Genomic DNA, 56,692 nt, shown 5'->3' with positions numbered 1-56,692 from the left:
AGAGCCGATGCTGCTGTCCACTGGGCCGCAGACGACAATGCTGCCGCACGCGAAGCGCGCTCAGCCACAGACCACGGGCTGCTCCGGCCGGTACGGCGGCAGGCAGGACGGGTGGCCCCTTACCTCAGTCGTGACGGGGCCCGCACCTGCCCGGTGTCCCCGGATCCCTGCGTCTGAGCGCTCCCGCCGGAGGCGTTTGTCCTGAGGGCGATGGTTGCTCCGCTTCCGTCGCGCGGGCGGGCGGACCCGGGCCGGAGCGGGGCGGAGATAGGAGCGCGCGGCCCGGGGGAGCCGGGCCGCGCGCGGCGAGCGGTAGCGAGCCGCCTTGAATACGTAGAGAAACTCTGAGCCAGGTGGGTTGGTGGGTGAGGCTTCATCGGCGCCTGCGTCGGCTCATACGCAGGAGCTCGGCGAGGGTGCGAAGGATCGCGGGGCGGTCTGAGGGATGCGTGCGCGAGAGAGAAAAGACCACGACGGTCACGTAGGTAATCGCGCGTACTACTGCGACCAAGACGAGGGGCCAGATGCAGTAGGCCGGGATCATCAGTCAAGCTCCCACCCTCGGCGGGTGAGGACGGATGTCCATGCCCTACCGAGTCAGTTGGCTGTAACTGAAGCTCCCGTACCAGCGGATCGGGTCTCCAAGGTCTATGACGTTGCCTGAGGCGAACGTATTTTTAAGCCTCTTCCTGATGAGTGAAGGTAACCGAGAGCTCCGCTGGCTCGCTCCCGGCCACGGTCTCACTGCGTGCCGTGTGGAGCAGCATACTTCAGCGGGCTACAGGTTGTAGCGCAACTCCAGGTCATCGCCTGGAAGTTGGAGCTCTTCCAAAGCGAGCGGCTTGTCATCGCCGCTGATCACCGCTCGCAGAATGTGAAGCAACGGCACCCCCTCCGCAAGCCGGAGCGCTTCGGCTTCGTCCGGCAACGGCATCCGCGTCCGCAGGTACTCGGTGAAGTGCAGCTCATGCCCCAGCGAAGCCAGTGCGTCGTAGAGATGTGGCGCGGGAGGCGGCATCTCCTTCTCGTACTTCGTGTCCGCCATCACCGAGAACGGGATGTGCGTCCGATGCAGCTGGCGCAGGCGTCCGCGGTCGGCAGTCTGTAGAACGTCGTACGTCAACATCGGCTCGCCCGGCGAGATGCGGAGTAGCTCGGCCAGGGCCAACGGGGCGTCGGTCCGTGTGGCGACGGGCTCTTCGGCGTCGGTCCAGCGGATGCCGTCCGCCTCCACGTAGCGGCCGGCCGAGTCCCGGCGCACCCCGCGAGGTCGCGTCAGGCTGGGGCGCGCGTGCGGGGAGCGGACGAACGTGCCTCGACCCGACATCACCTCGACAAGGCCAGCGGCCCGCAGTTCCACGAGGCCTTGCCGGACAGTTGGCCTGGTTACGCCGAACTGCTTGGCGAGCGCCTCCTCCGATGGGAGGGGCTGACCTGCCGGGTACGTGCCGTCGATGATGCCTTGCCGCAGGTGGGCGGCGATCTGGCGGTACTTGACCTCGGTCTTCTTCGGCGGCATGGGGTCTCCGTCGCTCCGTCTTGAGGGTCGGCCGGTACAGCGTCTCCTCAAAACCTTTTCTTGACAACCCGTAGTACGGGTGGTCACTCTGGATGAGTACCCGTACTACGGGTGGAAGTCATCCCGAAGGATGGCCCTTCGGGCTTGTACCAGAAGGGAGTTGAGAACTGTGGCGAGCCTTCCGATCGACACCGCGAAGTACACGGGGATCATCTGTGCCGTTGCCCCGATACCGCGTGTTGTGAGCAGGGAGACCGGGCAGCTGCGGGTGGATCGCGAGACCGGCCAGACCCTCTACCAAGTCGGTCTGTGCCTGATGGCCGGGACGTCGGCCGACGTGGTGAGCGTGACGGTGGTCGGCGAACCGGCCGGCGTGCAGCTCGGGATGCCGGTACAGGTACGGGACCTCGTGGCCACGCCCTGGGAGAACGACGGGCGGCACGGAATCGCCTTCCGCGCTGCGGACATCAGGCCGCTCAGCGTCCCGGCGCCTGCGTCGGCATCCGGTTCGTCGGGGAAGGGGGCGGCGCAATGATTGTGCTCGCTTCCGCCCCGTCTGCCGGGGCGGCGTTATTGAGCTGGGTGCTCGTGTTCGTGGGTGTGCTGGCGGTGAGTTCGCTCATCGCGGGTCAAGCGATGCGTCGTCGTCACCCTGCGGCCTGGTGGTTGCTCGTCGGCTTCCCGGCTGTATGTCTGCGGGTGGCGCGTTCGTGGCGTCCGTTGATGGTCGGGTGCGGCTTGGACGGGAGCCGGAAAGACACGCTGATCGTGATGTCGGGGCTCACCCCCGGCAAGGGCGCCCCGGAGCCTCGCTGCCGCGTGCCTCGTCGTACGGCCATCAGGCCAACCCGCGGAGGCTTCTGGCTGCTGGCGCACCTGTTGCCGGGGCAAGTTCCCGAGGACTTCGTCAAGGCGGCTCCGGCCATGGCGGAGGCGTGGCGGGTGCATGCGGTTCGGGTGACCTCGTGGAAGCCTGGTGTCGTCCGTATGGCGGCTTCGGCTGTCGACCCGCTGGAGGCGTCGGCCGTGCCGCGGGGGATCGGCGCCGGGCAACTGCTCCGAGTGGTCGTCGGAGTGTTGGAAAGCGGCGCTCAGTGGGTCATCGACCTTCGTCGTGTCCCGCACTGGCTGATTGTCGGCGCCACTCGATCCGGCAAGTCGACCCTGATCAACGCCCTTGTCTCGGGCCTCGCTCCGCAGCGCGTGGCGTTGGTGGGGATCGACTGCAAAGGCGGCATGGAGCTCTCGCTCTACGCTCCTCGGCTGTCGGCGCTGGCAATCAATCGGGTGCAGGCGATCAAACTACTCGGTGCTCTGGTCGACTTGACGGTCAAGCGCATGGATGTATGCCGTGCCGCACAGGTCCGCAATATCTGGGGTCTGCCGGATGAGGAGCGTCCCACGCCGGTGGTCGTGATCGTGGATGAGATCGCGGAGCTGTTTCTCATCGCGAGTCGTAGCGAGAAGGACGAGGCGCAAGAGGCTTCCACTGCACTGATTCGGCTGGGGCAACTCGGCGCCGCACTTGGGGTGTTCCTCGTCATCGCTGGCCAACGTGTCGGCTCGGACATGGGGCCAGGAGCCACAGCCCTCCGCTCCCAACTTGGTGGCCGCGTCTGTCATCGCGTGGCCGACGCGGGTACGGCGGAGATGGCGCTGGGCGACCTCAACCGGGATGCGCTGACTGCTGCGCAGTCGATCCGGCATGAACAGGCTGGTACGGCGGTCCTGGCCTCGGGGGACAGCTGGGAACGCGCTCGGTCGTACCTGGTGTCCGAGGCGGACGCGCAGGCCATTGCTGCGGAGCACGCGTACCTGACCCCGAACCTGCCCGAACTGGCCGAGGCCTAGCGGCTCTGACTCGAAGGGAGATGCGTACCTCATGCACGACTACGTGATCAGCACCGGTGATCGGAAGGCGCTCGTCGCCGGTCTCCGTGAGCTGGCGGACTTCCTCGACGCCTCGCCTGGCGTCATGGTCCCGCCGAGGGCGAACGTCTACGTCCTCGTCGACGCCGTCGAACTGCCCGCGCGGCGCAAGGGAATCGAAGCCGTCGCCCGAGCCCTGGACGTCTCGGTCACGGACCTGGGGGAGGGCTACTTCTCGGCGGCCCGGCGGTTCGGGCCGGTCGGCTACATCGCCACGGCCGTACCGCCCGAGGACCTGACGTGACCGCCCGCAAGACGGGCTCCCGACGGGGCGCGAAGTCGCCAAACCCGACCCCGTCAGGAACCCACTCCATCCGCCACGTGAGCAGTGAAAGGAGTACACACACTTTGTCCACCTCGAATCGTTCGCGCAAATCCCCCTGGCCGTGGTGCGAACTGGGCGCGGAAGAGCGCTCGGTATGCGTCGGCCGAGAGCAGGTCGTTCTCGTTGGGCTCGACGGCTTCGAGCGTCATCTGTGCCCCGGGCACGCCGCGGCGCTCTGGCTGACGGATCCCACGCTGCGGTTCAGTGCCAAGACGCGCCCCGAAGCGATCACAGCCGTGATGTGGCAGGCCTTCGGGGGATCGCGATGACCGGACGTCCGACGTCCCTGTCCCGGGCGGCCGAAGCGTTGGTCGCCCGGGCTGCGGAGCCCGGCTTCGAGGCGTGGCGCCGCAACATCGTCAGCCTCAACGGCTGCACCAACCCGGTTCATCTCGTCGGTAGCGCGACCGTCTTCGACACGGCCACGGGAGCAGCGCTCTTCTCCTACGGGGCGGAGAGTCGTCTGCTGACCGCATGTGGCAACCGCCGGGCGGCAGTCTGCCCCGCGTGTTCTCGCGTCTACCGAGCCGATACGTACCAGCTCATCCGCGCCGGTCTGGCTGGCGGCAAGGCGGTCGCAGCGAAGGTCGGCGAGCACCCTCGGGTGTTCGCCACCCTCACCGCCCCGGGCTTCGGGCCAGTGCACACCCGACGGGGGCGGGATGGCGGGGCGCGCGCTTGCCGTCCACGGAAGAAGAGGGAGTGCTGCGCACATGGGGCTCCTCTCGGATGCGGTGTGCGGCACGCCGAGGGCGATCCGAGGCTCGGTGAGCCGCTATGCCCGCGCTGTTACGACTACGCCGGGGCAGTGCTCTGGCAAGCGCATGCCGGTCGGCTCTGGCATCGCTTCACGCTGGAGCTACGCCGTGAACTCGGCCGACGGGTGGGGCTCACGCGAGTGGAGTTCGGCGAGGTGGCTCGGCTGTCATACGCGAAGGTGGCCGAGTACCAACGCCGTGGTCTGGTCCACTTCCATGCTGTGATTCGTCTCGACGGCGCCGCGGGGCCGGAGACTGCTCCGCCGAGCTGGGGGACGGCCGGTGTCCTTGTGGGCGCTGTGCGTGGGGCTGCGGAGCGCGTGTGTCTGAGAGCGCCCGGGATGGACGTTGTCGGCCCTCGTCTCCTTCGCTTCGGTATGCAGACCGATGTGCGGCCCATCCTGACGTCAGGTGCGGGGGAGCGGCTGACGGCGCCGGCAGTGGCGGGCTACATCGCCAAGTACGCCACCAAGGGGGCAGAAGGCACAGGGACGGTCGACGGCCGGATCCACCGTGCCGACGACCTGGTGGCGCTGCCAGTGCGAGCGCACATGCTTCGCATGATCGGTACATGCTGGTGGCTCGGTGGACTGCCGCCCTTTGAGTCCCTGGGGTTGCGGCAGTGGGCGCACATGCTCGGCTACAGCGGACACTTTTCCACGAAGTCGCGCCGCTACTCCACCACCTTGACTGCTCTCCGGCGGGCCCGGGTGGAGCACCGAGCAGAAGAGCAGCGGGCGGCGCTCGGCCTGGGCGCTCGGCCCGCAGCCACGGTCGGCCACTGGCGCTTCGCGGGGCGCGGATACACGCCTGAGGCGGCGCTCATTGCGGCTTCGGTTCGTGACGGTGGTGAGCGTTATGGCGCGTGAGCGAACCGAACTGCTCACCGTGAGGCAGGTACTGGAAGAGCTGGGCGGTATCTCGCGGCGCACCTTCTACCGGTGGCGTGAGTTGCGTATCGCTCCGGAGTGCATCCGGCTCCCCAACGGCGAATTGCGTGTGCGTCGCGCCGCATTGAATTCCTGGCTCGAAGATCTTGCGGAGGAGGCCGCGTGAAGTCGTACAAGGTCTCCATCTGGAAGATCAGTGTCAATCGGTCGGCGAAGAATCCGACGTACCTTGTTCGTTGGTCAGTTGATGGTGCGCCCTTCCACGAGGTGCACAAGACCAAAGCCCTGGCTGATCGTTTTAGGGCGAAGCTCCTGCACGCAGCTGACAAAGGTGAGCCGTTCGACACCATCGTCGGATTGCCCGATTCCATGCGTGGTGGGAAGGGCTCGCTCACCTTCCTGGAGCTGGCCGTCAAGTACCTCGACCACAGGTGGGAGGAAGCCTCCGCCAAGCAGCGTGACAGCGTGACGGACGCCCTGTCGGTTGTCGTGCCCGTGCTGGTCAAGCAGATGCGGGGGCGGCCGGATCCCAAGACCCTTCGCAAGGCGCTGCGCTCGTACCTCCTGCCTCCGCCGCGTCGGAAGCAGGAGCGGCCGGACGAGATCGCTGCAGTCATCCGCTGGCTTGAGAAGGCCACGTTGCCTGTCGCTGAGCTGGCTGCAATCGACAGGGTCCGCGAAGTGGTGGACGCACTGAGCCGGAAGCTCGATGGACAACGGTCTGCAAACCAGACCTACCGGAGGAGGAGAGCGGCGATTTACAACGTTCTCAGCTACGCGGTGGAGCTGGAAGCGTTGCCCTCGAATCCTCTTGATCGAGTGCGTAGGAAGCGTGAGCAACAGCCGGTTCAGGAAGTCGACCGCAGAGTCGTGGTCAACCCTTGGCAGGCGCGGGAACTGCTGAATTCCGTGACCTACGTCGGCGGATTCCAACGAGCGAGTGGTCGGCGGCTGCATGCCTTCTTCGGATGCATGTACTACGCGGCCACCCGTCCGGGCGAGGCTCTGGGTCTACGGCGTTCGGACTGCGAATTACCGGCGGCGGGATGGGGCCGGGTCACGGTCCAGGAGACCCGGCCGACGGCTGGGAAGGCATGGACTGATTCGGGAGAAGTGCACGATCGGCGTGGACTCAAACAGCGCGCGGTCGGTGAGGTGCGCAACGTGCCGATCCCTCCGCCGTTGGTCCGGATGCTTCGTGAGCACCTGGACGAGTTCGGCACAGCGCGGGACGGGCGGATCTTCGACAGCGAGCGAGGCAATGTCATTTCCGCCTCGTCGTACTACCGAGTGTGGCGGCAGGCACGGGAGTTGGGGCTGCTGCCGCACCAGGTCGGTTCCGTCCTGGCGGGTCGCCCGTACGACCTGCGGCACGCCTGCGTATCGCAGTGGCTCAACTCGGGTGTGCCGGCGCCGGAAGTCGCACGGCGGGCCGGGCACTCGGTGGACGTGCTCCTGAAGATCTACGCGAAGTGCATCGACGGCCAAGAGCAGGAGATGAACGACAGAATCATGAAGGGTCTTGGCGATGAGGAGTAGTGCCCATCGCGACTGATGTGAGCCCCGGAGCGATCCGGGGCTTTCGTCTGTCTACGGGGCGTTCTCAGGGTGGGCGCCGGGAGTCCCTGAAAGCGCGGCTGACCTGCAGGGAAGGCCACCAAGGTCATTACGTGGTCATTACGTGATCACTGTCATGGGGCTGCATCCGGTGGCACTCCGCTGCACCAACGCAAAGACCCCGCATCAGCATCAGTGCTGATCGCGGGGTCTTTGGGCACTTCTTCGAAGTGCCCCCGGCAGGATTCGAACCTGCGCACACGGCTCCGGAGGCCGTTGCTCTATCCCCTGAGCTACGGGGGCGTGTCTTCCGCTCGTTCGCGGCGACGGGTAGAACCCTACCAGCTCCGGGAGGGTGATCAGAAACGAGTTCGCAGGGCCCGGACCAGGGGGTGGGTAGCGCATGTGGCGGGGTGGCGGGGAGTGGTCGGGGAAAGGTCGCTCGCACGGGGTGGAAGTGGGGAAAAGCCGGACGCGGTGCGGGGGGCGCGCCTACTCTCGGGGTGTGCCTGGCTTGTCCGGCCGGGTCCTTGTTGTGGACGACAACAAGGTCATCCGGCAGCTGATCAGGGTCAACCTCGAGCTCGAAGGCTTCGAGGTCGTGACCGCGGCCGATGGTGCCGAGTGCCTGGAGATCGTGCACCGGGTACGTCCTGATGTGGTGACTCTGGACTTCGTCATGCCCCGGCTCGACGGGTTGCGGACGGCCGCGCGGCTGCGGGCCGATGCGCGGACGCGGGAGATACCGATCGCGATCATCAGTGCGTGTACGCAGCTGGAGGTGGAGGGCGGCCGGTCGGCCGGGGTGGATGCCTTTCTGGCGAAGCCGTTCGAGCCGGCGGAGATGGTCCGGCTGGTGCGGAGACTGATGCGGAGCGGGGCGGGAAACGGTGAGGAGAGCCTCCCGGAGGGCGCCGCTTCCGGGGGCGCGGAATCGATTGTGCGGCCTGCTGGATAGAGGCCCGCCGAATGGGGAGGGGAAACCGGTTCGCGGAGTGGGCCGTACTCTCCCCTAGGCTTGGCCCTGTGACCCCCGCCGATCTTTCCCGGACCGTGCTGCGCACCGTGCGGTGTGCCGTCGAGGCCGATGAGCTGCGCGCCACCGTGCCGGCCCGGGCCGTCGTGCGGGTTCCGCCGCACGCGGGGTGTGGGGACTACGCCACCAATGTCGCGCTGGGGCTCGCGAAGGAGAGCGGGCGGCCCGCCCGCGAGGTCGCCGAGGTGCTGCGGCGCAGGCTCGTACGGGAACCGGGCATCGCCCGGGTGGACATCGCCGATCCGGGGTTCCTCAACATCACGCTTGTGGGGATGTCCCAGGGGCAGATGGTGCGGGAGGTCCTGGAGTACAAGAGCGATGAGGAGAAGTTCTCGCTGAGGCCGCCGCCCGCGTTGGTGCGCCGGCTCGGGGACGATGCCGCACGGTGGAGTCTGCTCTGCCCTCCGGGTCTCGACCGTGAGCTCCTGCTCGTCCAGCGTGATGACAACCCCCTGTTCAGGGTGCGGTACGCCTGCGCGCGGAGCCGCGCGCTCGTACGCAACGCCCGTGACCTGGGGTTCGCCCCCGAGACCGGCGGCAGCGACGCCGACTTCGGGGAGGGCGGCGCGGCCCTCGTCGCCGAACTCGCCGATCACCCCCGCATCGTCGCCACCCGCGACCCCGACCGGCTCGCCCGGCACCTCGAACGTCTCGCCGATGCCTTTCTCCGCTGGCAGGCGAGCTGTCCCACGCTGCCCCGCGGGGACGAGAAACCCTCGGCCGTCCACCGCACCCGACTGGCCCTCGCCGAGGCCACGGGCAAGGTGCTCGTCGACGGCCTTCACCAGCTCGGCATCACCGCACCCGCACACCTCTGAGGAGATCAGAGTCATGAGCCGCTCCGCCCACCCCGCCGGGCCCCGCTATGCCGATGTGCTTTCCGAGGGGCACTACGTCTCTCCGCCCGACGACCTCAACTCCCTCGACCCGCGCGTCTGGTCCCGTACGGTCGCCCGGGACACCGACGGCGTCGTGACCGTCGGCGGGATCGACGTCAAGAAGCTCGCCGAGGAGTTCGGCACGCCCGCGTACTTCCTCGACGAGGACGACTTCCGGGCCCGCTGCCGGGCCTGGAGGGAGGCCTTCGGCGAGGAGGCCGATGTCTTCTACGCGGGCAAGGCGTTCCTCTCCCGGGCCGTCGTGCGCTGGCTGGCCGAGGAGGGGCTCAACCTCGACGTCTGCTCCGGCGGCGAGCTGGCCACGGCGCTCGCCGCGGGCATGCCCGCCGAGCGGATCGCCCTGCACGGCAACAACAAGTCGACCGAGGAGATCACGCGCGCCGTCGAGGCGGGCGTCGGGCGCATCGTGCTCGACTCCTTCCAGGAGATCGTGCGCGTCGCGCACATCGCCGCGCGGCTCGGCAAGCGGCAGCGGGTGCAGATCCGGGTGACCGTCGGTGTCGAGGCGCACACGCACGAGTTCATCGCCACCGCCCACGAGGACCAGAAGTTCGGCATCCCGCTCGCCGGCGGGCAGGCCGCCGAGGCCGTCCGGCGGGCGCTGAAGCTCGACGGCCTCGAACTCATCGGCATCCACTCGCACATCGGCTCCCAGATCTTCGACACCTCGGGCTTCGAGGTGGCGGCGCACCGCGTCGTCGGCCTGCTGAAGGAGGTCCGCGACGAGCACGGTGTCGAGCTGCCCGAGATCGACCTCGGCGGCGGCCTCGGCATCGCCTACACCTCGGAGGACGACCCGCGCGAGCCCCACGAGATCGCCGTGGCCCTGCGCGAGATCGTCGGGCGCGAGTGCGCCGCGGCCGGGTTGGCCGTACCCCGGCTGTCCGTCGAGCCCGGGCGCGCGATCGTGGGTCCGACGGCCTTCACGCTGTACGAGGTGGGCACCATCAAGGAGTTGCCGGGTCTGCGGACGTACGTCAGCGTCGATGGCGGAATGTCCGACAACATCCGTACGGCGCTGTACGACGCCGAGTACAGCGTGGCGCTGGTCTCCCGTACGTCGACGGCCGGGCCGATGCTCTCGCGCGTGGTGGGCAAGCACTGCGAGTCCGGCGACATCATCGTGCGCGACGCCTTCCTGCCCGCCGACGTGGCTCCCGGCGACCTGCTCGCGGTGCCCGCCACCGGTGCGTACTGCCGCTCGATGGCCAGTAATTACAACCATGCGCTGCGCCCGCCGGTCGTGGCGGTCAAGGACGGCGCGGCACGGGTGATCGTGCGGCGCGAGACCGAAGAGGATCTTCTTCGGCTCGACGTCGGCTGAGGCACGAGTCAGTAAAAACGGAAATAGGGGTCTCGGATGCTGGACGGAGGCGGGAAACCTCCGTCCGGTGAGTGAGACTGTGTATCACTGCAGATGTATGAGAAACGAGGTCGGATGATGCGTACGCGTCCGCTGAAAGTGGCGCTGCTGGGCTGTGGAGTGGTCGGCTCAGAGGTGGCGCGCATCATGACGACGCACGCGGACGACCTCACGGCGAGGATCGGCGCACCGGTCGAGCTGGCGGGCATCGCGGTCCGCCGCCCCAGCCTGGTACGGGCCGGGGTGCCGGCGGAGCTGGTCACCACCGATGCGACCGAGCTCGTCAAGCGCGGTGACATCGATGTGGTCGTGGAGGTGATCGGCGGCGTTGAGCCCGCCCGTACGCTGATCACCACCGCCTTCGAGCACGGCGCGAGCGTGGTTTCCGCCAACAAGGCGTTGCTCGCCCAGGACGGCGCCGCCCTGCACGCCGCGGCCGAGCGCCATGGTGCCGACCTCTACTACGAGGCGGCCGTCGCCGGCGCGATTCCGCTGATCAGGCCGCTGCGCGAGTCGCTCGCGGGCGACAAGGTCAACCGGGTGCTGGGCATCGTCAACGGCACGACGAACTTCATCCTCGACAAGATGGACACCAGCGGCGCGGGCTACTCCGAGGCGCTCGACGAGGCCACCGCCCTCGGGTACGCGGAGGCGGACCCGACCGCCGACGTCGAGGGCTTCGACGCCGCCGCCAAGGCCGCGATCCTGGCCGGTATCGCCTTCCACACCCGGGTGCGGCTCGACGACGTCCATCGCGAGGGCATGACGGAGGTCACGGCCGCGGACTTCGCGTCCGCGAAGCAGATGGGCTGCACCATCAAGCTCCTCGCCATCTGCGAGCGCGCGGCCGACGGCCGGTCGGTCACCGCGCGCGTGCACCCGGCGATGATTCCGCTGAGCCACCCGCTCGCCTCGGTGCGCGAGGCGTACAACGCGGTGTTCGTCGAGGCCGACGCCGCCGGGCAGTTGATGTTCTACGGACCGGGTGCGGGCGGCTCGCCGACCGCCTCCGCGGTCCTCGGCGACCTCGTCGCCGTCTGCCGCAACAAGCTCGCGCAGTCCACCGGCCCCGGCGAATCGGCTTACGCGCAGCTGCCGGTGAGCCCGATGGGCGAAGTGGTCACCCGCTACCACATCAGCCTGGACGTGGCCGACAAGCCGGGTGTCCTCGCCCAGGTCGCCACGGTCTTCGCCGAGCACGGCGTCTCCATCGACACCGTCCGCCAGAAGGGCAAGGACGGTGACGCGGCGCTCGTCGTCGTCACGCACCGGGCGCCCGACTCCGCCCTGTCGGCGACGGTCCTGGCGCTGCGCCGCCTGGACACGGTGCGGGGCGTGGCGAGCATCATGCGGGTCGAGGGCGAGTAAGGGAGTTACGGAAGTCATGTCTGCAAACAGGACCACCCACCAGTGGCGCGGCATCATCGAGGAGTACCGCGACCGGCTCCCCGTATCGGCCGACACCCACATCGTCACCCTGCGCGAGGGCGGCACGCCGCTCGTCCCCGCCCAGGTGCTGTCCGAGCGCACCGGCTGTGAGGTGCACCTCAAGGTCGAGGGCGCCAACCCGACCGGTTCCTTCAAGGACCGCGGCATGACCATGGCCATCACCCGGGCCAAGGAGGAGGGCGCGAAGGCCGTCATCTGCGCCTCCACCGGCAACACCTCCGCCTCGGCCGCCGCCTACGCGGTGCGCGCCGGGATGGTCTGTGCCGTGCTGGTGCCGCAGGGCAAGATCGCGCTGGGCAAGATGGGCCAGGCGCTGGTGCACGGCGCGCGCATCCTCCAGGTCGACGGCAACTTCGACGACTGCCTGACGCTGGCGCGCCAGCTGTCCGAGAACTACCCGGTGGCGCTGGTCAATTCGGTCAATCCGGTGCGTATCGAGGGCCAGAAGACCGCGGCCTTCGAAATCGTCGACGCGCTCGGCGACGCCCCCGACATCCATGTGCTGCCGGTGGGCAACGCCGGGAACATCACGGCCTATTGGCGGGGCTACCGCGAGTACGCGGCGGACGGCATCGCCTCCGGCACCCCGCGCATGTGGGGCTTCCAGGCCTCCGGTTCGGCGCCGATCGTGCGCGGCGAGCCGGTGAAGGACCCCCACACCATCGCCACCGCGATTCGCATCGGCAACCCCGCGTCGTGGCAGTTCGCCGAGCAGGCGCGGGACGAATCGGGCGGTCTCATCGACGAGGTGACCGACCGCCAGATCCTGGCCGCCTACCGGCTGTTGGCCGCGCAGGAGGGCGTCTTCGTCGAGCCCGCCTCGGCGGCGAGCGTCGCCGGTCTGCTCAAGGCCGCGGAGCAGGGCCTGGTCGACCCGGGGCAGCGCATCGTCTGTACGGTCACCGGCAACGGCCTGAAGGACCCGGACTGGGCGGTGGCCGGTGCGCCGCAGCCCGTCACCGTTCCGGTGGACGCGGGCGCCGCCGCGCGGCAGCTCGGTCTGGGGTAGTAACCGGGGTGCCCGGGGCGCAGTCCCGGGCACCCGAACCGGGGCAACGCCCCCAATTCCGGCGCGCCGCAGGCGACACGCGTCGTGCGCCTCCTGTGCGCCCTATGTCGCCACAGAACCTTCCTTCGATAGGCTGTCCTCAACTCCGCCCCGTCGCAGACCCGAACCGCCCCCCACGCGGTATCGCTGTCGTCGCGACCCTTGCGGATGTCGCCAGCCCACCAAGGCCACATCAAGGAGAGTCATCGACCGATGGCCGGTCCCGCCTTCCGCGCCGCCGCCGTCCGAGTGCGCACCCCTGCCACCAGTGCCAACCTCGGTCCCGGCTTCGACGCCCTCGGTCTGTCCCTGGGCCTCTACGACGATGTCGTGGTCCGGGTGGCCGAATCCGGGCTGCACATCGACATCGCCGGCGAGGGTGCCGACACTCTGCCGCGCGACGAGCGCCACCTGCTCGTACGGTCGCTGCGCACCACCTTCGAACTGCTCGGCGGCCAGCCGCGCGGGCTCGAGCTCGTATGCGCCAACCGCATTCCGCACGGGCGGGGCCTCGGCTCCTCCGCCGCCGCGATCTGTGCCGGGATCGTCGCGGCCCGGGCGGTGACCATAGGCGGGGCCGAGCGGCTCGACGACACGGCGATGCTGGAGCTGGCGACCGAGATCGAGGGTCACCCGGACAACGTCGCCGCGTGTCTGCTCGGCGGTTTCACCCTGGCCTGGACGGATGCCGGAGTGGCCCGGGCCATTCGGATGGACCCGGCCGATTCCATCGTTCCGGTGGTCTTCGTGCCGGCCAAGGCGGTGGCGACCGAGACCGCACGGGGGCTGCTGCCGCGCAGCGTCCCCCATGTGGACGCGGCGACCAATGCCGGCCGTGCGGCGCTGCTCGTGGAGGCGCTCACCCGGCGCCCCGAGCTGCTGCTGCCGGCCACGGAGGACCGGCTCCACCAGGAGTACCGCTCCCCGGCGATGCCGGAGAGCGTGGCCCTGGTCAACCGACTGCGGGGGGACGGCATTCCCGCGGTCATCTCCGGCGCGGGCCCCACGGTGCTCGCGCTGGTCGAAGACGGTGCGGCCGGCAAGGTCGCACGGATGGCGGGCGAAGGATGGGCGGCCGACAGGCTGGCCTTCGACGCCGGGGGGACGAGCGTATTGCCGCTCGCCTGAACAGGGCGGCCGGGGGAGACCCCGGTCCCGCGAAAAACGCGGTTGCCGGTCTTTGAGAGGGGGAATGTTTGTGGGATCCGGTAGTGTTAACCTCAAGTCTGCACCCGAAGCCACGTCGGCTCGGTGCTCTGTGTCCCGATCAGGGACCGCTTTTCTTCCGGGAGCCTCCCAGACTGCCTGAGCAGATTCGAGCACGCTCCGGAATCGGCGTGAGCGACATGAGTGAAGCGATGCGTCTTGTCTTCACTGATTTCTTCGCGCCGGCATCAATGCACTGATTCTTCCGCCGTACCGCGGCGGACCACCGCCCCGGCCCGGTCCGCGCAACAGGACCGCAGTCGGACAGCACAACCGGTCGCCGAGCCAGACAGGCCGACGCCCGCTCCAGGGAAGGACCCCTTCGTGAGCGACACCACCGATCTGATGGGCGTGAATGCCTCCGCGCCCGCCACGGACGCTCCCGCCGCCCCCAGGCGGCGACGCTCGGGCACGGGCCTCGACGCCATGGTCCTGGCAGAGCTGCAGCAGCTCGCCTCCAGCCTCGGCATCAAGGGCACCGCGCGGATGCGCAAAGGCCAGCTGATCGAGGTCATCAAGGAGAGGCAGGCCGCCGGCTCCGGCGCGTCCGCCAAGTCCGCCGAGCCCGCGGCGGCCGGTGAGGCCGCCGAGGCCAAGCCGAAGCGCCGTGCCACCTCGCGGACCCGCACGGGTGAAGCCGCCGGTGCCTCCGAGAAGGCCGCCGAGCAGGCCGCCGCCCAGCAGCAGATCGAGATTCCGGGCCAGCCGAGCAGTGACGAGGCCCCCGCGGCCGAGCGCCGCCGCCGTCGGGCGACCGCGCCCGCCGGCAGCCCCGAGGCCCCGGTCGCCGAGGCGCGGACCGAGGCCCGTACCGAGGTGCTGACCTCGGAGAAGCCCGAGGCCGACGCCGAGGGCCGGCAGAAGGGCGAGCGTCAGGACCGCGGCGACCGCCAGAAGGGCGACCGCCAGGGCCGTGGCGACCGCCAGGGCCGTGACCGCGGCGACCGTGGCGACCGCCGTGGCCGTGACGGGGACGCCGGCCAGCAGGGCGGCAACCGTCAGCAGCAGCGCGGTGCCCAGGGCGGCGCGCAGCAGGACGAGTACGACGAGGAAGGCGGCCGGCGCGGCCGGCGCGGCCGTTACCGCGACCGTCGCGGCCGTCGTGGCCGTGAGGACTTCGCGGGCGAGCCGCAGGTCGCCGACGACGACGTCCTGATCCCCGTCGCGGGCATCCTGGACATCCTCGACAACTACGCCTTCATCCGTACGTCCGGCTACCTGCCGGGCCCGAACGACGTCTACGTCTCCCTCGCCCAGGTCCGCAAGAACGGCCTGCGCAAGGGCGACCACGTCACCGGTGCGGTGCGGCAGCCGAAGGACGGCGAGCGGCGCGAGAAGTTCAACGCCCTCGTCCGCCTCGACTCGGTGAACGGCATGGCGCCCGAAACCGGCCGCGGCCGCCCCGAGTTCGGCAAGCTCACCCCGCTCTACCCGCAGGACCGGATGCGGCTCGAGACGGACCCGGGCGTGCTGACGACCCGCATCATCGACCTGGTCGCGCCCATCGGCAAGGGCCAGCGCGGTCTGATCGTGGCCCCGCCGAAGACCGGCAAGACCATGATCATGCAGGCGATCGCCAACGCGATCACCACCAACAACCCCGAGTGCCACCTGATGGTCGTCCTGGTCGACGAGCGTCCGGAAGAGGTCACCGACATGCAGCGGTCGGTCAAGGGCGAGGTCATCTCCTCGACCTTCGACCGCCCCGCCGAGGACCACACCACCGTCGCCGAGCTGGCCATCGAGCGCGCCAAGCGTCTCGTGGAGCTGGGTCACGACGTGGTCGTCCTGCTGGACTCGATCACCCGTCTGGGCCGCGCCTACAACCTGGCCGCCCCGGCCTCGGGCCGCATCCTGTCCGGTGGTGTCGACTCGACCGCGCTCTACCCGCCGAAGAAGTTCTTCGGTGCGGCGCGCAACATCGAGGACGGCGGCTCGCTGACCATCCTGGCCACCGCGCTGGTCGAGACCGGCTCGCGGATGGACGAGGTGATCTTCGAGGAGTTCAAGGGCACCGGCAACATGGAGCTCAAGCTCGACCGGAAGCTCTCGGACAAGCGCATCTTCCCGGCGGTGGACGTGGACGCGTCCAGCACCCGCAAGGAGGAGATCCTGCTGGGCGGCGAGGAACTGGCGATCGTCTGGAAGCTCCGCCGGGTGCTGCACGCGCTCGACTCGCAGCAGGCCATCGAGCTGCTCCTCGACAAGATGAAGCAGACGAAGTCCAACGCCGAGTTCCTGATGCAGATCGCGAAGACCACGCCTGCTCCGGGCAACGGCAACGACTGACGCTCCGCGGCACAGAACCTCCCCGTCACGGCATCGTGGCGGGGAGTTTCGTTTGCCGTGATCTTGCCGTGACCTTTTGAGACATCTGCCACAGGGCCGGTGGCCGCCGCGGTCCCGTACGTCTTCCGCCGTGACGTGAGAATGCGCAGGTGGCAGGGGGTGCGCTCGGGACTGCTGGGCGCTTTTGGCGTGCCCGTTTCTAAGAACGTCCTCAGAGACCTCCGTGCAACCCTGTCGCAGACCCCGCCGTCTCAGTGGCTGCGGGACACCGCGCCTGACCAGGCGGCAGGGGGGATCCGGAAGACCAGCGGAGGACTGAAGAGCGTATGGCTGACGAGAACAGGGGCGCGCACGCCGGTTCGCGGGGCCGCAGGCGCGCCGGCGGGACCCGCGGGCGCCGGCGCAAGCCCCCGGCCCGCCGCAAGGGCTGGCGAATAGCCCTCTGGGCGACCGCCGCGGTGGTCGTCCTGGGAGGCTCGGGCCTCGGTTTCGTCTACTACAAGCTCAACGGGAACCTCCACGGCGTCGACATCAACGCCGCGCTCGGCACCAACCGCCCCGCGAACGTCGACAACGGCTCGCAGGACATCCTCGTGCTCGGCTCCGACTCCCGGGCCGGTGCCAACAGCAAGTACGGCCAGGACGAGGGCGGCGCCCGCTCCGACACGGCGATGATCATCCACGTCTACGCGGGCCACAAGAAGGCCAGCGCCGTCAGCATCCCGCGCGACACCATGGTCCCGAGGCCGGAGTGCACCTCGCCGGACGGCAAGAAGACCATCCCGGCGACCCAGCGCGCGCAGTTCAACGACGCCTACTCGGTCGGCGGCGCCGTCTGCGCCGTCAAGACCGTGGAGGCCATGACCGGCATCCGCATGGACCACTACCTCGAGGTCGACTTCTCGGGCTTCCAGAACCTCATCGACAAGCTCGGCGGAGTCGAGGTCACCACCACCAAGCCGATCAACGACGACAAGAGCCACCTGAACCTCGCCGCGGGCACCCACAAGCTCAACGGCGAGCAGTCGCTCGGCCTGGTCCGTACCCGCCACGGCGTGGGCGACGGCAGCGACCTCGGCCGCATCAAGCTCCAGCAGGCCTTCATCAAGGCGCTGATCGAGCAGGTGAAGTCGGTCGACCTGTTCGGCGACCCCACCAAGCTCTACGGGATCGCCGACACCGCCACCAAGGCGCTCACCACCGACTCCGAGCTGGCCTCGGTCGACAAGCTGCTCGGCTTCGCCAACGGGCTCAAGAACATCGGCTCGGGCGACATGCACATGGTCACGCTCCCGGTCGGGGACGACCCCATCGACCACAACCGGGTGGCCCCGATCCCCTCGGCGGCCAAGCAGGTCTGGCAGGCGCTGCACGACGACAAGCCCATCCCGGACGCCGCGCTCAAGAACGGCGCCGGCACCAGGACGGACGCCGACGGCGTCGTGAAATAGGCCGGAACGAGCCCGGGAATAAGCGGCCCCCACCCCCCGTTTTGGGGGATGCGGCCAGTACTGGCAGACTGGTACGTCGGCCCCGGTTCACGCGCGGCAATCCCGCCCCGCGACCCGGTGCCCTCCCGAACCTAGGAGAACCCCTTGAAGCGCGACATCCACCCGGAGTACGTCGAGACCCAGGTCAGCTGCACCTGTGGCGCCTCGTTCACCACCCGTAGCACCGTCGCCGGCGGTAGCATCCGCGCCGACATCTGCTCCGAGTGCCACCCGTTCTACACGGGCAAGCAGAAGATCCTCGACACCGGTGGCCGTGTGGCGCGGTTCGAGGCCCGCTTCGGCAAGAACGCCGGGTCGGCCAAGAAGTAGCCGAACCGCAGGCGCCGGTTTTCGGTCGTCCCTTCCGCGAGGGACGACCGGACCGGCGCTTTGTCGTCCAGCAGGTCCGTCACTTCCGCCGAAGGAAATTCGATGTTCGAGGCAGTCGAGGAACTGGTCGGTGAGCACGCCGACCTCGAGAAGCGGCTCGCCGACCCCGCCGTGCACGCGGATCAGGCCAACGCCCGCAAGCTCAACAAGCGCTACGCCGAGCTGACCCCGATCGTCGGGACCTACCGCGCCTGGAAGCAGACCGGCGACGACATCGAGACCGCGCGGGAGTTCGCCGCCGCCGACCCGGACTTCGCGGCCGAGGTCAAGGAGCTCGAGAAGCAGCGCGAGGAACTCACCGAGAAGCTGCGGCTGTTGCTCGTCCCGCGCGACCCCAGCGACGACAAGGACGTCATCCTCGAGATCAAGGCGGGCGCGGGCGGCGACGAGTCCGCCCTCTTCGCCGGCGACCTGCTGCGCATGTACCTGCGCTACGCCGAGCGCATCGGCTGGAAGACCGAGATCATCGACTCCACCGAGTCCGAGCTCGGCGGCTACAAGGACGTCCAGGTCGCGGTCAAGACCAAGGGCGGCAACGGCGCCACCGAGCCCGGCCAGGGCGTGTGGGCCCGGCTGAAGTACGAGGGCGGAGTGCACCGCGTCCAGCGCGTGCCCGCCACCGAGTCCGCGGGCCGCATCCACACCTCCGCCGCCGGCGTGCTCGTCACGCCCGAGGCCGAGGAGATCGACGTCGAGATCAACGCCAACGACCTGCGGATCGACGTCTACCGCTCGTCCGGCCCCGGCGGCCAGTCCGTCAACACCACGGACTCTGCCGTGCGCATCACCCACCTGCCCACCGGCGTCGTGGCCTCCTGCCAGAACGAGAAGAGCCAGCTCCAGAACAAGGAGCAGGCCATGCGCATCCTGCGCTCCCGGCTGCTGGCCGCCGCGCAGGAGAAGGCCGAGGCGGAGGCCGCCGACGCGCGCCGCAGCCAGGTGCGCACGGTCGACCGGTCGGAGAAGATCCGGACATACAACTTCCCTGAGAACCGCATCTCGGACCACCGGGTCGGTTTCAAGGCGTACAACTTGGACCAGGTCCTCGACGGCGAACTGGACGCGGTGATCCAGGCGTGCGTGGACGCCGACTCGGCGGCCAAGCTCGCCGCCGCCCAGTAACCCCCGGGAAAACCGATGGTCATGGAGCGCAACAGGAGGAAGGCCCAGTGAACCTGCTGCTCGCCGAGGTGGCACAGGCCACCCAGCGGCTGGCCGACGCCGGCGTACCCTCCCCGCGCTTCGACGCGGAGGAGCTCGCCGCCTTCGTGCACGGCGTCAAACGCGGAGAGCTGCACCTGGTGGCCGACGCGGACTTCGACGCCCGCTACTGGGAGGCCGTCGCGCGCCGTGAGGCCCGCGAACCCCTCCAGCACATCACCGGTCGCGCCTTCTTCCGCTACCTGGAACTCCAGGTGGGCCCCGGCGTCTTCGTGCCCCGGCCCGAGACGGAGTCCGTCGTCGGCTGGGCCATAGACGCCGTGCGCGCCATGGACGTCGTCGAGCCCCTCATCGTCGACCTGTGCACCGGCTCCGGCGCCATCGCCCTCGCGCTCGCCCAGGAGGTGCCGCGCTCGCGCGTGCACGCCGTCGAGCTCGACGAGACGGCCCTGGGCTGGGCGCAGAAGAACGTCGAGGGATCGCGCGTACAGCTCCACCACGGCAACGCCCTCGAGGCCCTCCCCGAGCTCGACGGCCAGGTCGACCTGGTCATCAGCAACCCCCCGTACATCCCGCTCACCGAGTGGGAGTACGTCGCCCCCGAGGCCCGCGACCACGACCCCGAGCTCGCGCTGTTCTCCGGCGAGGACGGCCTCGACACCATCCGCGGCCTCGAGCGCACCGCCCACCGGCTGCTGCGCCCCGGCGGCGTCGTCGTCATCGAGCATGCCGACACGCAGGGCGGCCAGGTGCCGTGGATCTTCACCGAGGAGCGGGGCTGGGCCGACGCGGCCGACCACCCCGACCTCAACAACCGGCCCCGGTTCGCCACGGCGCGAAAGGCCATGCCGTGACCCTCCCGGTCGTAGAAAACGCGACACCCCAGACATTTGCCCCGCACGAGGAGGTTGGCTAGAGATGGCACGGCGTTACGACTGCAGCGACGCGACCGACCGCAAGACCGGTCTGCGCGAAGCCGCTGCCGCGGTCCGCCGCGGCGAGCTGGTCGTGCTGCCCACCGACACCGTGTACGGCATCGGTGCGGACGCCTTCAGCCGCGAGGCCGTGGGCGACCTGCTGGAGGCCAAGGGCCGTGGCCGGGGCATGCCCTCGCCCGTCCTCGTGGGCTCCCCGAACACCCTGCACGGGCTTGTCACGGACTTCTCCGAGCAGGCCTGGGAGCTCGTCGACGCCTTCTGGCCCGGCGCCCTGACCCTCGTCGCCAACCACCAGCCGTCCCTGACCTGGGACCTGGGGGAGACCCGCGGCACCGTCGCCGTGCGGATGCCGCTGCACCCGGTGGCCATCGAACTCCTCACCGAGTTCGGCCCGATGGCCGTCTCCAGCGCCAACCTCACCGGCCACCCGGCCCCGCAGAGCTGTGACGCCGCGCAGGAGATGCTCGGCGACTCCGTCTCCGTCTACCTCGACGGCGGCCCCACCCCCGCCGACGTGCCGTCCTCCATCGTGGACGTCACCGGCAAGGTGCCCGTCCTGCTGCGCGCCGGCGCGATCAGCGCGGAGCAGCTCCGCGAGGTGGTACCCGACCTCGAGGTGGCCAATTGATCGCCCCGCAGGGGCGTGGCATAGCGGGACCGGAGACGACCCCCGACATCTTCCGCATCCTCCACGTCAGCACCGGAAACGTGTGCCGCTCGCCCATCACCGAGCGGCTGACGCGGCATGCCCTGAGCGAGCGCCTCGGCGACCCCTTCACCGGCGGTCTCCTGGTGGAGAGCGCGGGCACCTGGGGGCACGAGGGCGCGCCCATGGAGGCGCACGCGGCGACCGTCCTCGCGGACTTCGGCGCCGACGCGCACGGCTTCATGGGCCGTGAGCTCCTCGACGAGCACGTCATCCGCGCCGACCTCGTCCTGACCGCCACCCGTGACCACCGCGCCCAGGTCATCTCGATGGGCCACTCCGCGGGCCTGCGCACCTTCACGCTCAAGGAGTTCACCCGGCTCGTGAGGGCCATCGACCCGACCACGCTCCCGGCGCCCGACCACCCCGGCGGGGTCGTCGAGCGCGCCCGGGCGCTGGTGCAGGCCGCCGCCGCGCTGCGCGGCTGGCTGCTCGCCCCGGACGCGGAGGCGGACGAGGTCCACGACCCCTACGGCGCCCCGATCACCTTCTTCCGTTCCATCGGCGACGAGATCAGCCAGGCGCTGGATCCGGTGGTGACGGCGCTCACCGGCATGCCCGCACCGGCGTAGGCGCTGCGTACGCCCGGTGGCGGGCCTACATTGGGGGTGAGCCCCCAAAAGCATCGGAGCCCACGATGCCCGTCACCCCCGCTCAGGCCCGGGCCGCCACCGCGGCCGACACCGTCGGCACGCGTCCCGACTGGGGACCCGGCTTCGAGGCGCTGCTGCGGCAGGACCCCGAGGTCGCCGGTGTGCTGCTCGGTGAGGCCGTACGCCAGTCCACCGGACTCCAGCTGATCGCGGCCGAGAACTTCACCTCGCCCGCCGTGCTCGCCGCGCTGGGATCGCCGCTCGTCAACAAGTACGCCGAGGGATACCCCGGCGCCCGCCACCACGGCGGCTGCGAGCTGGTCGACGTCGCCGAGCGCATCGCCGGCGACCGGGCGAAGGCGCTGTTCGGCGCCGAACACGCCAACGTCCAGCCGCACTCCGGCTCCGCCGCCGTGCTGGCCGCCTATGCCGCACTGCTCAGACCCGGCGACCGGGTGCTGGCGATGAGCCTGAGACAGGGCGGGCACCTCACCCATGGCTCCCCGGCCAACTTCTCGGGCCGCTGGTTCGACTTCACCGGCTACGGGGTCCGCTCGGACACCGGCCTGATCGACTACGACGAGGTGCGCGACCTCGCCCGCAGGCTGCGCCCCCGGGCGATCGTGTGCGGCTCGATCTCGTACCCGAGACACCCCGACTACGCCGTCTTCCGGGAGATCGCCGACGAGGTCGATGCCCATCTGATCGTGGACGCCGCCCACCCCATCGGCCTGGTCGCCGGGGGAGCGGCGCCCAATCCGGTCCCGTACGCCGACGTGGTGTGCGCGACCACGCACAAGGTGCTGCGCGGACCGCGCGGCGGGCTGGTCATGTGCGGTGCGCGGCCGGCGCAGCGCATCGACCGGGCGGTGTTCCCGTTCACCCAGGGCGGTGCGCAGATGAACAGCATCGCCGCGAAGGCCGTCGCCTTCGGCGAGGCCGCGACCCCGGCCTTCGCCGCGTACGCCCACCAGGTCGTGGCCAATGCCCGGGTGCTTGCGGCGGCGCTGGCCGCCGAGGGCCTGGACATCGCCACCGGCGGCACCGATACTCACCTGATCACCGCGGACGTCGCCCCGTTCGCCCTGGACGCCACCGCGGCCCGCGGCAGGCTCGCCGCCGCCGGCATCGTGCTGGACGTCTGCGGCCTGGGGCACGGCGCCTCGCGGGGGCTGCGCCTGGGCACGGCGGCGGTCACCACGCAGGGCATGGGCGAGGCGGAGATGCGCCGCGTCGCGGTGCTGACCGGCGCGGCGCTGCGGGGGGAGGAGTCCTCGGGCGAGGTCCGCACGGCGGTGGCGGAGCTGGTGGAACGCTTCCCGCCGTACCCCGTCCCGGCATGATCGCCGGGAACCGACCGGAGGTGGTGCACGTCTTCATCTCCATTCACGTATCGGAGGCGGACGCGCTTATGGTGTTGGGCTGTGATGTCCGGCGAGATCTCTGGGGCAGCCCGTGCGTGAATACCTGTTGACGCTGTGCGTGACCGCGGCGGTCACCTACTTGCTGACGGGTCCGGTACGGAAGTTCGCGATCATGGCCGGTGCGATGCCGGAGATCCGCGCCCGCGACGTCCACCGCGAACCGACCCCGCGGCTCGGGGGCATCGCCATGTTCGGCGGGCTGTGCGCGGGCATGCTGGTCGCGGCGCACCTGTCGGGCCTCAAGGGCGTCTTCGCGACGAACGAGCCGAGAGCCCTGCTGTCCGGTGCCGGGCTGATCTGGCTGCTCGGGGTGCTGGACGACAAATGGGGCGTGGACGCCCTGGTGAAGCTGGGCGGCCAGATGATCGCCGCGGGCGTGATGGTGCTCCAGGGCCTGACGATCCTGTCGATTCCGGTGCCCGGCGTGGGCGCGGTCGCGCTGACCCCGATGCAGGGCACGCTGCTGACGGTGGCGCTGGTCGTCATCACCATCAACGCGGTGAACTTCGTCGACGGCCTGGACGGCCTGGCCGCGGGCATGGTGTGCATCGCCGCCGCGGCGTTCTTCCTGTACGCGTACCGGCTCTGGTACGGGCACAACCTGGAGGCGGCGGCGCCCGCGACGCTGTTCGCCGCGGTCCTGATGGGCATGTGTCTGGGCTTCCTGCCGCACAACATGCACCCCGCGCGGATCTTCATGGGCGACTCGGGCTCGATGCTCATCGGGCTGGTGCTCGCGGCGGGCGCGATCTCCATGACGGGCCAGGTGGACCCGGACGCGATGGAGCTGTTCGCGGGGTCCGAGCGGGCCGCGACCCGCGGCATGGTGCCGGTCTACATCCCGCTGCTGCTGCCGCTCACGGTGATCGCCATCCCGGCCGCCGACCTCGTCCTCGCCATCCTGCGGCGCACCTGGAACGGTCAGTCGCCGTTCGCGGCGGACCGCGGGCACCTGCACCACCGGCTGCTGGAGCTCGGGCACTCGCACAGCCGCGCGGTGCTGATCATGTACTTCTGGTCCGCGCTCATCGGCTTCGGCACCGTCGCCTACTCGGTGAACGCGGCGAGCATGTGGATCCCGCTGGTCATCGTGGCGCTGAGCGCCGTCGGCCTCACCCTGCTGGTGCTGCCCCGCTTCACCCCCCGCGCACCGCGCTGGGCGCAGCACGTCGTCCCGCCGCGCTACCGCCGCCTCCCGCGGCCGACCGCGGCCGAGGCCGCGCAGGCCGAGGCCCGGGACGCCCTGGCCCGCCAGGAGGGGCTCGGCGGCTGTACGGCGGTGGGGGAGCGGCAGCGCTTCGCGCTGCGGGGCAAGGCCGAAGGTCAGGGCTAGTACGGACCGTCAGCGGCTTGCAAGTGGCTTGACCCTTGCGTGTGATGGGTTGCACACGATATAGGTAAAGGCCTCATCAAATAGTTTGTGATACCGTTCACGAAACCCGGGCGGCAGAGACGCAAGGACCGTAGTGCGACGGCCCTTCGATCACGAGACCCCTCGTTCCCCCGGGATACGCTCGTCCCCGACGAATCGTTGCTTCCGACTCCGCCGGAGAGACCCTTCATGCAGGCCAACGACGCCCGAATGCCGGTTCAGTGCGCCGTGCCGACAGCCATTGTCGGTGTTGTCGCCATCGCCGCAGGTTTCGCACTCGCCGGAGGCAAGGGAGCCATCGGTTCCGCCGTCGGCACCCTCCTCTCGCTCGCCGTGATGGGCGGGGGCCTGATCGCCCTTCAGCGGACCGCGCGGCAATTCCCCCATCTCTTCCAGGCGATGGGGCTGCTGCTCTACATGACCCAGTTCCTGTTCGTGGCGGTGTTCCTCGTGGTGTTCAAGCACACCACGCTGTTCAACACCAAGGCGTTCGCCTTCGCGCTGCTCGCCACGACGCTGACCTGGATCGCGGCGCAGGCGCGGGCGTACATGAAGGCCAAGATTCTCTACGTGGATCCGGAGGCCGGGGAGACGAAGAAGCCCGCGCCGAGCGGGTCTCCCTCATGAGCGGTAGGGCCGAGATAAATGCTGACGTGCTCACCTGCTATCGTCCGGTGCCATCTGAGGTGCAGCGGACGCGGAAGACCGCGCAGCTGACGCCCGCGATGCCTTTCGGCCCCAGGCCGACCTGCCGCACCCCCATCCGTAAGACCAGTCCAGTGCCGTTCCGTGGCTGCACGCCGCGCCGACACAACGAGGTTGCCGTACCTATGCGCCACGCTGAAGGAGCTCGCGGTGAGTGCTGACCAGATGCTCGCCTTCGAGACGGATTGCCACATCTTCAATGGGTGCGGCTTCCCGGCTCCAGGGCTCCACTCGTTCCTCTTCGAACCGCTCTTCACCGTCGGCGGATACGAGTTCAACAAGCCCATGCTGCTGGCGGTGTTGACCACCGTCGTGGTGATCGGCTTCTTCTGGGCGGCCTTCGGCCGGGCCAAGGTGGTGCCGGGCAAGCTGCAGATGGTCGGCGAGGCCGGTTACGACTTCGTGCGCCGCGGCATCGTCTACGAGGCCCTCGGCAAGCGGGTGGGCGAGAAGTACGTCCCGCTGATGGTCTCGCTCTTCTTCTTCGTATGGATCATGAACCTCTGGTCCATCATCCCGGTCGCCCAGTTCCCGGTGACCTCGATCATCGCCTACCCGGCGGCGCTCGCCCTGATCGTCTACGTCCTGTGGATGGGCCTGACCTTCAAGAAGCACGGCTTCGTCGGCGGCTGGAAGAACATCACCGGCTACGACAAGTCCCTCGGCTGGGTCCTCCCGCTGATCGTCGTGATCGAGTTCTTCTCGAACGTGCTCATCCGGCCCTTCACCCACGCGGTCCGGCTCTTCGCCAACATGTTCGCCGGCCACCTGCTGATCGTGATGTTCACCGTCGCCAGCTGGTACTTGCTGAACGGGATCGGCATCGCCTACGCGGGTGCGTCCTTCCTGATGACCATCGCGATGACCGCTTTCGAGCTCTTCATCCAGGCCGTTCAGGCGTACGTCTTCGTGCTCCTGGCCACCAGCTACATCCAGGGCGCACTCGCCGAGCACCACTGAGTCGTTCCCGCTCCCCTCAGCACCACACCGGAACCAAAAGACGTCGGTGGCCAACCCCCACCGGTCAGTGAAAGAGAAGGAAGTAACGGCATGTCCGCTGCTCTCGAAATGGTCAACCTCGCCTCCAAGACTGCCTTCACCGGCAGCGCCAGCGCGATCGGCTACGGCCTCGCCGCGATCGGCCCGGGCGTCGGCGTCGGCATCATCTTCGGCAACGGCACCCAGGCCCTGGCCCGCCAGCCCGAGGCCGCCGGCCTGATCCGCACCAACCAGATCATGGGCTTCGCCTTCTGTGAGGCGCTCGCCCTGATCGGCATCGTCATGGGCTTCGTCTTCCAGTAAGACGACCTCCACGACCACCCTTTTCGACGAAAGGCACTGATGTGAACGCCCTGGTCATGCGGGCGGCCGAGGAAGTGGAGAACCCACTCCTCCCGCCGATCCCAGAGCTTGTCATCGGCCTTATCGCCTTCCTCATCGTCTTCGTTTTCCTCGGCAAGAAGCTCCTCCCGAACATCAACAAGGTTCTGGACGAGCGCCGTGAGGCAATCAAGGGCGGCATGGAGAAGGCCAAGGCAGCCCAGGACGAGGCTCAGCAGGTTCTCGAGGACTACCGGGCCCAGCTCGGCGACGCCCGCCACGAGGCCGCGCGGCTGCGCCAGGAGGCGCAGGAGCAGGGCGTCGCGCTGATCGCCGAGATGCGGGCCGAGGGCCAGCGGCAGCGTGAGGAGATCATCGCTGCCGGTCACGCCCAGATCGAGGCCGACCGCCAGGTCGCCGCGGCCGGGCTCCGCCAGGACGTCGGCGCGCTGGCCATCGACCTGGCCGGCCGGATCGTCGGCGAGTCCCTGAAGGACTCCGCCCGGCAGGGCCGGACGATCGACCGCTTCCTCGACGCGCTCGAGACCAAGGCGGCCGACGATGTGAAGGCGGAGGCCGGCCGATGAACGGAGCGAGCCGCGAAGCCCTGGGTTCCGCACGCGAGAGCCTGAACGCGCTGGCGGACAACACGTCCGTCGACGCCGCCGAGCTCGCCGGGGACCTGGCCTCCGTCACCGCGCTGCTCGACCGCGAGGTGTCGTTGCGCCGGGTTCTCACCGACCCGGCGCAGGCCGGCGAGGCCAAGGCCGAGCTGGTGGGCCGTCTGCTGACCGGACAGGTCGGCGAGGAGTGCACCGACCTGGTGCGCGGCATGGTCCGCTCGCGCTGGTCCGCCTCCCGTGACCTGGTGGACGCGCTCGAGGAGCTCGCCGCCACCGCCGACCTGGTCGCCGCCCAGCGGGCCGGTGACCTGGACGACGTAGAGGACGAGCTGTTCCGCTTCGGCCGGATCGTCGGCTCGGACCCCGCGCTGCGGGCCGCGCTGACCGACAAGGTCGCCGAGCGTGCCGCCAAGGCGCAGCTGCTGCACAGCCTGCTGGGCGGCCGCGCGAACGCGGTCACCGAACGGCTCGTCGTCCGCCTGGTGACGGCGCCGCGAGGCCGTAGCCTGGAAGGCGGGCTCAACGCCCTCTCCAAGCTGGCCGCGGACCGCCGGGACCGGATGGTCGCGGAGGTCACCTCCGCGGTGCCGCTGACGGACGAGCAGAAGCGCCGCCTCGGCGACGCACTGACCCGGCTCTACGGGCGACGCGTCCACCTGAACCTGGACGTCGACCCCGAGATCGTCGGCGGTGTCCAGGTGCGGATCGGCGACGAGGTCATCAACGGCACCATCGCGGACCGGCTCGCCGAGGCGGGCCGCCGGATGGCCGGCTGACGCCGACCGACCACCAACTCAAGAGCATGACTGACGGCCCGGGTTGGGCCGACGGTGACGAAGAAATACTTCGGGCCCAACAAGGAGAGCAGGGAACCCAGATGGCGGAGCTCACGATCCGGCCGGAGGAGATCCGGGACGCACTGGAGAACTTTGTCCAGGCGTACAAGCCGGACGCGGCCTCGCGCGAGGAGGTCGGTACGGTCAGCGCTGCCGGCGACGGCATCGCGAAGGTCGAGGGTCTTCCCTCGGCCATGGCGAACGAGCTGCTGAAGTTCGAGGACGGCACCCTCGGCCTCGCCCTCAACCTCGAAGAGCGCGAGATCGGTGCGGTCGTCCTCGGCGAGTTCAGCGGCATCGAGGAGGGCCAGCCGGTGCAGCGCACCGGTGAGGTGCTCTCCGTCGGTGTGGGCGAGGGCTACCTCGGCCGCGTCGTCGACCCGCTGGGCAACCCGATCGACGGTCTCGGCGAGATCAAGACCGAGGGCCGCCGTGCCCTCGAACTGCAGGCCCCCGGCGTCATGGTCCGCAAGTCGGTCCACGAGCCTATGGAGACGGGCTACAAGGCCGTCGACGCCATGACCCCGATCGGCCGTGGCCAGCGTCAGCTGGTCATCGGCGACCGCCAGACCGGCAAGACCGCCCTGGCGATCGACACGATCATCAACCAGCGTGCCAACTGGCGCACCGGCGACCCGAACAAGCAGGTCCGCTGCATCTACGTCGCCATCGGCCAGAAGGGCTCCACCATCGCGGCCGTCCGCGGTGCGCTGGAGGAGGCGGGCGCCCTCGAGTACACGACCATCGTCGCGGCCCCGGCGTCCGACCCGGCGGGCTTCAAGTACCTGGCCCCCTACACCGGTTCCGCCATCGGCCAGCACTGGATGTACCAGGGCAAGCACGTCCTGATCGTCTTCGACGACCTGTCGAAGCAGGCCGACGCCTACCGTGCCGTTTCCCTGCTGCTGCGCCGTCCGCCGGGCCGTGAGGCCTACCCGGGCGACGTCTTCTACCTGCACTCGCGTCTGCTGGAGCGCTGCGCCAAGCTCTCCGACGAGATGGGCGCCGGCTCGATGACCGGTCTGCCGATCGTCGAGACCAAGGCCAACGACGTGTCGGCGTTCATCCCGACCAACGTCATCTCCATCACCGACGGCCAGTGCTTCCTGGAGTCCGACCTGTTCAACGCCGGCCAGCGCCCGGCCCTGAACGTCGGTATCTCGGTCTCCCGTGTCGGTGGCTCCGCCCAGCACAAGGCCATGCGCCAGGTCTCCGGCCGACTCCGCGTGGACCTCGCCCAGTTCCGTGAGCTCGAGGCGTTCGCCGCCTTCGGTTCCGACCTGGACGCGGCCTCCAAGGCGTCCCTCGAGCGCGGCAAGCGCATGGTCGAGCTGCTGAAGCAGACCCAGTACGCGCCGTACGCCACCGAGGACCAGGTCGTCTCCATCTGGGCCGGCACCACCGGCAAGATGGACGACGTCCCGGTCGAGGACATCCGCCGCTTCGAGCGCGAGCTGCTGGACTACCTGCACCGTGACCACAAGGGTCTGATGACCAGCATCGTCGAGGGCGGCAAGATGTCCGACGACACGCTGCAGTCCCTGGGTGACGCGGTCGGGTCCTTCAAGCAGCAGTTCGAGACCGCGGACGGCAAGCTGCTGGGCGAGGGCTGAGCATGGGTGCCCAGATCCGGGTCTACAAGAGGCGGATCAAGACCGTCTCCGCGACCAAGAAGATCACCAAGGCGATGGAGATGATCGCCGCCTCGCGCATTATCAAGGCACAGCGCCAGGTGGCCGCGTCGACTCCGTACGCCAGTGAGCTCACCCGGGCGGTGACCGCGGTTGCCACCGGGTCGAACACCAAGCACCCGCTGACCACCGAGGCCGAGAAGCCGGTCCGGGCCGCGGTCCTGCTCGTCACGAGCGACCGCGGTCTGGCGGGCGGCTACTCCTCGAACGCCATCAAGGCGGCGGACGTGCTCACCGCGCGGCTGCGCGAGGAGGGCAAGGAGGTCGTCCACTACATCATCGGGCGCAAGGGTGTGGCGTACTACGCCTTCCGTGAGCGCCCGGTGGCCGACTCGTGGACCGGCTTCACCGACAGCCCGACCTACGCCGACGCCAAGAAGGTGGCGGGCCCGCTGATCGAGGCCGTCCTGCGGGACACGGCCGAGGGCGGCGTGGACGAACTGCACATCGTCTTCACGGAGTTCGTGTCGATGATGACGCAGACGCCGGTCGACAAGCGGCTGCTGCCGCTGCGCCTCGAGGACACGGCCGAGGAGTCGGGGGTGGCCAAGGAGACGATCCTGCCGCTGTACGACTTCGAGCCGTCGGACGAGGGCGTGCTCGACGCGCTGCTGCCGCGGTATGTCGAGTCCCGTATCTACAACGCCCTGCTGCAGGCCGCCGCTTCCGAGCACGCGGCCCGCCGCCGGGCGATGAAGTCGGCGACCGACAACGCCGAAGATCTCATCAAGTCGCTCAAGCGGCTTGCCAACGCGGCCCGACAGGCCGACATCACCCAGGAAATCAGCGAGATCGTCGGTGGCGCGAGCGCCCTGGCCGACGCGACCGCGGGGAGTGACCGCTAAATGACCACCACTGTTGAGACGGCTGCTGCGGCGGGCCGCGTCGCACGGGTCATCGGCCCCGTCGTCGACGTGGAGTTCCCCGTCGACGCGATGCCGGAGATCTACAACGCCCTGACCGTCGAGGTCTCCGACCCGGCCGAGGCCGGCAAGAAGAAGATCCTGACGCTCGAGGTCGCGCAGCACCTGGGCGAGGGCCTGGTGCGCGCCATCTCCATGGAGCCCACCGACGGCCTGGTCCGCCAGGCCGCGGTGACCGACACCGGCGAGGGCATCACCGTGCCCGTCGGTGACGTCACCAAGGGCCGGGTGTTCAACACCCTGGGCCGCATCCTGAACGAGCCCGAGGCCGAGTCCGAGGTCACCGAGCGCTGGTCCATCCACCGCAAGGCCCCGGCGTTCGACCAGCTCGAGTCGAAGACCGAGATGTTCGAGACGGGTCTGAAGGTCGTCGACCTGCTGACCCCGTACGTCAAGGGCGGCAAGATCGGTCTGTTCGGTGGTGCCGGTGTCGGCAAGACCGTGCTGATCCAGGAAATGATCATGCGTGTGGCGAAGCTGCACGAGGGTGTTTCCGTGTTCGCCGGTGTCGGTGAGCGCACCCGTGAGGGCAACGACCTCATCCAGGAAATGGAAGAGTCGGGCGTTCTGGACAAGACCGCGCTGGTCTTCGGCCAGATGGACGAGCCCCCGGGCACCCGTCTGCGCGTGGCCCTGGCCGGTCTGACCATGGCGGAGTACTTCCGCGATGTGCAGAAGCAGGACGTGCTGTTCTTCATCGACAACATCTTCCGCTTCACGCAGGCCGGTTCCGAGGTCTCGACCCTGCTCGGCCGCATGCCCTCCGCGGTGGGCTACCAGCCGAACCTGGCCGACGAGATGGGTCTCCTCCAGGAGCGCATCACCTCGACCCGTGGTCACTCGATCACCTCGATGCAGGCGATCTACGTCCCCGCGGACGACCTGACCGACCCGGCCCCGGCGACCACCTTCGCCCACCTGGACGCCACCACCGTTCTGTCGCGTCCGATCTCGGAGAAGGGCATCTACCCGGCGGTCGACCCGCTGGACTCGACGTCCCGCATCCTGGACCCGCGTTACATCGCGCAGGACCACTACAACGCGGCCACCCGCGTCAAGGGGATCCTGCAGAAGTACAAGGACCTGCAGGACATCATCGCGATCCTCGGTATCGACGAGCTGGGCGAAGAGGACAAGCTGGTCGTCCACCGCGCCCGTCGCGTTGAGCGCTTCCTGTCGCAGAACACCCACGCGGCGAAGCAGTTCACCGGTGTCGACGGTTCGGACGTTCCGCTGGACGAGTCCATCGCCGCGTTCAACGCGATCTGCGACGGTGAGTTCGACCACTTCCCGGAGCAGGCCTTCTTCATGTGCGGTGGTCTCGAGGACCTCAAGAAGAACGCCAAGGAGCTGGGCGTCTCCTGAGCCCTGGTGCTCCAGTGACCGGGGGCGGGGCAGTCCCGCCCCCGGTCCGTACGTCCCCTATTCTTTGACCCAACGCCCGTCGGACCCGGCAGGCGTAAGACCCGAGGAGCCACGTTGGCTGCTGAGCTGCACGTCGAGCTGGTCGCGGCGGACCGGAGCGTCTGGTCCGGCGAGGCCACGCTCGTTATCGCGCGTACCACATCGGGTGACATCGGCGTCATGCCCGGCCACCAGCCGCTGCTCGGTGTGCTGGAGTCCGGCCCGGTGACCATCAAGACTGCCGAGGGCACCGTCGTCGCGGCGCAGCACGGTGGATTCATCTCGTTCGCGGACGACAAGCTTTCGCTGCTCGCGGAGGTCGCGGAGCTGGCGGACGAGATCGATGTCCAGCGCGCCGAGCGGGCGTTGGAGGGCGCGAAGGAGAAGGCCGACGCGGCCGCCGAGCGCCGGGCGTCCGTCCGGCTGCAGGCGGTCACGGGCGGCCATTAGCCCGCGGCCCGCTGAAGTGTGTCCCTCAGCCGCGGACCCCCCGGAACAAAACCGGGGTGGTCCGCGGCTGAGGCAATAACAGGTGCGGTTGCTCTAGATCATGCGAGGAGGTCGGTGGAGATGGTCCTCGCTCTGCTCGTGAGCGGCATCGTCATTCTGCTGGTGTTGCTGGGACTCTTCGTCTTCGGGATGCGCAGACGGCTCATCCAGCGGTCCGGCGGTACCTTCGACTGCAGTCTGCGCTGGAACATCTCCGAGGAACCCGCCGATCCCGCGGGCAAGGGCTGGGTGTACGGCGTCTCCCGCTACAGCGGTGACCGGATCGAGTGGTTCCGGGTGTTCTCCTACGCGTACCGGCCGCGCCGGATGCTCGAGCGTTCCTCGATCGAGGTGCTGGAGCGGCGGATGCCGCGGGGCGAGGAGGAACTGGCGCTGCTGTCCGACGCGGTGGTGCTGGTGTGCGTGCACCGCGGTACGCGGCTCGAGCTGGCGATGAGCGAGGACGCCCTCACCGGATTCCTGGCCTGGCTGGAGGCGGCACCGCCGGGGCAGCGGGTCAACGTGGCGTAGTCGTGGGACGGACCCCTGGTCCGTCCCACAGCTGTTTCACCGCAGGCTGTTGTCCAGCGCGGACATCAGTGTGCCGCTGTCGCCCGACATCTCCCAGATCATGGCGCCCAGGAGGTTCTTGGACTTGAGCCAGGCGACCTTCTTGCCGATCGACCAGGTGTCGTCGAACGTCCACCACTGGCCGTTGTCGCCGGTGAACCCGTAGGTGGCGACGGCCTGTTCGTCGTGGTAGACGGTCAGGTTGGGTACGGACGCGATCAGGTTGTCGTAGCCGCGCGTCCCCGCCTCCTCGGGGAACTGCCCGGGCGCGGCACCGTTGGCCTTCTGCCACGCCCCGTGCGCACCGCCGTCGGTGACCTGCTGCCAGCCGCGGCCGTAGAAGGCGAGGCCTATGGTCAGCTTCTGCGGGTCGACGCCGGCGTCGAGGTAGGTCTGGACGGTCTTGTCGACGCTGAACTTGGTGGAGTACGGGTCGTTGGGGTCGGCGTACAGGTTGGCCTGGTGGCCCGTGCGGTTGGGCTCCCAGCTGTTGTCGCTGCCGGAGCCGTGGAAGTCGTAGCCCTGGACGTTGGCGAAGTCCATGGACTGGAAGACGTTGGGCGTGCCGCCGATCTGCCAGCCGTTGGCGATCTTGGCCGGGTCCGCCGGGGTGAAGGCCGTCAGCAGGTAGTGCTTGCCGGTGGTGGCGCCGAAGGCGTCGAGCTGCTTGCGGAACTCGGCCATCAGCAGCGTGAGGTTGGCCTTGTCGTCCGGGGAGACGTGGTTGCCCGGGTGGCCGTCGGAGCCCGGCCACTCCCAGTCGATGTCGAACCCGTCGAAGATCCCGGCCGCCGTCCCGGGGCCGCCGCGGCCGTTGCTGACCGGCAGGTCGCCCTTGAGGTACATGTCGACGCAGGACTTCACGAACTTCTGCCGGGAGGCATCGGTCCTGGCGGCGTCCGAGAAGTACTTGCTGTACGTCCAGCCGCCGATGGACAGGTTGACCTTGAGGTTCGGGTACTTGGCCTTGAGCTTCTTCAGCTGGTTGAAGTTGCCGGCGAGCGGCTGGTCCCAGGTGTCGCCCGTGCCGTCGACGGAATCGCCGGCGCCGAAGCCCTTCTCGTAGTCGGCCCAGGAGTCGCCCGCGCCGTCACCCTGGCTGGGGTCCTCGGGGTTGGACCCGGTGGCCTTGGTGACACCGTTGAGACAGGTGAGGTTGTTCGGGTCGATGTTGGAGAACGCGTAGTTGATGTGGGTCAGTTTGGCCGCCGCGCCGGTGGTGTCCAGCGACTTCACGGTGTAGCCGCGGCCGTAGATGCCCCACTGCACGAAGTAGCCGACCTTGGCACTGCCACCCCCGGGCTGGGGTCCGCCGCCGCCGGTGGTGCGTACGGTCAGCGGGGCGCTGGCGGGGCCGGTCCGGTCCGCGGTGTCCCGGGCCACGACGGTGTAGGTGTACGCGGTGTCGGGGCTCAGCCCCGTGTCCGTGTGGGCGAGTCCGGTGACGGTCGTGACCTTGGTGCTGCCGCGGTAGACGTCGTAGTTCTTGATGCCCTTGGCGCCGGTGGCGGCCGGCCACTTCAGCGAGACGCTGTTCGCCGTGACCGCCGTGGAGACGGGCTGCCCGGGTGCGCCGGGCGGCGTGTCCGTCGAAGAGCCGTCGCACGCGCCGCCGTTGAGCTTGCAGCCCGTGGGGCTGCCGCCGCCCGAGGCGGTGAAGCCGAAGGTGACGCTCGCGCCGGGGGCTATGGAGCCGTTGTACTCCCGGTTCTTCGCGGTGTAGTGCGAGCCGGATGAGGTGACGAGGGCGTCCCAGTAGGTGCCGACGGTGGTGGTCGAGGGGAGGTCCCACTCGACGGTCCAGCCGCTGACGGCCGTTGTCCCGGTGTTCTTGACGGTCCACTGCGCCTGGTAACCGGTGCCCCAGTCGGAGGTCTTGACAAATGTCGCCGTTGCGGAGGGGCCCGCTTCGCGGATGCCGTGGGCCTGGGCGTGGGCCTGTGCGGTGAAGCCGATGAGTGCCGCGACGGGGAGGAGGAGCGCGGCGAGTGCCGCGCCTGTACGTCTGCGACCTGTGGTTCCTGTACTCAAGGGTGCTCCTCGAGAAGGTCAGGTGTGGGGGGTTGTGGGGGGTGTGCTGACCATGGTTGTGAGGGGAGCGTAGGAAGGTCCGTACCAACGGTCAAGAGGTCTGGACCAGACCCAATTCCTGGGCCAGGACGGCCGCTTGGACCCTGCTGCGCAGTCCGAGCTTGGGCAGCAACCGGCTGACGTGGGTCTTCACCGTTCCCTCCGCCATGCCCAGCCGTACGCCGACGTCCGCGTTGGACAGCCCCTCGCCCAGCCGCGCCAGCACCTCGCGCTCGCGCGGGGTGAGGACGTCGAGCACGCTCAAGTCCCGCTCGGGCGTGCGCCGGACGAACTCCGTGATCAGCCGGCGCGTCACCGCCGGGGAGATCAGGCCCTCGCCGCGCGCCACCGTCCGTACGGCCGCCACGAGTTCGGCGGCCTCGCTGTTCTTCAGCAGGAAGCCCGCCGCACCGGCACGCAGGGCCCCGAAGACGTACTCGTCCAGGTCGAAGGTGGTCAGTACGAGCACATCGGCGAGCTGTTCGCCGGTGATCAGCCGGGTCGCGGACACGCCGTCCAGGCGCGGCATCTGAATGTCCATCAGGACGAGGTCGGGGCGCAGCTCGCGGGCCAGCCGCACGGCCTCCTCGCCGTCGGCGGCCTCGCCGACGACCTCGATGTCCGGCGCCGACCGCAGGATGAGCACGATCCCGGACCGGACGGCGGCCTGGTCCTCCGCCACGACGACGCGCACGCTCACGGCTTGACTCCTTCTGTCAGGGGCAACTCGGCCCGTACCACCCAGGTGCCGTCCGCCGGGCCGACGGTGAGCGAACCCCCGACGAGGGCGACGCGCTCGCGCATCCCGACGAGCCCCGCACCGGCACCCGGCGCCCGCGGTTCGGGCTCCTTGCCCAGCGGGCTGACCACCTGGACGGTGAGCGCATCGTTGTCGCACGTCAGGGAAACGGCGACGGAACCGGGCCCGGCATGCTTGACGGCGTTGGTCAGCGATTCCTGCACGATGCGGTACGCGGCGAGCTCAACGGGCGGGGGAAGCACACTGGTTCCGCGCTCGTCGCGCAGGGCGAATGCGAATCGCTCGTCGCGTACCGCGCCCCGCGCCTGCGCCAGCAAGGCTTCGACCCCGTCGAGGGTCGGCGTGGCGGCAGGTTCCGTATCGCCCCCTTCCCGTCGCAGCACCTCGATCAGTCGCCGCATCTCGGCGAGACCCTGGACGCTGTTCTCCCGGATCACCCCGAGCGCTTCGCGCGACGCCTCCGGCTCGCCGATCGACAGGGCGGCGGTGGAGTGGATGGCGATCGCCGACAGATGTCCCGCCACCATGTCGTGCAGCTCGCGCGCCATCCGCGCGCGCTCGGCACCCACCGCCTCGCGCCGGTCCAACTCGGCCAGCAGCGCGGTGCGTTCGGCCGCGAGCTGGGCGGCGTCGGCCCGGTCGCGATGCATCCGCACCGCCACGCCGGTGGCGGCGGGGGCGATCGTGATGACCGCGAGCACCGCCCCGATCAGCAGGGCCTCCGGCCGGCGGATGACCGCGACGGCGAGCAGGGTCCCGACGAGGGTGACCGCTTCGCAGACGCGCGGCACCATACGGTACGCGGCGGGCGGCCCGTACAGCACGGACGCGTACACCAGGTCCGTGAACATGACGACGGTCGCGATCAGGCTCCCGGTGCAGGTGTCGAGCGCCAGCGCCCCCACCCCGATGCCGAGCCCCGCCAGCGGTGCCCGCCGCCGCAGCAGCTCGGCCCCGGCCATGACGGCCAGCGCGACGAGCGCGAGCGGCCTGGGCAGCCCTGCGGCCGGTGTGCCGTTCAGCCCGAGCCCGTATTGCAGCACGCCGCCGGTCAGCCCGGCGGCGACGATGAGCAGTCCGTCGCGGTGGAGGCGGGGCAGCGGCATGGGGCCATCACACCACGGCACCCGGACCGCCCCCGCGACTACATCGAACGATGCAGTCGCGAATCCTCTCCCGCGACGAGGATCCGCCCCGCAGCCGGGGCGAACCTGGGAGGGAGGGAAGGAGAGGTCCGTGATCGTCACGCTGGTCGTCGTCTGCGAGGTGGGCTTCTGGGTGCTGCTCGTCGCTGGGCTGAGCCTGCGGTATCTCGCGAAGAAGCCCCGGGCCGGGGCGGCGGTGCTGCTGCTCGAGCCCGTGCTGGAGCTGGTGCTGCTGATCGCCACTGCGATCGACCTGAAGAACGGGGCCACCGCCGACTGGAAGCACGGCCTGGCGGCCGTCTACATCGGCTACTCGGTCGGCCTCGGCCACGCCACGCTGAAGTGGGTCGACCAGCGGTTCGCGCACCGCTTCGCGGGCGGCCCGCCGCCGGTCAAGCCGCCCAAGTACGGCTCCGCCCGTACCGCGCACGAGTGGAAGGTCGCCGGTCAGTGGGTGCTGGCGGGGGCCGTCGCACTCGCCCTGCTCCAGGTGGCGATCTGGTACGTCGGCGGGTCCGGCGACACCAGCTCGCTGCATGTCTGGCAGAGGTCGATGTTCATGGTCATCGGCATCAACCTCGCCATCGCGCTGAGCTACACGCTATGGCCGAAGCAGCAGAAGAAGACCGGTTAACGGTTCTCGCCGGGCACCCAGAGGATGTCCCCGAGCTCCTTGTTCGCCGTCCGCGCGAGAATGAACAGCAGGTCGGACAGCCGGTTGAGGTACTTCGCGGTGAGCGCGTTCATCGTCTCGCCGTGCTCCTCCAGGGCCGCCCACGTCGAGCGCTCCGCGCGCCGCGTCACCGTGCACGCCTGGTGCAGCAGGGCGGCGCCCGGCGTGCCGCCGGGGAGGATGAAGCTGCGCAGCTTCTCCAGCCCCGCGAGGAAGTGGTCGCAGTCCGCCTCGAGCTTGTCGATGTACGACTGCTCGACGCGCAGCGGCGGGTACTCGGGGTTCTCCACTACCGGCGTGGCCAGGTCGGCGCCCACGTCGAAGAGGTCGTTCTGGACCCGTACGAGCACCTTGACGATCTCGTCGGGCAGCTGCCCGAGCGCGATGGCCACGCCGATCGCGGCGTTCGCCTCATTGGCGTCGGCGTACGCCGCGATGCGGGTGTCGGTCTTGGGGGTGCGGCTCATGTCGCCGAGGGCGGTGGTGCCGTCATCCCCGGTGCGGGTGTAGATGCGCGTCAAGTGGACCATGTGTACGAGCGTAGTGCGGACCCCTACGCGCTGGCGCGGGCGAAGTGCCGTACCCCCACCGTCACCGACGCGACCACGAGCAGCGCCGCCGCGACGACCCCGTGCAGCACCGCCGGTGCCCCGTAGTCGCCCACGTACGCCGCACGCATCGCGTCCACCAGATACCGCAGCGGCATCACGTGCGACAGGACGTCCAGCCAGCCCGGGGCCAGGGTCATCGGCAGCATCAGCCCCGAGAGCAGCATGGCCGGCATGTTGACCGCGTTGACGACCGGGGCGAACTCCTGCGGTGCGGCGGCCTTCATGGCCAGGGCGTAGGAGAGCGAGGCCAGGGCCGTGGCCAGGCAGGCGACGAAGGCGAAGCCGAGCAGGATGCCGGGGAGCGGGGCGCGCAGGCCCATCGCCAGGGCGGTGAGCACCAGGAGCACCGCCTGCGCGATGAGCAGCACGGCGTCGCGCAGGACGCGGCCGAGCACGAGGGCGAGGCGGCTGACCGGGGTGACGCGCATCCGCTCGACGACGCCGTGCTGCTTCTCGATCAGCAGACCGAAGCCCGCGAACGAGGCGCTGAACAAGCCGAGTTGGAGGAGCAGCCCGGGCACCAGCATCTGCCAGGAACTGCCCGTGCCGCCGAGCTGCAGGTGGGTGAGCAGGGGGCCGTAGAAGACGAGGTAGAGCATCGGCATGAGCAGCCCGAAGAGGGCGCCGAGCCGGTGGCGGAGGGTCTGGCGGGCGTAGCGGCCGAAGACGACGGCGATGTCGGTGAGCAGGGCGGGCATCAGGCGTCCAAGGTGACGGGGGCGGCGGGGGAGTTGGTGATGGCCAGGAAGGCGTCCTGGAGCGTGCCGCCGGGGGAGCCGGCGAAGCGGGAGGTGAGCTCGGCGGGGCTGCCCTCGGCCACGATGCGGCCGTCGTCGATGACGACGAGTCGGCCTGCGAGGGCCTCGGCCTCCTCGAGGTAGTGGGTGGTGAGGAGCACGGTCGTGCCGTGCTCGGTACGGATGCGGCGTACGAGGTCCCAGAGGTCGGCGCGGCTGCCGGGGTCGAGGCCGGTGGTCGGCTCGTCGAGGAAGAGGACCTCGGGGCGGTGGGTGAGCGCCATCGCGATGTCGAGCCGCCGCCGCTGGCCGCCGGAGAGCGCGCCGCAGGGGCGGTCGAGGAAGTCGGCCAGGCCCAGGTCCCGGGCGAGTTCGCGGGTACGGGCCACGGCCTCGGGGCGGCGCAGGCGGTAGAGGCGGGCCTGGGTGGTGAGTTCCTCGCGGACGGTCACGGCCGGGTCGGTGCCGCCGGACTGGGCGACGTACCCCGCCCTGCGCCGTACGCCGACGGGGTCGCGGGCGAGGTCGCGGCCCGCGACGGTCGCGGTGCCGCCGGTGGGGGCGAGGAGCGTGGTGAGCATGCGCAGCGTGGTCGTCTTGCCGGCGCCGTTGGGGCCGAGGAAGCCGACGATCTCGCCGCGCCGGACGGTGAGATCGATGCCGCGCACGGCCTCGACCGGGCCGCGCTTGGTGGTGAAGGTCCGACGGAGGCCGGAGGTCGTGATGCAGGGGTCGTCCATGGCCGACAGAAAACCAGAACCTCTGAAAGTTTGCAATGACTCCAAAATTTCAGAGGCTACGATGACGGCATGGCAGAGGGGCTCAGGGAACGGAAGAAGCGGCAGACCAGGCAGCACATCTCCGATGTCGCGACCGGCCTGTTCCTGGAGCGCGGCTTCGACGCCGTGACCATCGCGGAGATCGCGGCCGCGGCGGATGTATCGGTCAATACGGTCTACAACTACTTCCCGGGCAAGGAGGACCTCTTCCTCGACCGCGCGGACGACCAGGTCGAGTGGCTCGCGTCGGTCGTCCGCGGCCGCCCCGAGGGCGAGTCCGCGGCCCGTGCCGTGCTGCGGGCGCTCCAGGCCGAGGCCGTGGCCGTCTCGCCGCGCCTCGGGCTCATCGACGGGTTCGACCGGTTCCTGAAGGTCATCGACGATTCGCCGGCCCTGCGCGCCCGGCTGCTGGACATGCGCGGCCAGATCACCTCCGCCCTGACCGCCGCGCTCGCCGAGGAGGCGGAGGGCGAGGGGCCGCTGCCCGGGCTGGTGGCCAGTCAGCTCGCCTGGCTCCACGCGCACCTCACCGGGTACATCGCCGGCGAACTGGTCGAGGGCCGCAGTGCCCGGGAGGTCTCCCGCGGGGCCCTCGCGCTCCTCGACGAGATGGAGGGGCTGATGGGCGAGAAGCTCCTGGGCTACGCGATCCGGAAGCCCCTGTAACCACTGGTACGCAAGTGGCCCAACTGAGCTGTGTGGCCTGCTCGATGGGGCGCGGAGTGTGACGTCCGTCAAACAGGACGTGACGCGCATCTCTAACTTCCCAATGGCGCCCCAACGGACGCTAATGTCCGCCCGAGAGCGCAAAAGAACAGGGAGTAAGGGGACAGCTGTGGCCAAGAAGCTCGCCGTCATCGGTGCCGGACTGATGGGCTCCGGGATTGCGCAGGTCTCCGCGCAGGCCGGCTGGGACGTCGTGCTGCGGGACGTCACGGACGAGGCGCTCAAGCGCGGTACGGACGGCATCAAGGCCTCGTACGACAAGTTCGTCTCCAAGGGCAAGCTCGAGGCCGCCGCCGCCGAGCAGGCGCTCGGCCGGATCACGGCCACCACCGATCTCGACGCCGCCGCCGACGCGGACATCGTCGTCGAGGCCGTCTTCGAGGACGTCGACACCAAGCGGGAGATCTTCCGCGCGCTGGACGGCCTGGTGAAGGACGAGGCGGTGCTCGCCTCCAACACCTCCGCCATCCCGATCACCAAGATCGCCGCCGCCACGCGGCGCCCGGAGCGGGTCGTCGGCGTGCACTTCTTCTCGCCGGTGCCGATGATGCAGCTGGTCGAGCTGGTGCGCGGTCACAAGACGAGCGACGAAACCCTCGCCGCCGCCCGGGAGTTCGCCGAGAGCGTCGGCAAGACCTGCATCGTCGTCAACCGTGACGTCGCGGGCTTCGTGACCACCCGCCTGATCTCGGCGCTCGTCGTCGAGGCGGCCAAGCTCTACGAGTCCGGGGTGGCCAGCGCCGAGGACATCGACATCGCCTGCAAGCTGGGCTTCGGGCACGCGATGGGCCCGCTCGCGACCGCCGACCTGACGGGCGTGGACATCCTGCTGCACGCGACCGGCAACATCTACACCGAGTGCCAGGACGAGAAGTTCGCGCCGCCGGAGATCATGCGCCGCATGGTCGACGCGGGCGACCTCGGCCGCAAGAGCGGTCAGGGCTTCTACCAGTACTGACCAGGAAGCGCCAAAATCCGTTCACCCCATGGTGTGAATTGGGTATTGATTCGCTTACAGACGGCAACTTTGTCGTGCGAGAGGCAGTCAGTCCTTCAGTAGCCGGCCTCAACCTCCCGGGAGCGCATATGCACATCAGGGGCGACCACGCCGAACTGGCCGTCGGGGGCCGCCTCGACGTCCGCAACGCGGCGGACGCCCGTACGGTCCTGCACTCCGCGCTCGACGCCGGCCGGGGAGATCTCGTCCTCGACCTCACCGAGCTCGACTCCTGGGACGCCACCGGACTCGGCGTCATCATGGGGGCCCACCGCCGCGCCGGGCGTACCGGCCGGCGGCTGGTCCTGCGCGGGGTCCCGGACCGGATGCAGCGGGTGCTGGTCGCCACCCGCCTGCACCGCATTCTCGCCATCGAGGGCGCCGTCGAAGACGCCCCCGAGGCGTGCGAGCGGGCCGGATGAGCCGGATGTGAGGCAAGTGCCTCGATTCCTCCTGGCCTGTGCGCGCCCTGGGGACGCGACGCCCTGCGCGTCGGCGATACTGTCCCAAGGTCTGTTCGGTTTCCCGTCGCAATAAAAGCCCACGACGGGCGCCGGACCGGAGGTCGTGAAGAGCGCGGACAGGCCGGAGGGCACGACGGCACGCCACGCGACTGGGGGCTTTGATTGACCATGGACCCGACGAACCACGCACCCGGGGCAGCACACGGTGGTGAGGGCCGCGGCGGCGAGGGCACGCCCGCGGGCAGCCCGGTGCACGCCCGTGTCGTCCAACTCGTCGCCGGGGACTACCTGCTGACGGTCAACCCCGTCGACGGCAGCGAAATAGAGCCCTGCCCGCCCGGCAGGGTCCCCGCCCGCCCCACGCGCCTCGCCCCCGGCGAGCGCACCGCTCCGGTGCCGCCCGCCCGCGGGCCCGAACTGCCCCTGGTGGGCCGGGCGGAGGAGCGCGAGCGGCTGGGCAGGCTGCTGTCGCGTGGCCGCTCGGTGCGGCTGACCGGCCCCTCCGGGGCCGGCCGCACCTCGCTGCTGGACGTCGTCGCCGAGGACTGCGAGACCGTCGCGCCCGACGGCGTCGTACGCCTCAGCGGCCACCACCGCACCACGAGCGACCTGCTGCACGAGCTGTTCGCGGTTGTCCGGATCGCACCGCTGTACCGGCCCGAGCGGGCCGAACTGCTCGCCGCCGTACGGGAGATCGGCGCGGTCGTCATCCTCGACGACCTCGAGTTCGGCGGCGGCGCGCTCGACGAACTCCTCGACGCGACGCCCGAGTGCGCCTGGCTGCTCGCGGCCACGCCCGATGTCGCCGCGCCCTCGGCCGCCTCGCACCTGGAGGAGGTCTTCCTCGGCGGACTCGACCGCACCGACTGCCTCGAGCTGCTCGAGGCCGCTGTCGGACGGCCGCTCACGGACGAGGAGGCCGACTGGACGGCCGGACTGTGGTCCGCGTCCGAGGGGCTGCCGCTGCGCTTCGTCCAGGCCGGTGCGCTGCTGCGACACGGCTGCGACGAGCTGCCCGCCGGAGCTCCGGCCGCCCTGCTCGCCTCGCGGCTGGGCGACGCCGCCGGCGACATCCTGCGCCTCGCCCTCGCGCTGGGCGGCGAGGTGCCGTACCGGGAGCAGCTGCCCGCGCTGGCCGGGGGGCTCGGGGGTGCCGAAGCGGACGCCGCCGTGGGCGAGTTGCTCGCCTGCGGGCTGATCACCGCCGTCGGGGCGCACCACCGGGTGGCGGCGGGTGTCGCCGAGCAACTGCGCGAATCCGGTGGTGTGGACGCCCTGGACCGGGCGCACGCCGCCGCACAGCACTACTCCTGGTGGGCCGGGAACCCGTCCGTCGACCCCTCGGACATCGCCGTCGAGGCCGACACGATCCTCGCCGTGCTGGGCGTCCTGGTCACGGGCGGACGGGCCGGGCACCCGGCGACCGCGGTGCTCCTGGCCCGTACGGCGGCACCGGCGTTCGCGGCGGCGCTGCACTGGGGTGCGTGGGAGCGGTGCCTGCGGTACGGCCAGGAGGCCGCGCGGGTGGCCGGGGAGGTCGGCGAAGAGGCGTACTTCCACCACGAGTTGGGCGTACTCGCGCTGTGCACCGGCCATGTCGACCGGGCCCGCGCCGAGTTGGAGACGTCCGTCGGGATGCGGGGGGCGCTCAAGGACAAGCGGGGCGCGGTCGCGGGCCGGCGCGCGCTGGCGCTGGTCGCCGACCGCGCGCGGGCTGCCTCCGCGCCGTTGGTACCGCCGCAGCGGGCGGGCGAGGAGGTGCCGGACGCCCGCCGCGAGGAGTCGGTGCTGCCGGTCGGTGTTCCGGCGGCGTTCTCCGTGCCGGACGACGCGACGACCGCGATCATCAGCCGCATCCCGGCCCCTGCGCCTGCGCCTCCGCCTGCCCTTGCCGCGCCGCCGCAGTCCTGGTCACAGAAGCTGATGTCAGGCGGAAACCGCCGCAACCTGATGGCCGCGGGTGCGGGTGTGCTGCTGACTGCCGTGCTCGGTACGGTCGTTGCGATCGGCACGACCGGTGCCGGGCAGGGCGATGGCGGGCACTCCGGGAAGGTGCGGCCGAGCCAGTCCGCGTCCCGGCAGGACGGGGACGGCGGGATGAACGCCGACCAGCCGGCGCCGGGGGAGAGCGGAGAGGCCCCGGTTCCGGGGCAGCATGCGAAGCAGGGGCACTCGGGCGGGCCGAGCGGGACGGCGTCCTCCTCGCCGGGTTCCCACGGCAGCGCGTCGCCGTCCGCCTCGGAGAGCAGCTCGCCGGAGACGCACTCGCCGCGGCCGACGGAGACGGGCGAGACGCCGTCGACGACGCCGCCGGTGACGCCGTCGGACAAGCCGACGCACTCGCCGGAGACGCCGCCGCCGACGCACTCGGAATCGCCGCCGCCGAAGACCTCGCCGTCGCCACCCTCCCCGCCGACGAAGACGGTGAGCGGCCCCGCGCCGACCGGCACGTAGGGGTTGTGCCCCGGTCCCGCCCTCTCACCGTCTCCCGGGGCTTCGCCCCCGGACCCCACTTGTCGCGGCTCCGCCGCTCGTCCTCAATCGCCGGACGGGCTGAACTTCAGCCCGTCCGGCGATTGAGGACAACCGCGCGGAGCGCGGTTTCGGGGCCCGGGGGCTTGCCCCCGGAGGAAACGGTGAAAGGGCGGGACCGGGGAGCAACTCCCCCCTAGAACAGCCTCAGCTTGTCGTCCTCGATGCCCCGCATCGCGTTGTAGTCGAGCACGACGCACCCGATGCCACGGTCCGTGGCCAGCACACGCGCCTGCGGCTTGATCTCCTGAGCCGCGAAGATCCCCCGCACGGGGGCCAGGTGCGGATCACGGTTCAGCAGCTCGAGGTAGCGCGTGAGCTGCTCCACACCGTCGATCTCGCCGCGCCGCTTCAGCTCGACGGCCACCGTCTGCCCGTCCGCGTCGCGGCACAGGATGTCCACCGGCCCGATGGCCGTGGGGTATTCGCGGCGGATCAGCGTGTAGCCCTCGCCGAGGGTCTCGATGCGGTCGGCGAGCAGCTCCTGCAGGTGCGCTTCCACGCCGTCCTTGATCAGGCCGGGATCGACGCCCAGTTCATGGGACGAGTCATGGAAGACCTCCTCCATGGTGATGATGAGCTTCTCGCCCGCCTTGTTGATCACCGTCCAGACACCGTCACCCTCCTTCAGGGTGCACGGCGGCGACATCCAGTTGAGGGGCTTGTAGGCCCGGTCGTCGGCATGGATGCTGACGCTTCCGTCCGCCTTGACCAGGATCAGACGGGGGGCGGAGGGCAGATGGGCGGTGAGACGGCCCGCGTAGTCCACAGAGCAACGGGCGATGACGAGACGCATGGTGGTCCACGCTACTCGACGTGCGGCGGTCCACGCGATTCGCCCTGGATGGACCCCCGATGCACCCCCGGCGACACCCTTGGGCATTGGCCAGTTGTATGTGCGTTCTCCTGGTGGGGTGCCAATGGCCGGATTACCGTGTGAGGCGGGCGGTCGCCGTACGGGCACAGGGCGTCGTCGTCCGCTCGCCCATTCCTTTAGACCCCGCGCGCGGGGTCGCGAGAGGAGAACCCATGTCGCTCGACGTCTCACCGGCCCTTCTCGAACAGGCCGAGCGAGGCGAGGTCGGCGAAGCGGAATTCGTCGACTGCGTCCGGAAATCCCTGCCCTACGCATGGGAGATGATCAGCTCGCTGGTGGACCGGCTGAGGGTGTACGGCGGCGAGTTCGCCGACAACCGGACGCCGCCGCCGGACGAGCAGGCGCGCGGCCAACTGCTGCGGGCCATGGCGAGTGATGCTATTCGCGGTGCACTGGAGCGACACTTCGCAGTCCGGCTGGCCTTCCAGAACTGCCACCGGGTGGCAGTCTTCCCGCTCGACGCCTCGGCGGACGAGCGTTTCGCCCGTTTCACTTCGATCAGGGGTCAGCTGCTGAACCAGTCACCAGAGCTCCGCGACTGCTGATGCGTGGATGCTGCCGCTCCGCAGGCGGGGAGGTGCGAGCGGTACGGGAGCGGCAGCTCCCCGGATCCTGTGGCCGGGGAATCGTATCGGCAGTCGGTCGGTCGGGCCGTCGGTCAGCCGACGAGCAGGGGCAGCACGTCCGCGCCGAGGCGGCGCAGGTTCTCCTCGGTGGCCGCGAGGTCGCCGGAGCCCTCGGCCAGCAGCGCGAAGCGCCGGATGCCGGTGCGTTCGGCGGTGGCCGCGAGACGGTCCGCGCACAGTTGCGGCGGACCCACGGGATGGATCGTGCAGAGCAACTCGGTGTATCCGTACGGATCGCGCATCCGGCGCCGGCGGCCGTCGACCGTCACATGGGCCCCGAGGCCCTGCTGCAGAAAGCCGGGCATCGCCTTCAGCAGGGTCTCCGCGGCCTCCTGTTGCCGCTCCGCGATCTGGACGACGCCCGCCGACACATGCGCGGCGGCGGCCGCCTCCTCCGGTGAACTCCCCGCCTCCAGCGCGCACTTGCGCCACAGGGTGACCATGTCGGCCTTCTCCTCGTCCGTGCTGTGCATGCCGAGCAGCATCGGCAGCCCGTGCCGGGCCGCGAGCCGTACGCTCGCGGGCGAGGTGCAGGCGACGATCACATCGGGCCCGGGCCGGTCGAGGAGGTCGTCGGGCCGGGGTACGACCGGGACCTCGCGGAAGGCGAACCGCTCGCCGGCCGTGCCCACCCGGGGCTCGCGCAGCCAGCGCACCAGCAGTCCGAGGGACTCGGGGAACGCCTCTTCGTAAGCATCCAGGCCCGAGTTGAACACTTCCAGGTCCACCCAGGGCCCACCCCGGCCCACCCCCAGGGTGAATCGGCCGCCCGAGGTGAGGTGCAGCAGGGCCGTCTGCTCGCCGAGGGCCACCGGGTGCGTCGTCGCCATGACGCTCACGGCGGTGCCCACGCGGAGCCGGCGCGTACGCCCCAGCATCAGGGCCGCGAGCGTCACCGCGGACGGGCAGACCCCGTACGGGACGAAGTGGTGCTCGGCCAGCCAGACCGCGTCCAGCCCGGCCTCCTCGGCGACCTCCGCCGACCGCACGGCCCGGTGGAGGGCCTCCCCGTGGCCCTGGCCCGGGAACTGGGCGGCCAGGACGAATGCTCCAACGCGCATGGGTGGTGTGCCTCCTAGCGACGGACTGGCGATCGAACGCCGCCCCCTCGGAGGCATTAACGCCTGACACCTGCCCGAAGGTACGGGCGTACGGGAGGTTTTCATGATGATCGGAGGGAGTTGGGCGGTAAGCGGTGCCGCGTACGCTGGTCACGGCCCGTAGCTCTTCCGACCCCCGAGGTGACCCGTGTCCCCGCGCCGAAACCGCCCCCGAGGCGGCGCCGACAAGCGAGCCGACGTCCCGCGCGAGCGCGAGGAGTTGGGCGGCGAGCGTTACGGCCTGGAGCGCACCGAGAGCTGGCAGGGCGAGGAGTGGTCGGTGCGGATGATCGGCGGCGGGGCCGCCGCCAAGCACTACCGCTGTCCCGGCTGCGACCAGGAGATCCCGCCCGGGGTGCCGCACGTGGTGGCGTGGCCGCAGTACGGCGCCGGGGTCGAGGACCGGCGCCACTGGCACAAGGCCTGCTGGAACGCGCGAGACCGCCGGGGCGCGAGGCTCCAGCGGTCTCGTAACTCACCGCGGTACTGAGGCGGTTGACGCCTGTCCGGGGTCCGGGGCGGAGCCCCGGAACAATCCGCCGCGACGGTGCGACGCCACAACGGCGAGGGTCCGGCGGAATACGCGGTCACCGCAACCGGCACTCCCCGTGATCCGCCGGACGCGGCCTACGTATCCCGCCTGGTCATCAGCGTGTGCGCGCCGGCCAGCGCGGCACCCGCGACGACCAGCACGATGAGCAGCGACTGCCAGTCGTTCGGCCCCGAACCGTCGGCCTCGGCCGCGCGCCCGTAGAAGCTCGCGAGCTGGTTGACGACCGAGTACTCGAAGAGCTTCTTCTGCAGGGTCTCGAAGGAGCCCAGGAACATCGCCAGGATCACCGGCAGCAGCACCACGCCGAGCATGCTCGTGATCGCACCCGCGGAGTGCCGCAGCAGCGCGCCGACCGCGAGCGCCAGCAGGCCCAGCGCCGCCACGTAGAGGCTGGCCCCCACCGTCGCCCGGAACCACTCCGACCCGCCGGACGCTTCCGCCGAACTGCCGCTCAGCGCCGCCTCGCCGATGAGGGCGGCCAGCACCGTGGCGACCAGGGTCATCACGAACGTCAGCGTGAAGAAGACGATCGCCTTGGCCGCCAGCACCCGGGTACGGCTGGGGCAGGCGGTGAGCGTGGTGCGGATCAGGCCCGTGCCGTACTCGGAGGAGGTCGTCAGCACGCCCAGCGTGATCACCGGGATGCTGCCGAGCAGAAGGCCGGTGAACCCGATGTTGGTCGAGGTGAGGCCGGTGAGGTTGTCCCGCGAGGAGGCCGCCACCGCGATCAGGGTGCCTATGCCGACGACGATCACCATCATCACGCCGAGCGTCCACACCGTGGACCGCAGCGACCTGATCTTCGTCCACTCGGCCTTGACGGCATCGCCCAGGTGCGCCTGGCGCACCGGGACCGGCGAGACATAGCCGCCGGGCGCGGCCGTGCCGGGCCAGTGCGGCTGGGCGGGCTGCTGCTGCGGGGGCGCCATGGGGGGCTGAGAGGGCATCGGCGTGGTCATCGGGCGTCCTCGCTCTGGCGCTGGGTCACGGGGGCGGCGGGCTGCTGCGGGGCAACGGGCGGCTGCTGCGCGTACGGGTTGGGCTGCTCGCCCGGCAGCACCGGGTAGCCGCCCGCCCCGTTCCAGCCCGGCGGCACCGGTGCGCCCGGGGCACCCGGAGCGCCCGGAGCACCCCAGCCCGGGGCGGGCTGCTGGTAGCCGACGCGGGCGTTCGCCGTGGAGCGGTAGTCGACCGCGTGCTGCGTCATGCGCATGTACGCCTCCTCGAGGGAGGCCTGGTGCGGCGAGAGCTCCCACAGGCGCACGTCGGCGCCGTGGGCGAGGTCGCTGATGCGCGGCAGCGGCAGGCCGGTGACGCGCAGCGCGCCGTCCTGCTCCGGCAGGACCTGGGCACCGGCCTCGACCAGGGCGGTCGTGAGCTTCTCGCGGCCCTCCGGCTCCCCGTCGGGCGTACGGACCCGGGCGAAGCCCGCGGAGTTCGCGGCGATGAAGTCCTGGACGCTCATGTCGGCGAGCATCTGCCCGCGGCCGATCACTATCAAGTGGTCGGCGGTGAGCGCCATTTCGCTCATCAGGTGCGAGGAGACGAAGACCGTACGGCCCTCGGCGGCCAGCCGCTTCATCAGGTTGCGGACCCACAGGATGCCCTCGGGGTCGAGGCCGTTGACCGGCTCGTCGAAGAGCAGCACCTGGGGGTCGCCGAGCAGCGCGGCGGCGATGCCGAGGCGCTGGCCCATGCCGAGCGAGAAGCCCTTGGAGCGCTTCTTCGCCACTTCCTGGAGGCCCACGACACCGAGCACCTCGTCCACCCGGCTCGCCGGGATGCCGGAGAGCTGCGCGAGGGCCAGCAGGTGGTTGTAGGCGCTGCGGCCGCCGTGCACGGCCTTGGCGTCGATGAGAGCACCGACCTGCCGGGGGGCGTTCGGCAACTGCCGGTAGGGGAGGCCGCCGATGGTGACCTGACCCGACGTCGGCACGTCCAGGCCGAGGATCATGCGCATGGTCGTCGACTTGCCCGAGCCGTTGGGCCCCAGGAAGCCGGTGACGACTCCGGGCCGTACCCGGAACGTCAGATTGTGGACGGCCGTCTTGGCGCCGTAGCGCTTCGTCAGGCCGACTGCCTCGATCATTCTCCGCCCCTCGCAGATGGTCGGGGCGGAATTGCCCCCGTTCGGGTTAGGAGGATAACGAGAGGCTGACGGTTCCCAAGAATCTCCCAAGAATCAAGGAACGATGCCCGCGGGACGCACCCAGTCCTCCTCGACGAAGATCCGCGCACCCTCCGCCCGGACCGCCTCCTCCGCCCGCGCCCGCTCCGTCCAGCTCACCGGGCCGGGCCCGAGCAGGGCGCGCAGCCGGGGCGAGGCGTCCAGCAGCGAGGTGAGCAGGGCACGCTGGTCGCCCCCGCCGGGACGGGGGCGGGCGGTGGCCGGGTCCGTGAGCACGCCGTGCCGGGAGACATAGAGGTACGCGCCCTCCAGCCGCTGCCCGGACGGCAGGCTCACGGGGTACGCCTCCGCGGGCAGCGGCACCCGGCGGTAGTGCAGCTCCGTCACGTCCACGGCCGCGAGCTGGGCCGCGTCCAGCCAGCTGACGACCAGGGCGGTCCCGGCGCCCGGGTCGGCGTACGGGGCGGCGGCGACGTAGCCGGCCCGGCCGATGTGCGCGGAGCAGCCGACCGCGAGGCCGCGGACCTGTACGGGGACCATGGGCACGGCCGCGGACAGCCCGCTCTGCCGCAGCTTGTAGGCGACCTGGGCGGGGGAGGCGTTGGACCCCACGGCCAGGACGGGCCGGCGCCGGGCGACGGGGGCCGTGCCGAGGCCGGCGAGGAACGCGTCGAGCGCCGGCTCGGCGGCGGGCTCCCGGACCCGCCAGGCCCCCGGCGGCCCGGGGGACACGCGCAGCGGGAGCAGCACCGTGCCCAGGAGCACGCACGGCCCCGGGACGGGGCGGCCCGGGTACGTCAGCGGGTGCCGGAACGGCACGGTGGCGAGGCCGAGCTGGGCGAGCGTGCGCACCGGCACGGCTAGGCGTCGCGCTTCTGCAGCATCGCGTATCCGCCGATCAGCGCGGCCAGCACCCACAGCACCATGATCGCCAGCCCTCCCCACGGCCCGTACGGGGCCTCGTCGGCGTGCTCGACCACCTGCATGACCTGCTGGCCCGCCTTGTCGGGAAGGTACTCGCCGACCTTCCTGGTGGCCGACACATTGGCGAGGATGCTGGAGATCAGGAAGAAGAACGGCATCAGAATGCCGAGCGCCAGCATGGGGCTGCGCAGCATCGCGGCGACGCCCATCGAGAACACCGTGATCAGCGTCATGTAGAGCCCGCCGCCGATCACCGCGCGCAGGACGCCCGGATCACCGATGTGCGCCTTGTGGACGCCCAGCATCGCCTGCCCGAGGAAAAAGGCCAGAAAGCTGGTGACCATCCCGACGACCAGGGCGAGCAGCCCCGCAATAGTGATCTTGCTGAACAGAAAGGTGGCCCGCTGGGGAACGGCCGCCAGTGATGTGCGGATCATTCCGGTGCTGTATTCGTTGGAGACCACTAGCACCCCGAAAACGATCAATGCCAGCTGTCCGAGTCCCATGCCCGCGAAGCTGATGAAGGTCGGGTCGAATGTCAGCCGTTCCCCCGGCGCGAGTTTGTCGAAGCTGTTGCCGGCGAGTGCGCTGATCAGCATCCCGAGAGCGACCGTCACCACCACGGCGATGCCGAGCGTCCACACCGTGGACCGAACGGATTTGATCTTCGTCCATTCCGAGCGCAGGACCTGGTTCACCACCGCCATGGTCAGGCCCCTTTCTTCCGCCAGTCCGTACCCCAGCCCTCATCGGGAGGGGCCTCGGCCGGGGCTTCGTGGTTCGGATGCGCGTGGTACTCCACCGATCCGGCGGTGAGCTGCATGAACGCCTCCTCGAGCGAGGCCCGCTGGGGGCTGAGCTCATGCAGCGTGATGTGGTGCCGGGCCGCCAGCTCGCCCAGGTGCGCGGCATCCTCGCCGTGCACCTCCAGCCCCCCGTCCGCACCGGGCACGGCGGTGATCCCGGCCCCCGAGAGCACCTCGCGCAGCCGCTCGTGATCGGGCGAACGCATCCGCACGTACGAGCGCGAGTTCTCGGCGATGAAGTCGGACATGGAGGTGTCGGCCAGCAGCCGGCCCTGGCCGATGACGATCAAATGGTCGGCGGTGAGCGCCATTTCGCTCATCAGATGCGAGGAGACGAAGACCGTCCGCCCCTGCGCGGCCAGGTTCTTCATCAGGTTGCGGATCCAGTGGATGCCCTCGGGGTCGAGCCCGTTGACCGGCTCGTCGAACATCAGGATCTGCGGATCGCCCAGCAGCGCGCCGGCGATGCCCAGGCGCTGGCCCATGCCGAGCGAGAAGCCCTTGGACCGCTTCTTCGCCACCGAGGTCAGACCGACGACGTCCAGCACCTCACGGACCCTGGAGTCCGGAATGCCGTTGCTCTGCGCCAGGCACAGCAGGTGGTTGTAGGCGCTGCGGCCCCCGTGAATGGCCTTCGCGTCCAGCAGGGCACCCACCGTTCGCAGGGGATTGTGCAGTTGCTGGTAGTGCCTGCCGTCGATGCGGACCGTGCCGGCGGTCGGGTAGTCGAGATCGAGCATCATGCGCATCGTGGTCGACTTGCCCGCGCCGTTGGGGCCGAGGAAGCCGGTGACGATGCCCGGGCGGACGGTGCACGTGAGGTGATCCACGGCGAGCTTGTCGCCGTAGCGCTTGGTCAGCCCCTCGAGCTCGATCATTCACCCACGGTAAGAGCGGGCGGAACGCCCCGCCACCGGGGAACACTGGAGCCCTCCCAAGGCCAGGGAACTCGGCGCGCCGTGCTCACTCGTCCGAGTGGCACGACGCGCCCAGCGCGGTCTCCCCCGAACGGTATCAATGTGCGGCCGCCGCCTCAGCGGCTCTGCTGGGCCGGAACACCGCGCGAGATCGGCTCGTCGTCCCCCGGCACCCCGGCCGCGGCCACCGCCGCACCCGTCAGCGTGGCCAGCATCTCGCGGACGTTGGTCAGCTGGGCGTTGATGCTGTCGCGGCGGTTGGTGAGCGCCGCCAGCTCGCGCTCGGATTCGCTGCGGATACGGTCCGCCTTGGCGTTCGCGTCCGCGACGATGTCCTCGGCCTGGCGCTGCGCCGTCTCCACGGTCTGCCGGGCCCGCCGCTCCGCGTCCGTGCGCAGCTTCTCGGCCTCCAGGCGCAGCTGCTCGGCGCGGTGCTCGATCTCCGCGAGCCGCTTCTCCGCCTTCGCCTGACGGGAAGCCAGATCGCGCTCGGACTGCTCGCGCCGCTTGGCGAGGTTGGTCTCGAAGTCGGCCGCCGCCTGGGCCGCCTTGGCGCGCGTCTCCTCGAAGAGGGCGTCCGCCTCCTCGCGCTTGGACTGCGCGTCCTTCTGCGCCTCGGCACGCAGCGTCGACGCGTCGCCCTTCGCCTTCTCGACGATCCGGGCGCCCTCGTCCTCCGCCTTCGCCTTGCGGTCGGCGGCGAACGACTCGGCGTCGTTGCGCACTTGCTGCGCCGCCGACTCCGCCAGCTCACGGTGCTGCTCGGCGGCGCGACGGGCCTCCTCACGCAGGTCCTTGGCCTCTTCCTCGGCCAGCCGAAGGATCTTCTCGACCCGTGCACCGAGCCCCGCGTAGGAGGGCTCCGAGTCATTGATCTGCGCCTGAGCGTTCTGCGTTTCGAGGTGCAACTCCTCGATGCGCTTTTCCAGAGAGGTGATTCGGGCCAGTGCGCTGTCACGGTCGGCGACGAGCTTGGTAATGCGGTCGTCCACCTGGCCGCGGTCGTATCCACGACGCACCAGCTCGAAGCCGAAGGGGGAGGAAGTGTCGCTCATGGGGTTCCTGTCGAAAGAGACCGATGAGGTGATAGAGGGAATCCTAGGGGCGGGAGCGGCGGGTCATCGAGCAGATGGTTCTACTTGGTCGAGGGATCCGGAAAACCTCCCCTCGATTGAGTGGTTACTTCTGGGACTGCTTGCCACCCGATCGAGTTGAGCCGACCCCTGCCGTCGCCTTCACCCCGCCCTCCTTGGAGCCTCCTGCCCCGGGGGACTCAAATGATTCCAACGCCTCCAACACGTCCTGGACACGGGAAATCTCCGCGTTGATGTCCTGCTGCCGCAGAACCAGCGCCTCCAACTCCCGCTTCCCGTCGTCCACAAGGCGTGCGGCCTCCTCCAGCGCCTCGGTGCGCAGGCGCTCGGCGTCGCGTACGGCGTCGGCCTTCTTCTGCTCGGCCTCCTTGACCTTCTGCTGCGCCTCCTTGATGAGGCCCTCGGTCTTCTTCACCGCCGCGATGCGGACCTTGCTGGCCTCGCCGCTCGCGTCGGACACGATCTCCTTCGCCTTCGCCTCGGCGGAGGCGAGCTGCTCCTCGGCGGCCGCGACCAGCTTGTCGCAGCGCTCGCCCGCCGACTGCATCGCCTCGGCGACCTCCCGGCGGGCACGGTCGTGCAGCTCCTCGACCTCGCTCTCGATACGGCCCCGCAGCTCGTCCGCACGCTCCCTTATGGCGGTCGCGTCCCCACGCGCCTCGGACAGCAGCGAGTCGGCATCCGTACGCGCCTGCTCCACCAGCCCGTTGCCCTCGCCCGTGGCCTCCGCGACGATGCGGTCGGCCTCCCGGCGCGCCGCACCGACCATCGCGTCGGCCTGCTCCTCGGCGGCCGTGCCGGTCTTCACGGCCTCCTCCTGCGCCTTGGCGACCAGCGCGTCCGCCTGCTCGGCGGCATCCGACCGCCGCTTGGCGGCCGCGTCCCGCGCCTCGTCGACCGTACGCTCGCCGTCGGCCCGCGCCTCGGCGCGCAGCCGCTCCGCCTCCAGCACCGCGTCGGCCTTGAGCTTCGCCGAGTCCGCGCGCGTGCTGTTGGCGTTCTCCTGCGCCGCCGCCAGCGCGGTGGCGGCCTCGGTGGCCATCCGGTCCGCCTCGGCGGTCGCCTCGGCGATCAGCTCGTCCGCCTGCTGCGCGGCCTCCGCCCGGCGGGAGTTGGCCGCGTCGCGCGCCTCGTCCGCCGTGCGCTCCGCCTCGCGGCGCGCGGCCTCCAGCGTCCCCGCCGCATCCGCGCGCACCCGCTCCGCCTCGGCGGCCGCGTCCGCCAGCACCCGCTCGGCCTCGGCCGCGGCCTCCGCACGGTGGGCGTCCGCCGCCTCCCGCGCCTCTTCCAGCGTCCGGGCGGCCTCGGCGCGCAGCCGCTCGCCCTCGGAGGTCGCCTCGGCGACCAGCTCGTCCGCCTGCCGCGCGGCTTCCGCCCGGCGGGCGTTCGCCTGCTCGCGGGCCTCGTCCACGATGCGGTCGGCGTCGCCCTGGGCCGAAGAGGTCAGCTCCGCCGCGTCGTTGACGATCCGTTCGGCCTCGGCATGGCCGTCCGCACGCATCTTGTTCGCGTCCTCGCGGGCCTCGGCCCGGGAACGCGCCGCGTCCTGCTCCGCCGACGCCAGCGCGTCGGAGGCGTCCGTACGCATCTGCTGCGCCCGCGCCGACGCGTCCGACACCAGGCGCTCCGCCTCGGCGGTCGCCTTGGCCAGCAGCTCGTCGGCCTGCTGCGCGGCCTCCACCCGGTGGGCGTCCGCCGTATCGCGCGCCTCGTCCACCGTGCGCGCCGCCTCGGACACCAGCCGCGCCGCCTCGGCCCGGGCCTCGCCGCGCTCCGCCTCGGCGGCCTCGATGGCCTCCTCCAGCGTCCGGGCGGCCTCGGCACGCAGCCGCTCGCCCTCGGAGGTCGCCTCGGCGATCAGCTCGTCCGCCTGCCGCGCGGCATCCGTGCGCTTGGTGTTCGCCGCCGACCGCGCCTCCTCCAGGATGCGGGCGGCCTCCTCCTCGACGCTCTGGCCCTCGGCGATCGCGTCCGCGACCGTACGCTCCGCCAGCTCCCGCGCCGCCTCGGCCGTCGCGTGCGCCTCGGCACGGACGCGCGACGCGTCCTCCTTGGCGCGCTCGCGCTCGGCGTAGGCCTCCGCGCGGAGGAGGTCCGCCTCCTCCTGCGCCTCGCCGACGGTCCGCTCGGCGTTGTGCTCCGCCGCCGAACGCAGCCCGGCGATCTCCTCCTCGGCCTGCTCGTGCAGCCCCGCGACCGACTCCCGCACCTGCTGGGCGGTCTGCTCGGCGGCCGCCACCAGGGAATCGGCCCGCTGCTCGGCCTCCTCGGCCAGCCGCAGGCCCTCCTCCTGGGCCTCGGCGACCCGCTTGCGCGCCGACGCCAGCAGCTCCTCGCTCTGCTCGCGCGCCGCCTCGCGCTCCTGCTGCGCGTCCGTGCGCGCGTCGCCCAGCAGCTCCTCGGCCTCACGGCGCCGCCGCGAGGCCTCCTCCTGCGCGGCGGCCAGCTCCTCGGCCGCCTCGGCGGCCAGGCGCTCGGCGGCCGAGGCCGCCTCCGCCCGCACCCGGTCGGCCTTCTCCTGCGCCTCCGCACGCAGCCGCTCGGCCTCCGTACGGGCGTCGCTCAGCAGCTCCTCGGCCGCCTCCTCGCCCTCGGCCCGGGCCGCGGACGCGTCCGAAGCGGCCTCGGCACGCAGCCGCTCGGCCTCCTCCTCCGCCTGCGTACCCAGCGTGCGCGCCTTCTCCTGCGCCTCCGCGCGCAGCCGCTCCGTCTCCTCCGCCGTCTCCCGGCGCAGCCCCTCGGCCTCCGCACGGGCCTCGCGCAGCGCCGACTCGGCGGCCTCGACGCGCTGTTCGGCCTCCGTACGAAGCCGCGTCAGCTCCTCGTCGGCCTCCTCGCGCCGCGCCTGCGCCGCCCGCTCGGCGTCCTCGCGCAGCCTGGCCGCGGCCTCGGCCGCCTCCGTCCGCGTGCGCTCGGCGTGGTCCTCGGACTCCTCGGCCATCTCCTCGGCCTCGGCGCGCGCCCGCTCCAGCGCCTCCTCGGCCTGCCGGCGCAGCGTCGCCGCCCGCTCGGCCGCCTCGGACCGCACCCGCTCGCTCTCGGCGCTCGCGCCGGTACGGGTCTCCTCGGCGTTCGCCTTCGCCTGCGCCAGCAGCTCCTCGGCGGTGCTGGCCGCCTCCTCGATCTGCTGCAGCGCCTCGCGGCGCGCCTCGCCCCGGATCCGCTCGCCCTCGGCGACGGCCTCGGACCGCAGCTGCTCGGCCTCGCCGCGCAGCCGCCGCGCCTCCTCCTGGAGCTCGACCGTCTTGGCGCGGTACTCCTTGGTGTCGT

General features: G+C 70.4%; 55 protein-coding genes and 1 tRNA gene (1 of these 56 cut by a window edge). 39 read left to right on the top strand and 17 right to left on the bottom strand.

Annotated elements, in window-relative coordinates; translation table 11 throughout:
- Window positions 1–778 precede the first annotated feature (778 nt).
- The gene (locus tag ACV530_RS08330; RefSeq protein WP_494331644.1) at window positions 779–1,519 is read right to left on the bottom strand and encodes a GntR family transcriptional regulator; all 741 of its coding nucleotides are present in this window, start codon (window positions 1,517–1,519) and stop codon (window positions 779–781) included.
- A 169-nt stretch (window positions 1,520–1,688) separates the two neighbouring features.
- Here ACV530_RS08330 and ACV530_RS08325 point away from each other — a divergent pair, with 169 nt between their 5' ends.
- The 7 genes from ACV530_RS08325 (at window position 1,689) to ACV530_RS08295 (ending at window position 6,960) form a co-directional block, all read left to right on the top strand.
- On the top strand, window positions 1,689–2,054 hold the full coding sequence (locus tag ACV530_RS08325; RefSeq protein WP_494331643.1) for an SCO3933 family regulatory protein: 366 nt from the start codon (window positions 1,689–1,691) through the stop codon (window positions 2,052–2,054).
- Window positions 2,051–3,370, top strand: a complete 1,320-nt coding sequence (locus tag ACV530_RS08320; protein ID WP_494331642.1) for an FtsK/SpoIIIE domain-containing protein — start codon at window positions 2,051–2,053, stop codon at window positions 3,368–3,370. The genes ACV530_RS08325 and ACV530_RS08320 overlap by 4 nt, the downstream gene beginning before the upstream one ends.
- Before the next feature lie 31 nt (window positions 3,371–3,401).
- Complete coding sequence (locus ACV530_RS08315; RefSeq protein ID WP_494331641.1) at window positions 3,402–3,692, top strand: hypothetical protein; 291 nt, start codon at window positions 3,402–3,404, stop codon at window positions 3,690–3,692.
- A gap of 104 nt (window positions 3,693–3,796) precedes the next feature.
- On the top strand, window positions 3,797–4,042 hold the full coding sequence (locus ACV530_RS08310) for a hypothetical protein (protein WP_494331640.1): 246 nt from the start codon (window positions 3,797–3,799) through the stop codon (window positions 4,040–4,042).
- A complete protein-coding gene (locus tag ACV530_RS08305; RefSeq protein ID WP_494331639.1) occupies window positions 4,039–5,400 on the top strand; it encodes a replication initiator in 1,362 nt (453 codons plus the stop codon). The genes ACV530_RS08310 and ACV530_RS08305 overlap by 4 nt, the downstream gene beginning before the upstream one ends.
- Window positions 5,390–5,587 (top strand): helix-turn-helix transcriptional regulator, encoded by a 198-nt coding sequence (locus ACV530_RS08300; protein ID WP_494331638.1) that lies wholly within the window; start codon window positions 5,390–5,392, stop codon window positions 5,585–5,587. The genes ACV530_RS08305 and ACV530_RS08300 overlap by 11 nt, the downstream gene beginning before the upstream one ends.
- Window positions 5,584–6,960, top strand: coding sequence for a tyrosine-type recombinase/integrase (locus tag ACV530_RS08295; RefSeq protein WP_494331637.1), 1,377 nt, complete (start codon window positions 5,584–5,586; stop codon window positions 6,958–6,960). Before ACV530_RS08300 ends, ACV530_RS08295 begins: the two co-directional genes overlap by 4 nt.
- A 249-nt stretch (window positions 6,961–7,209) precedes the next feature.
- Here the strand turns inward: ACV530_RS08295 and ACV530_RS08290 are convergent.
- A tRNA-Arg gene (locus tag ACV530_RS08290) sits at window positions 7,210–7,281 on the bottom strand.
- Window positions 7,282–7,381: 100 nt separating this feature from the next.
- Here ACV530_RS08290 and ACV530_RS08285 point away from each other — a divergent pair.
- From ACV530_RS08285 to ACV530_RS08165, 25 genes are all read left to right on the top strand, one after another.
- Window positions 7,382–7,936 (top strand): response regulator, encoded by a 555-nt coding sequence (locus ACV530_RS08285; protein WP_494331636.1) that lies wholly within the window; start codon window positions 7,382–7,384, stop codon window positions 7,934–7,936.
- Between the two features lie 68 nt (window positions 7,937–8,004).
- Complete coding sequence (gene nrtL, locus ACV530_RS08280; protein ID WP_494331635.1) at window positions 8,005–8,832, top strand: ArgS-related anticodon-binding protein NrtL; 828 nt, start codon at window positions 8,005–8,007, stop codon at window positions 8,830–8,832.
- 13 nt (window positions 8,833–8,845) lie between these two features.
- Window positions 8,846–10,237, top strand: a complete 1,392-nt coding sequence (gene lysA / locus ACV530_RS08275; RefSeq protein ID WP_494331634.1) for a diaminopimelate decarboxylase — start codon at window positions 8,846–8,848, stop codon at window positions 10,235–10,237.
- Window positions 10,238–10,351: 114 nt separating this feature from the next.
- The gene (locus ACV530_RS08270) at window positions 10,352–11,644 is read left to right on the top strand and encodes a homoserine dehydrogenase (RefSeq protein WP_494331633.1); all 1,293 of its coding nucleotides are present in this window, start codon (window positions 10,352–10,354) and stop codon (window positions 11,642–11,644) included.
- 16 nt (window positions 11,645–11,660) lie between these two features.
- Complete coding sequence (gene thrC, locus ACV530_RS08265) at window positions 11,661–12,734, top strand: threonine synthase (RefSeq protein ID WP_494331632.1); 1,074 nt, start codon at window positions 11,661–11,663, stop codon at window positions 12,732–12,734.
- A 252-nt stretch (window positions 12,735–12,986) separates the two neighbouring features.
- On the top strand, window positions 12,987–13,901 hold the full coding sequence (thrB, locus tag ACV530_RS08260) for a homoserine kinase (RefSeq protein ID WP_494331631.1): 915 nt from the start codon (window positions 12,987–12,989) through the stop codon (window positions 13,899–13,901).
- A 402-nt stretch (window positions 13,902–14,303) separates the two neighbouring features.
- Entirely contained in the window at window positions 14,304–16,268 is a 1,965-nt protein-coding gene (gene rho, locus ACV530_RS08255; RefSeq protein WP_494331630.1) for a transcription termination factor Rho, read from the top strand.
- 326 nt (window positions 16,269–16,594) lie between these two features.
- On the top strand, window positions 16,595–17,719 hold the full coding sequence (locus ACV530_RS08250; protein WP_494331629.1) for an LCP family protein: 1,125 nt from the start codon (window positions 16,595–16,597) through the stop codon (window positions 17,717–17,719).
- Window positions 17,720–17,863: 144 nt separating this feature from the next.
- Complete coding sequence (gene rpmE, locus ACV530_RS08245; RefSeq protein WP_030414149.1) at window positions 17,864–18,088, top strand: 50S ribosomal protein L31; 225 nt, start codon at window positions 17,864–17,866, stop codon at window positions 18,086–18,088.
- Window positions 18,089–18,190: 102 nt separating this feature from the next.
- On the top strand, window positions 18,191–19,270 hold the full coding sequence (gene prfA, locus ACV530_RS08240; RefSeq protein ID WP_494331628.1) for a peptide chain release factor 1: 1,080 nt from the start codon (window positions 18,191–18,193) through the stop codon (window positions 19,268–19,270).
- A gap of 47 nt (window positions 19,271–19,317) precedes the next feature.
- The gene (prmC, locus tag ACV530_RS08235) at window positions 19,318–20,163 is read left to right on the top strand and encodes a peptide chain release factor N(5)-glutamine methyltransferase (protein WP_494331627.1); all 846 of its coding nucleotides are present in this window, start codon (window positions 19,318–19,320) and stop codon (window positions 20,161–20,163) included.
- Between the two features lie 64 nt (window positions 20,164–20,227).
- Window positions 20,228–20,875, top strand: a complete 648-nt coding sequence (locus ACV530_RS08230; protein ID WP_494331626.1) for an L-threonylcarbamoyladenylate synthase — start codon at window positions 20,228–20,230, stop codon at window positions 20,873–20,875.
- Window positions 20,872–21,525, top strand: a complete 654-nt coding sequence (locus ACV530_RS08225; protein WP_494331625.1) for an arsenate reductase/protein-tyrosine-phosphatase family protein — start codon at window positions 20,872–20,874, stop codon at window positions 21,523–21,525. Before ACV530_RS08230 ends, ACV530_RS08225 begins: the two co-directional genes overlap by 4 nt.
- A 65-nt stretch (window positions 21,526–21,590) precedes the next feature.
- Window positions 21,591–22,889, top strand: coding sequence for a serine hydroxymethyltransferase (gene glyA, locus ACV530_RS08220; RefSeq protein WP_494331624.1), 1,299 nt, complete (start codon window positions 21,591–21,593; stop codon window positions 22,887–22,889).
- A 100-nt stretch (window positions 22,890–22,989) separates the two neighbouring features.
- The gene (locus ACV530_RS08215; RefSeq protein ID WP_494331782.1) at window positions 22,990–24,303 is read left to right on the top strand and encodes an MraY family glycosyltransferase; all 1,314 of its coding nucleotides are present in this window, start codon (window positions 22,990–22,992) and stop codon (window positions 24,301–24,303) included.
- Window positions 24,304–24,531: 228 nt separating this feature from the next.
- Entirely contained in the window at window positions 24,532–24,969 is a 438-nt protein-coding gene (locus tag ACV530_RS08210; protein WP_494331623.1) for a Cg1360 family ATP-synthase-associated protein, read from the top strand.
- Window positions 24,970–25,197: 228 nt separating this feature from the next.
- Entirely contained in the window at window positions 25,198–26,007 is an 810-nt protein-coding gene (gene atpB / locus ACV530_RS08205) for a F0F1 ATP synthase subunit A (protein ID WP_494331622.1), read from the top strand.
- A gap of 90 nt (window positions 26,008–26,097) precedes the next feature.
- Window positions 26,098–26,349 (top strand): ATP synthase F0 subunit C, encoded by a 252-nt coding sequence (gene atpE / locus ACV530_RS08200; protein ID WP_494331621.1) that lies wholly within the window; start codon window positions 26,098–26,100, stop codon window positions 26,347–26,349.
- A 41-nt stretch (window positions 26,350–26,390) separates the two neighbouring features.
- Window positions 26,391–26,954: a F0F1 ATP synthase subunit B gene (locus ACV530_RS08195; RefSeq protein WP_494331620.1), complete on the top strand. Its 564-nt coding sequence runs from the start codon at window positions 26,391–26,393 to the stop codon at window positions 26,952–26,954.
- Window positions 26,951–27,766: a F0F1 ATP synthase subunit delta gene (locus tag ACV530_RS08190; RefSeq protein WP_494331619.1), complete on the top strand. Its 816-nt coding sequence runs from the start codon at window positions 26,951–26,953 to the stop codon at window positions 27,764–27,766. The genes ACV530_RS08195 and ACV530_RS08190 overlap by 4 nt, the downstream gene beginning before the upstream one ends.
- 101 nt (window positions 27,767–27,867) lie before the next feature.
- Window positions 27,868–29,439 carry a F0F1 ATP synthase subunit alpha gene (gene atpA / locus ACV530_RS08185; RefSeq protein ID WP_494331618.1) on the top strand — a complete coding sequence of 524 codons (1,572 nt, stop codon included), beginning with the start codon at window positions 27,868–27,870 and terminating at the stop codon, window positions 29,437–29,439.
- A 2-nt stretch (window positions 29,440–29,441) separates the two neighbouring features.
- The gene (locus ACV530_RS08180) at window positions 29,442–30,362 is read left to right on the top strand and encodes a F0F1 ATP synthase subunit gamma (RefSeq protein ID WP_494331617.1); all 921 of its coding nucleotides are present in this window, start codon (window positions 29,442–29,444) and stop codon (window positions 30,360–30,362) included.
- Entirely contained in the window at window positions 30,363–31,805 is a 1,443-nt protein-coding gene (gene atpD, locus ACV530_RS08175; protein ID WP_494331616.1) for a F0F1 ATP synthase subunit beta, read from the top strand.
- A gap of 114 nt (window positions 31,806–31,919) precedes the next feature.
- On the top strand, window positions 31,920–32,294 hold the full coding sequence (locus ACV530_RS08170; RefSeq protein WP_494331615.1) for a F0F1 ATP synthase subunit epsilon: 375 nt from the start codon (window positions 31,920–31,922) through the stop codon (window positions 32,292–32,294).
- A 120-nt stretch (window positions 32,295–32,414) separates the two neighbouring features.
- Complete coding sequence (locus tag ACV530_RS08165) at window positions 32,415–32,864, top strand: DUF2550 domain-containing protein (RefSeq protein WP_494331781.1); 450 nt, start codon at window positions 32,415–32,417, stop codon at window positions 32,862–32,864.
- A 36-nt stretch (window positions 32,865–32,900) separates the two neighbouring features.
- On the opposite strand, the gene ACV530_RS08160 is transcribed toward ACV530_RS08165, so the two are convergent.
- The 3 genes from ACV530_RS08160 to ACV530_RS08150 form a co-directional block, all read right to left on the bottom strand.
- A complete protein-coding gene (locus ACV530_RS08160; protein ID WP_494331614.1) occupies window positions 32,901–34,934 on the bottom strand; it encodes a glycosyl hydrolase family 18 protein in 2,034 nt (677 codons plus the stop codon).
- Between the two features lie 91 nt (window positions 34,935–35,025).
- Entirely contained in the window at window positions 35,026–35,673 is a 648-nt protein-coding gene (locus ACV530_RS08155) for a response regulator (RefSeq protein WP_494331613.1), read from the bottom strand.
- Window positions 35,670–36,839 carry a sensor histidine kinase gene (locus ACV530_RS08150; protein WP_494331612.1) on the bottom strand — a complete coding sequence of 390 codons (1,170 nt, stop codon included), beginning with the start codon at window positions 36,837–36,839 and terminating at the stop codon, window positions 35,670–35,672. The genes ACV530_RS08155 and ACV530_RS08150 overlap by 4 nt, the downstream gene beginning before the upstream one ends.
- A gap of 130 nt (window positions 36,840–36,969) precedes the next feature.
- On the opposite strand from ACV530_RS08150, the gene ACV530_RS08145 reads away from it, so the two are divergent.
- Entirely contained in the window at window positions 36,970–37,512 is a 543-nt protein-coding gene (locus ACV530_RS08145; protein WP_494331611.1) for a hypothetical protein, read from the top strand.
- On the opposite strand, the gene ACV530_RS08140 is transcribed toward ACV530_RS08145, so the two are convergent.
- Genes ACV530_RS08140 through ACV530_RS08130 form a run of 3 tightly spaced genes read right to left on the bottom strand, consistent with a single transcriptional unit; the run spans window position 37,509 to window position 39,639 of the window.
- The gene (locus ACV530_RS08140) at window positions 37,509–38,081 is read right to left on the bottom strand and encodes a cob(I)yrinic acid a,c-diamide adenosyltransferase (protein ID WP_494331610.1); all 573 of its coding nucleotides are present in this window, start codon (window positions 38,079–38,081) and stop codon (window positions 37,509–37,511) included. The two genes, ACV530_RS08145 and ACV530_RS08140, sit on opposite strands and share 4 nt — an antisense overlap.
- A 23-nt stretch (window positions 38,082–38,104) precedes the next feature.
- The gene (locus ACV530_RS08135) at window positions 38,105–38,860 is read right to left on the bottom strand and encodes an ABC transporter permease (protein WP_494331609.1); all 756 of its coding nucleotides are present in this window, start codon (window positions 38,858–38,860) and stop codon (window positions 38,105–38,107) included.
- Window positions 38,860–39,639, bottom strand: coding sequence for an ABC transporter ATP-binding protein (locus tag ACV530_RS08130; RefSeq protein WP_494331608.1), 780 nt, complete (start codon window positions 39,637–39,639; stop codon window positions 38,860–38,862). Before ACV530_RS08130 ends, ACV530_RS08135 begins: the two co-directional genes overlap by 1 nt.
- Window positions 39,640–39,708: 69 nt before the next feature.
- Here ACV530_RS08130 and ACV530_RS08125 point away from each other — a divergent pair, with 69 nt between their 5' ends.
- The 4 genes from ACV530_RS08125 (at window position 39,709) to ACV530_RS08110 (ending at window position 44,319) form a co-directional block, all read left to right on the top strand.
- Window positions 39,709–40,344 (top strand): TetR/AcrR family transcriptional regulator, encoded by a 636-nt coding sequence (locus ACV530_RS08125; RefSeq protein ID WP_494331607.1) that lies wholly within the window; start codon window positions 39,709–39,711, stop codon window positions 40,342–40,344.
- A gap of 169 nt (window positions 40,345–40,513) precedes the next feature.
- Window positions 40,514–41,362 (top strand): 3-hydroxyacyl-CoA dehydrogenase family protein, encoded by an 849-nt coding sequence (locus tag ACV530_RS08120; protein WP_494331606.1) that lies wholly within the window; start codon window positions 40,514–40,516, stop codon window positions 41,360–41,362.
- A 128-nt stretch (window positions 41,363–41,490) separates the two neighbouring features.
- Entirely contained in the window at window positions 41,491–41,823 is a 333-nt protein-coding gene (locus tag ACV530_RS08115; protein WP_494331605.1) for an STAS domain-containing protein, read from the top strand.
- A 210-nt stretch (window positions 41,824–42,033) separates the two neighbouring features.
- Window positions 42,034–44,319: an ATP-binding protein gene (locus tag ACV530_RS08110; RefSeq protein ID WP_494331604.1), complete on the top strand. Its 2,286-nt coding sequence runs from the start codon at window positions 42,034–42,036 to the stop codon at window positions 44,317–44,319.
- Between the two features lie 214 nt (window positions 44,320–44,533).
- On the opposite strand, the gene nucS is transcribed toward ACV530_RS08110, so the two are convergent.
- Window positions 44,534–45,193 (bottom strand): endonuclease NucS, encoded by a 660-nt coding sequence (nucS, locus tag ACV530_RS08105; RefSeq protein WP_494331603.1) that lies wholly within the window; start codon window positions 45,191–45,193, stop codon window positions 44,534–44,536.
- A 233-nt stretch (window positions 45,194–45,426) separates the two neighbouring features.
- On the opposite strand from nucS, the gene ACV530_RS08100 reads away from it, so the two are divergent.
- On the top strand, window positions 45,427–45,819 hold the full coding sequence (locus ACV530_RS08100; protein WP_494331602.1) for an SCO5389 family protein: 393 nt from the start codon (window positions 45,427–45,429) through the stop codon (window positions 45,817–45,819).
- Window positions 45,820–45,932: 113 nt separating this feature from the next.
- Here the strand turns inward: ACV530_RS08100 and ACV530_RS08095 are convergent, their stop codons facing one another.
- On the bottom strand, window positions 45,933–46,961 hold the full coding sequence (locus tag ACV530_RS08095) for an LLM class flavin-dependent oxidoreductase (RefSeq protein WP_494331601.1): 1,029 nt from the start codon (window positions 46,959–46,961) through the stop codon (window positions 45,933–45,935).
- A gap of 187 nt (window positions 46,962–47,148) precedes the next feature.
- On the opposite strand from ACV530_RS08095, the gene ACV530_RS08090 reads away from it, so the two are divergent.
- Window positions 47,149–47,490, top strand: coding sequence for an Rv1322 family protein (locus ACV530_RS08090; protein WP_494331600.1), 342 nt, complete (start codon window positions 47,149–47,151; stop codon window positions 47,488–47,490).
- Window positions 47,491–47,627: 137 nt separating this feature from the next.
- On the opposite strand, the gene ACV530_RS08085 is transcribed toward ACV530_RS08090, so the two are convergent.
- The 7 genes from ACV530_RS08085 to scy all read right to left on the bottom strand — a co-directional run.
- Entirely contained in the window at window positions 47,628–48,512 is an 885-nt protein-coding gene (locus tag ACV530_RS08085; RefSeq protein WP_494331599.1) for a DUF2705 family protein, read from the bottom strand.
- Window positions 48,509–49,642 (bottom strand): ABC transporter ATP-binding protein, encoded by a 1,134-nt coding sequence (locus tag ACV530_RS08080; protein ID WP_494331598.1) that lies wholly within the window; start codon window positions 49,640–49,642, stop codon window positions 48,509–48,511. The genes ACV530_RS08085 and ACV530_RS08080 overlap by 4 nt, the downstream gene beginning before the upstream one ends.
- 93 nt (window positions 49,643–49,735) lie before the next feature.
- Complete coding sequence (locus ACV530_RS08075) at window positions 49,736–50,539, bottom strand: hypothetical protein (protein ID WP_494331597.1); 804 nt, start codon at window positions 50,537–50,539, stop codon at window positions 49,736–49,738.
- 2 nt (window positions 50,540–50,541) lie between these two features.
- Window positions 50,542–51,312, bottom strand: a complete 771-nt coding sequence (locus ACV530_RS08070; RefSeq protein WP_494331596.1) for an ABC transporter permease — start codon at window positions 51,310–51,312, stop codon at window positions 50,542–50,544.
- Window positions 51,313–51,314: 2 nt separating this feature from the next.
- Window positions 51,315–52,289 (bottom strand): DUF8746 domain-containing protein, encoded by a 975-nt coding sequence (locus tag ACV530_RS08065; RefSeq protein ID WP_494331595.1) that lies wholly within the window; start codon window positions 52,287–52,289, stop codon window positions 51,315–51,317.
- 155 nt (window positions 52,290–52,444) lie between these two features.
- The gene (locus tag ACV530_RS08060; protein WP_494331594.1) at window positions 52,445–53,383 is read right to left on the bottom strand and encodes a cellulose-binding protein; all 939 of its coding nucleotides are present in this window, start codon (window positions 53,381–53,383) and stop codon (window positions 52,445–52,447) included.
- A 124-nt stretch (window positions 53,384–53,507) separates the two neighbouring features.
- On the bottom strand, window positions 53,508–56,692 hold the 3' portion of the coding sequence (gene scy / locus ACV530_RS08055; RefSeq protein ID WP_494331780.1) for a polarized growth protein Scy. It continues 1,276 nt past the right edge of the window; 3,185 of the gene's 4,461 nt are visible here — the last part of the coding sequence; its start codon lies beyond the right edge, outside the window; its stop codon occupies window positions 53,508–53,510.

It is taken from the genome of Streptomyces sp. SX-6 (genome assembly GCF_059089585.1).
This window is presented reverse-complemented; position numbering and strand designations above follow the sequence as displayed.

Coding starts and splice junctions, on each gene's coding strand:
- ACV530_RS08065 (WP_494331595.1), bottom strand. CDS start 52,289: ATGATCGAGCTCGAGGGGCTGACCAAGCGCTACGGCGACAAGCTCGCC.
- ACV530_RS08300 (WP_494331638.1), top strand. CDS start 5,390: ATGGCGCGTGAGCGAACCGAACTGCTCACCGTGAGGCAGGTACTGGAA.
- ACV530_RS08150 (WP_494331612.1), bottom strand. CDS start 36,839: ATGCCGCTGCCCCGCCTCCACCGCGACGGACTGCTCATCGTCGCCGCC.
- ACV530_RS08080 (WP_494331598.1), bottom strand. CDS start 49,642: ATGATCGAGGCAGTCGGCCTGACGAAGCGCTACGGCGCCAAGACGGCC.
- glyA (WP_494331624.1), top strand. CDS start 21,591: ATGCCCGTCACCCCCGCTCAGGCCCGGGCCGCCACCGCGGCCGACACC.
- ACV530_RS08180 (WP_494331617.1), top strand. CDS start 29,442: ATGGGTGCCCAGATCCGGGTCTACAAGAGGCGGATCAAGACCGTCTCC.
- ACV530_RS08110 (WP_494331604.1), top strand. CDS start 42,034: ATGGACCCGACGAACCACGCACCCGGGGCAGCACACGGTGGTGAGGGC.
- ACV530_RS08210 (WP_494331623.1), top strand. CDS start 24,532: ATGCAGGCCAACGACGCCCGAATGCCGGTTCAGTGCGCCGTGCCGACA.
- lysA (WP_494331634.1), top strand. CDS start 8,846: ATGAGCCGCTCCGCCCACCCCGCCGGGCCCCGCTATGCCGATGTGCTT.
- ACV530_RS08130 (WP_494331608.1), bottom strand. CDS start 39,639: ATGGACGACCCCTGCATCACGACCTCCGGCCTCCGTCGGACCTTCACC.
- ACV530_RS08330 (WP_494331644.1), bottom strand. CDS start 1,519: ATGCCGCCGAAGAAGACCGAGGTCAAGTACCGCCAGATCGCCGCCCAC.
- ACV530_RS08135 (WP_494331609.1), bottom strand. CDS start 38,860: ATGCCCGCCCTGCTCACCGACATCGCCGTCGTCTTCGGCCGCTACGCC.
- ACV530_RS08165 (WP_494331781.1), top strand. CDS start 32,415: ATGGTCCTCGCTCTGCTCGTGAGCGGCATCGTCATTCTGCTGGTGTTG.
- ACV530_RS08250 (WP_494331629.1), top strand. CDS start 16,595: ATGGCTGACGAGAACAGGGGCGCGCACGCCGGTTCGCGGGGCCGCAGG.
- ACV530_RS08190 (WP_494331619.1), top strand. CDS start 26,951: ATGAACGGAGCGAGCCGCGAAGCCCTGGGTTCCGCACGCGAGAGCCTG.
- thrC (WP_494331632.1), top strand. CDS start 11,661: ATGTCTGCAAACAGGACCACCCACCAGTGGCGCGGCATCATCGAGGAG.
- ACV530_RS08315 (WP_494331641.1), top strand. CDS start 3,402: ATGCACGACTACGTGATCAGCACCGGTGATCGGAAGGCGCTCGTCGCC.
- prfA (WP_494331628.1), top strand. CDS start 18,191: ATGTTCGAGGCAGTCGAGGAACTGGTCGGTGAGCACGCCGACCTCGAG.
- ACV530_RS08060 (WP_494331594.1), bottom strand. CDS start 53,383: ATGAGCGACACTTCCTCCCCCTTCGGCTTCGAGCTGGTGCGTCGTGGA.
- ACV530_RS08140 (WP_494331610.1), bottom strand. CDS start 38,081: ATGGTCCACTTGACGCGCATCTACACCCGCACCGGGGATGACGGCACC.
- nucS (WP_494331603.1), bottom strand. CDS start 45,193: ATGCGTCTCGTCATCGCCCGTTGCTCTGTGGACTACGCGGGCCGTCTC.
- ACV530_RS08095 (WP_494331601.1), bottom strand. CDS start 46,961: ATGCGCGTTGGAGCATTCGTCCTGGCCGCCCAGTTCCCGGGCCAGGGC.
- thrB (WP_494331631.1), top strand. CDS start 12,987: ATGGCCGGTCCCGCCTTCCGCGCCGCCGCCGTCCGAGTGCGCACCCCT.
- ACV530_RS08100 (WP_494331602.1), top strand. CDS start 45,427: ATGTCGCTCGACGTCTCACCGGCCCTTCTCGAACAGGCCGAGCGAGGC.
- ACV530_RS08085 (WP_494331599.1), bottom strand. CDS start 48,512: ATGACCACGCCGATGCCCTCTCAGCCCCCCATGGCGCCCCCGCAGCAG.
- ACV530_RS08285 (WP_494331636.1), top strand. CDS start 7,382: ATGTGGCGGGGTGGCGGGGAGTGGTCGGGGAAAGGTCGCTCGCACGGG.
- ACV530_RS08230 (WP_494331626.1), top strand. CDS start 20,228: ATGGCACGGCGTTACGACTGCAGCGACGCGACCGACCGCAAGACCGGT.
- atpD (WP_494331616.1), top strand. CDS start 30,363: ATGACCACCACTGTTGAGACGGCTGCTGCGGCGGGCCGCGTCGCACGG.
- atpE (WP_494331621.1), top strand. CDS start 26,098: ATGTCCGCTGCTCTCGAAATGGTCAACCTCGCCTCCAAGACTGCCTTC.
- ACV530_RS08115 (WP_494331605.1), top strand. CDS start 41,491: ATGCACATCAGGGGCGACCACGCCGAACTGGCCGTCGGGGGCCGCCTC.
- ACV530_RS08305 (WP_494331639.1), top strand. CDS start 4,039: ATGACCGGACGTCCGACGTCCCTGTCCCGGGCGGCCGAAGCGTTGGTC.
- atpA (WP_494331618.1), top strand. CDS start 27,868: ATGGCGGAGCTCACGATCCGGCCGGAGGAGATCCGGGACGCACTGGAG.
- ACV530_RS08070 (WP_494331596.1), bottom strand. CDS start 51,312: ATGGCGGTGGTGAACCAGGTCCTGCGCTCGGAATGGACGAAGATCAAA.
- ACV530_RS08125 (WP_494331607.1), top strand. CDS start 39,709: ATGGCAGAGGGGCTCAGGGAACGGAAGAAGCGGCAGACCAGGCAGCAC.
- ACV530_RS08320 (WP_494331642.1), top strand. CDS start 2,051: ATGATTGTGCTCGCTTCCGCCCCGTCTGCCGGGGCGGCGTTATTGAGC.
- ACV530_RS08270 (WP_494331633.1), top strand. CDS start 10,352: ATGATGCGTACGCGTCCGCTGAAAGTGGCGCTGCTGGGCTGTGGAGTG.